The sequence below is a fragment of the Streptomyces sp. G45 genome (genome assembly GCF_049542095.1).
Lineage (GTDB): Bacteria > Actinomycetota > Actinomycetes > Streptomycetales > Streptomycetaceae > Streptomyces.
This window is the reverse complement of the sequence record NZ_JBMUZU010000001.1, coordinates 8,185,707-8,242,190: the sequence shown is the minus strand read 5'-3', so window position 1 is coordinate 8,242,190 and position 56,484 is coordinate 8,185,707. Positions and strand designations below refer to the sequence as shown.

The window sequence follows — 56,484 nt, the reverse complement described above, 5'->3', positions numbered from 1 at the left end:
GCATGACGAAGGGCGGAGCGGCGCCCTGGGGCCGGTCGGGCGGGGCCGCGCGCGTGCGGCGTGCCCGTCGGACCGTCAGGCGGCGCCCGTGCGGCTGTCGTTGCTCCCAGGCGTCGGTGGGCCCCTCGGCCGGGGCGCGGGCTGCGCGTGCTGGGCGGCCAGGGCGGGGTGGCTCAGGCGGGCGGCCGGGCCTCCCGGGTGCCCGTGCGGGGCGCGGTCGGCGTGCGGCGGGGCGGGGAAGGGCGGCTGCGGCAGGGGCGCCGCGTGGTGGTGCGGGGCCGTGGCGCGCACGGCGTGCGGCGTGCCGGGGGCTTCGGGGCCGCGGACGGTGGTGACCTGGTCGGCCGCGCTGCGGTGGGCGCTCGGCGCCGCCCAGACCTGGGCCGTGGCGACACGGGAGGGGACGACGAACGCGAGCACGGCGACGAGCGCCGACAGCACGGACGCGGCGACGCGCGCCGACGACCGGGCGGCGGCGGCCCGGGGCGCCGACCGGGCGGCGCGGGTGCGGTGCGGCACGCGGCGCCTCCTGGTCGTCTGGTCGTCGGCAGCCGGGGTGCGCGGCCGGGTCGGGTGGGCGCGGGTGCGCCGAACACGTAACGGACGGGGTGGTCGGCGTAGTTCCCGCCTACGTCCCCCGAGAATCCGGCGTACGTCCCCAGGGGTCCAGGCGTACGTCCCCCGGGAGCCCGGCAGCGTAGCCGCGCCGCGCCCCGTGCCCCGTGCCCCCGTGCCCCCGTGCCCCCGTGCCCCCGTGCCCCCGTGCCCGCACCCCCGTTCCCGTTCCCGTTCCCGTCAAGTCCCCGGTCAGCGGATTCGCCGAGGGCACAACCGATACGCCCTCGGCAGAACGCGGACGGCGCCCGCCCCCGGCGCTCCTAGTCTGAAGCGGTGAGCAGCCACGCGAACGACGCCGTCAGCCGCCCCGACGACCCCGCGCCGCACGCGGATCCCGGGGAGACCGCCGCGCGGCCCGCGCCGCGCCCGGCGGCCCCGCCCCGCCGCGCGGACCAGGACGCCCGCGTCATCCCCCTGCGCCCCGTCCCGCCGCGGCCCGCGCAGCCCGAGCCGCTGCTGCGGGACCTGGTGGGGGACGTGCTGCGGCGCGAACGCCTCGCGCAGGAGCGCACGTTGAAGGACGTCGCGGACGCGGCGCGGATCTCGGTGCCGTACCTCTCCGAGGTGGAGCGGGGCCGCAAGGAGGCCTCCTCCGAGGTGCTGGCCGCCGCCGCGCACGCGCTGGGCCTCGGCCTCGCCGACCTGCTCGCGCTGGCCCAGCGGGAGCTGGCCGCCGCGCGTCCGCGCCCCCGCCGCCCCGAGGCCGGAGCGCCGACGGCCGCGGCCCCGCGGCAGCGCGCCGTGTCGCTCGTCGTGGGCCCGGCCGCCCCCGGCGGCGGCCCGTGGACCCGCCCCGGGGGCGACCCGCAGGTGCGCCTGCGCCTGGTCGCCTGACCGCCCGGGCCAGGTCCGCTCCGGGCACCGGCCCCCCAGGGGGCCGCCGCCTCAGACGGGGGCGGCGGCGCCGCGGCGGCTGACCACCTCGTCGGCGAGCCCGTACGCCACCGCCTCGTGCGCGGTGAACACCTTGTCGCGGTCGGTGTCCGCCCGCAGCGTGGCCACGTCGTGGTGGGTGTGCCGGGCCAGGACCTCCTCGACCTGGGCGCGGACGCGGAGCATTTCCTTGGCGTGCAGGCTCAGGTCGGACACCACGCCCTGCTGGCCGCCGCTCGCGGGCTGGCCGAGCAGCACCCGCGCGTGCTCCAGGACGAACCGCCGCCCGGGATCGCCCCCGGCGAGCAGCACGGCCGCGGTGGACGCGGCCTGCCCCACGCAGAACGTGGAGATGGGCGCGCCGATGAACGTCATCGTGTCGTAGATCGCCATGAGGGACGTCACGGAGCCGCCGGGAGAGTTGATGTAGAGGGCGATCTCGCGGTCCGGGGCGGCGGACTCCAGGTGCAGGAGCTGGGCGATGACGACGTTGGCGACGCCGTCGTCGATCTCGGTGCCGAGGAAGATGATCCGCTCCGAGAGCAGCCTGCTGTAGATGTCGTAGGCCCGCTCGCCCTGCGGGGTGCGCTCGACGACCGTCGGAATCGTGTACTGCCCCATGGCTAGAGTCCCATCCGTCGCCGCGTACCGGCCGGTCGCACGTCGTCGAGCGAGACGACGACGTGGTCGACCATGCCGTACTCCTTGGCCTGTTCGGCGGTGAACCAGCGGTCGCGGTCGCCGTCGCGGGCGATCGTCTCCGGGCTCTGGCCGGTGTGCTCGGCGGTGATCCGCTCGATGGACCGTTTGGTGAACTCCAGGTTCTCCGCCTGGATCGCGATGTCGGCGGTGCTGCCGCCGACCCCGGCGGACGGCTGGTGCATCATGATCCGCGCGTTCGGCAGCGCGTGCCGCTTGCCCGGCGTGCCCACGGTCAGCAGGAACTGGCCCATGCTGGCGGCGAATCCCATGGCGAGGGTGGACACGTCGTTGGGGATGAGGCGCATCGTGTCGTAGATGGCGAGGCCCGCGTGCACGGACCCGCCGGGGCTGTTGACGAACAGGGCGATGTCGGTCCGCGGGTCCTGCGCGGACAGCAGCAGGAGCTGGGCGCAGACCCGGTTCGCGGACACCTCGTCCACCTGCGTGCCCAGGAACACGATGCGCTGGTCGAGCAGTTGGGCCGCGAGCCGGTCGTCGAAGCGGGTCGCGGCGGTGCCGCCGTCCTCGGCGCGCGGGGGCGCCGCCTCCCTCGTACGCAGCGGTGTCATGGCGCGTCCTCCTCGTGGCGTGGCTGGTGCGTCCACTGTGGCCCGGCGGGAGGGGCGGCGGCCCGGATATCGGCTGGTGGCAGATGTGCCGAGGGCAGAAGCGCCGTCGCCCGCGGATCCCGGGGCCGGGTCCGCGGGCGACGGGTCAGGGCGTCAGCTCAGTAGGTCGGCTCAGTGGGTCAGGACGTCTTCCACCAGGGGGCGCTGGTGTCGCGCAGCGTGTTCGTGCCGCAGTGCACCTCGCCCATGCCGATGTGGTACGTGTACCAGTCGTCGATGTACCTGGTGGTGAAACCGGCCTCGCGGTACACGGAGGTCACGGCGTCGGTGAAGATGTCGCGCCCGCCGATGACCGGGCCCCACTGCTGGGGCGCCAGGTAGCGCGTCGGGCTGAGCAGGACGCCGTTGACGGCGCCGGGGACGTAGGCGCTGTTCTGCCAGGCCCGTGCGCCCGCGCGGCGGCCGTCGGCGCCCGTGCTCTTCTTCGCGCCGCCCAGCTGGTTCAGCTCGCGCAGCGAGTCGGGGCCCATGCGGCGCAGGGTGCGGCTGTCGCTGAGCCCGCTGGCGCTCGGGCCCTGCTCGTCCCTGACGTACAGGCCGGGCACCTTCACGATGTCCGCGTCGGTGATGCCGGTCTCGCGCTTGAGGACGACCAGGTTGGCCTTGATGCGCTCGGCGGCCAGCTTGTTGTCGGCGTGGAACTTCGCCGAGGCCAGGACCTTCTTGATGGTCTCCTTGGGCGCCGGGACGTCGGGCGAGCCGGGCACGGAGAACATCCGGGCCGAGCCGTGGCCCTCGCGCTGCGCCTTGCGGAGCAGTGCGACTCCGGCGGCGGGGTCGGCCACGCCGACGCGCCAGCCGCGCGGGGTGTCGGCGGGCAGGAACTGCACGAACTCGTCCACGTGCCCCACCGACAGCCACGAGGTGTCGAGCAGCAGCGGGTCCTGCGCGCCCTGCGAGGCGAGGAACGTGCGCATGGTCCTGGCGGGCTTGGAGCCGGTGTCCTTGCGGTAGCCCTGGATGATGCGCCCGGCCGGATAGCTCTTGTTCCCCAGCCGGTAGGGCGGGATGGTCTCCAGGTTGCCCATGGAGTTGAGGGTCCACTCCTCGCTGTCGCGGGCCGCGCCGACCTGGACGACGCCGACGTCCGGGCCGCGCAGCTTCTCGAACAGCTCGCGTCCCGCGGGCCGGTCGAGCTGCGCGGAGCGTATGAGGACCCGCATCGTGTGCGGCGTGCCGCCCGGCCCGGGCATGCTGGCGTACGCGGGCTCGACGAAGTCCTGCGCCCACGGGTCGCCGTACTTGGTGAACTTCGTCAGCGGCTTGGTGATCCCGGCGCTCTTGACCTGCGCGGCCAGCTTCTTGACGAACTTCTGCTGCGCCTTGCTGTAGGGGTCGCGTCCCGACGCCCTGGTCACCAGGACTTCCTGGGCCTTCTGCAGGTGGTGGTGGGTGAGGACGGGGGCGGTGCGCAGCACCACGTCGTCGGAGCGGGACGCGCCGCCGCCGGTGACGGTGAGGCGGACGGTCACCAGGCCGTTCCACTTCTGCCGGTCCCGCACCACGTCGGTGGCCTCGACGCCGAGTTCGACGCCGGAGCGCAGTTCCTTCGCGGTGAGCCGGTCGGTGGGCCGCAGCAGCGTCCAGCGGCCGTCGCGGTGGACGAACACGCGAGACTTCTTGGCGCCCGCGCCGACGGCTTTCACGGTGCCGTGGTGGCCCGCGGGCGTGTCCGGGCGCGGCACGGTCCGCAGGCGCGCGAGGTCCGCGGCGTCGCGCTTGCCGTTGACGACGGTGTCGGAGGCGTCGTTGCACCGCGCCAGCTTGCTGTCCGACAGCGGCCTGCCCCGGGAGTCCTTGACCGGGCAGCGCTTGGCGTCGTCGTCGATGTTCGGGAGCAGGACCGCGCCCCGCTCCGGCGTCCAGGTGTCCTCGCCCGCGGTGTCGGTGTCGCCCTCGACGTCCACGCGGCCGTCGCGGTTGACGTCCGCCCGCAGGTCGGGGGCGTCCGCCTCCGCCGCGGCCGAGGCCCGCGCCTCGGCGACGGCCGTGGTCCCCGTGGCCGCGAGCAGCCCGGCCATGCCGGTCGCGAGGGCCGCCGTTCTCCATCTGTGCACGCGCACAGTTCCCCTCTCCTTGTCCCGGCCCTCTGGTCGGTCGTCCTGCTGGCGAGGGCCGCTGAACTGGAAGAGTCCCGTTCGCATCCGGAGGTTGCTCCGGGCGGGCGGGTGCCGCGGCACTGGGGCCGGGCGCCGGTGACGTTCGGCGGGGCGTGGGCTGGGGGCTCTTCCGGCCGGGGCTCGGCCGCCCGCCCCTGCTAGCCGTCACCTTCCCTTGGGAGTACGGGAGTTCACCGCCCGTCCGCTTCCATGGAGCCCGGGGTGACCAGGCCCGTCTCGTACGCGTAGACGGCGGCCTGGGTGCGGTCGCGCAGGCCCAGCTTGTGCAGGAGGCGGCCCACGTGGGTCTTCACGGTCTCCTCGGCCACGACGAGGGCCTCGGCGATCTCCGCGTTGGACAGGCCCTGGGCGATGCGGGTGAGCACCTCCGTCTCGCGGCCGGTGAGCGGCGCGACGCGCCCGCCCGGAGGCGGCCCCGGGCGGGCGGGGCGCGGTGCAGCCGGGCGAACTCGGTGACGAGCCGCATGGTCAGCGCGGGCGACAGCAGGGCCTCGCCGCGGGCCACCACCCGGACCGCTTCGGCGAGTTCGACGCCCGAGGCGTCCTTGAGCAGGAAGCCCCCGGCGCCCGCGCGCAGCGCGTCGTACACGTACTCGTCCAGGTCGAAGGTGGTCAGGACCAGCACCTTCGTGCGGCAGTCGGGGTCGGCGGCGATGCGGCGGGTGGCCTCGATGCCGTCCGTGCCGGGCATGCGGATGTCCATGACGGCGACGTCCGGCCGCAGCCGCCCGGTGAGGGCGACGGCGGCGGCGCCGTCCTCGGCCGTCGCGACGACCTCGATGTCGGCGTGGGCGCCGAGCAGCACCGAGAAGGCCTCACGGACCATGGCCTGGTCGTCGGCGATCAGCACGCGGAGCGTCATGGGCGGTCCTTGTCCATGGGGCCGGGCGGGGGCACCGGAAGGTACGCGGCGACCTCGTAGCCGCCGCCGGGCACGGGCCCCGCGGCGAGGTCGCCGCCGAGCAGGGCGGCGCGCTCGCGCATGCCGGTGGTGCCGTGCCCGGCGCCCGGCGAGGGCGGTGCGGGGCGGGCCGCCGGGCCGTTGGTGACGCGTACCCTCAACGCCGTTTCCCCGTAGGCGAGTTCGACGCGGGTGTCGGCTCCGGGGGCGTGCCGCAGGGCGTTGCTGAGCGCCTCCTGCACGATGCGGTACGCCGACAGCTCCGCGCCGGGCGGCAGAGGGCGGCGCTCCCCGTGGAGGCGCGCGGTGACGGGGAGCCCGGCGGCGCGCACGCTGTCCAGGAGGGCGTCGAGCTGGGCGAGCGAGGGCTGCGGGGCGGGGGCACCCGAGGGGCCCGCGGCATCCGTGGCGTCGGTGGCGGGTGCGGCGGCGCGCAGCAGGCCGAGCAGGTGGCGCAGTTCGGTGAGGCCCTCGCGCGCGGTGGCGCGGATCGAGGCGAGCGCGGCGACCAGTTCCGGCGGCGGGTCGGCGACCCGGTAGGGCGCGGCGTCCGCCTGGATGGAGATCAGCGACATGTGGTGGGCCACGACGTCGTGCAGTTCCCGCGCGATGCGGGCGCGCTCCTCCAGTACGGTCCGCAGCGCCCGCTCGTGGGCCGTGGCGGCGATCTGCTCGGCGAGCCGGGCCCGGTCCTCGCGGCGCCCGCGCCGCACCGCGCCGACGACGACGGCCAGGCCGAACAGGCCGACGCCGGTGAGGACCAGCGGCCAGCCGCCGACGGGGCGGCCCGCCAGCTTCAGCGCCACCCCCGCCCCCGCGGCGGCCCACGCCGCGACGGCGGCCGACGCGGGCGGCACCCGCAGTGCCAGAAGAAGCAGCACACCGGCGTGCACGAGCCACGCCCACAGGTCGTTGGCGGGGACGGCGGATGGCCCACCGCGATGCCGACGAAGAGGGCCCCCGACAGCCAGCACGCGAGGGCCGGGCGGCGCAGGGCCACCACCAGGGTGGCGGCGTGCGCGACGGCGAGGAGGCGGGCGGCGAGGTCGGCGCCGGTGGCCGCGAGCGCCACGGCGGCGAGGACGACCGCGGCCTGCGGCAGCCACCGGAGCCGCCGCGGCCAGCCGAGCGGCGGCAGCGGCCGGGCGGCGGCGGTGAGCAGGTCCCGCCGCAGGGCGCCCGCCGCGGGCCACCGCTCCGCGGCCGGGGCGGGCATGTCGTGCACGGTGGCATTATCCGGCACGGCCGGTGCCCTCGGCGGGCCGTCGCCCGGGCTGCGCGGCCTGGCCGGTGGCGTGTGGGAACGTCACTTCCGGGTGCGCCGCGCTCGGGCCGTCGAGCAGGGGGCGGTGCCGTCCGCGCAGGTGCCGGTCGAAGAAGGCCGCGACGTAGGCGCGGGTGATCTCGCCCGCCCGCTTGCCGGGCAGCCCCCGCGGGTCGTCCTCGCCCAGCTGGCCCGCGAGCGGGCCGAGGTCGGTGAAGGAGAAGTGGTCGGCGCCGGTGACGGTGGTCCAGCGCTTCCAGCCCGCGTGCCGCCGCCAGACGGTCTCCCAGCTCGTGTCCCGGCCGCCGGGGGCGTGGTCGGCGGCGGTGCCCATCATCAGCAGCGGCCGCCGGGGCAGCGCGGAGCCGCCGCCGGAGGTGACGAAGGGGCCGTCCAGGTTCGCCACGGCGCGCACGCGCGGGTCCCGGGCCATGGTCGCGGCGCTGGCGGCGCCGCCCAGCGAGTGACCCGCCGCGCCGACCCTGTGCCGGTCGATCAGACGCGCGTACGGCCACGGGGACGCGGCGCCGGTCAGCTCGTCCAGGGTGAGGGCGAGGTCCTCGGCGCGGCCCCGGGCGGCGGACGGGAAGGTGGTGTCGTCGACCTTGCCGCAGGCCGCGCACGGCAGGACGCCCCTGCCGGGGAACTCCACCCCGGCGGCCTCGTAGGCGTGGTCGACGACCGCCACGACGTACCCGCGGCTCGTGAGGTCCGCGGCCAGGCCGGTGAGGGTGGCGCCCGGCACGGAGAACCCCGGCGAGAGGACCACCAGCGGGAACCTGCCGGGCGCGGGCCGCGCGTCGGCGCGGACGTGGGTGCGGGTGGAGCTGAGCACCCGCGCGGGCAGGTCGAGGTCCCGCGAGTCGAGGAAGGCCCGCGCCTCGGCACGGGTCAGGTACGGGGCGGGGCGGCCGGTGCCCGCGCGCGCCGGGTAGTACAGGGCCACCCGCAGCTCCCGGGCCCCGGCCCGCGGCACCCACGGGTCGCGGCGGTCCGGGTCGACCAGGTGCAGCGTGCCGCGGCCGACCGCGTGGGGGCCGGTCGGGGCGGGCAGGACCAGGCGCGGCACGGCCCGCTCCTCGGCGGCGACGGGCCCGGCGGCGTCACCGTGCGCGGGCGTACTCAGGGCGGTCGCGCCACCGCCCACGGCGCAGGCGAGCAGGACGGCGACGGCGTCGCGGCGCACGGACCTCTTGCGGCGTACGGACGGTTCCCGGCGTATAGGTGGTTCGCGGCGTACGGACATCGGGACGCGGCCCCTTCTCTCGGCGACCGCGCGCTTCCCCGGCGGCCTCGTGTCCCTCCACGCTAGGGACCGCGCGACCTGGGCGAATCCCGCTGCGGAGCCATGTCGGGACGTAGCTCTCAAGAGCCACTCGGCGCGTCAGACGGCTGTCCCCGGCACGCGGCGGAGGTGCGGCGGGGCCGCTCGCGGGGAACAGACACAGCACCAGGCCGACGTGGATGCGGCGCGGGGAATCGGCAGGGGCGGTGGACGGTCGTGGGTGGCTACGCTGAGGCGTTGATCGAGCGGGTGCGGCGGGCGCGGGCCGCGGTGCGGGAGGCGCGCCGCGACGGGGACGCGTACGCGGTGGCGGTCGCCGAGGACGAGTTGGACGACGCGCTCCGGCTGGCCCGGCGGCACGGGCTCGCCCTGACCGAGGACGACGGGGACGCCGAGGACGCCGAGAACGGCACGGACGCTGGGGACGACGCGGACGGCCGGGGCGCGGGGAGAGCCGAGGCCTGACCCCCGGGACGGCCGCGCCCCTCCCCCAGCGCGCCCGCACCACGCGGCGGCGGGGGAGACCGGCCGCCGCCGGTCTCCCCCGCTCTGCCGTGCTCGCGGCCCCCACCGCGCGCCACGGCTCAGCGCGGGCGCGGTGCTCAGCGCAGGCGCAGTGCCTCGCGCACCGTGCGGAACAGGTCCGTCTGGTTGGTCACGCCGAGGACCCGGTAGGCCTGCGGGCCCTGCGCGGCGATGCGCACTTGGGTGCCGGTGTGCTCCTGGGCCTTGCCGGGCGTGTTGGTCGAGTAGTTGACCTTGAGCTGCTGGCCCTCGTTGGTGACGAGCGTGGAGGACAGGCCGGGCGGGGTGGCCTCAAGGGGCACGATCTGGCTGGTGTGGGCGTGGTCGGCGGTGGTGACCACGAGGGTGTCGGGGTGCTTGGCGGCGTAGTCGCGGGCCACCTTCACCGCGCGGTCGAAGGCCGCGGTCTCGCCGATCTGCCCGCAGGGGTCGGCCGCGTGGTCCTGCTTGTCGATCGAGGCGCCCTCGATCTGGAGGAAGAAGCCGTTCTTGGAGTGCTTCTGCTTGGCCTCGAGGAGCTTGATCGCCTTGCTGGCCGAGTCGGCGAGGGCCGGGGTGGTCTTCGGCCGGTCGGGGTTGGAGGTCACGCAGCGCTGCGGGTCGGTGCCGCCGGTCGCGGCGGCCTTGCCGGTCCACTCCACCGGCACGTTGCCGGGCGCGAACAGGCCGAGCACCGGCTTGCCCGCCTTGGCCTTCTTCATCCCGGCCTTGTCCGTGACGACCTGGTAGCCGAGCTTGCGGGCCTGCTCGGTGACGGTGAGGCCCTTGTACCGGCCGTCGGTGACCTTCTGGTCGAAGCGCTGCTTGCCGCCGCCGAACAGCACGTCCACCTTGTGGTTCACGGACTGCTCGGCGATGGAGCCGGGGCCGCCCTTGGCGATGGTGTCGTTGGGGCACTTGGCCATGTCGGCGGGGCCCTGGCAGGAGCGGTCGGTGGCGTGCGAGGCGAGCACCGCGGGGGTGGCGTCGGTCAGCTCGGCGGTGGTGACGCTGCCGGTGGCGTAGCCGTTCTTCTGCGCCAGCTCCAGGATCGTCGGTACGGCCTTGTCGGTGTCCGGCGTCTTGGAGATGCGGCCGTTGACGGTCTTCACGCCGGTCGCCCAGCCGGAGCCGCTGGCGGCGGAGTCGGTCACGTAGTCCGGCGTGCCGTCCTTGTGCACGGCGTACGTGGTGTAGGCGCCGGTCAGCGGGAACTTGTCCATGTTCAGGCGGCCGTTCGCCCCGACCGTGTAGTCGCGGGCGAGCGTGATCTCCGAGTCGCCCATGCCGTCGCCGATCAGCAGGATGACGTTCTTCGCCTTGCCGCCCTTGATGGCGCGCTTGGCCTGGTCCTGGGTGTCCGACGCACCGGCGACGGAGGTGACGGCCACGGCCGCCGCGGTGGCGGCGACCACGGCGGTGCCGATGGCGAGGCGGCGACGGGTGGGGCGGTGCATGAATGCGACTCCTTGGTTCGTGTGGGTGGCCCGGGGGCCAACGAGCGACAGCCCATCAGCCCCCGGTGAACCAGAGGTGACGTTTCTGCACCTCCGACACAACCGCGACATGACGTCACCTCACAGCCCTCACACCGCCCTGACCAGGGCGAACACCCCTCCCCTCACGACCACGCACCCGCCCCGCCCCGCCCCCGCGGCCCCGCGCCCCGGCGGCCCCGGCTCGCCCGGCGGCCCGAGCACGTAACCAATGATCTTGCCCGGCGACTCAGCGGCGGCCGGGGCACCCGTACGACGGCGCCCCGGCCGCCGTCGTGCGCCCGGGCGGGCCGGAGCCGATTCCCCGCGGGAAAGGTCTACTCCAGCCGCTCCCCCGGCTCGGGTTTCGGCCACCGCCCGGCGGCCGCCGCACCCCGCCGACCGGCCGCGCCGACGCCGCCGCGGCCACGGCCCGAACGCGCTTGCGGGCGCCGCCGCCCAGCCGGGCCAAAGGGCCATGACCGGGTAAAGCCGCCCTGAACCGCGGGTTGGCCGATCGCCGCCCCTCCCCTGGTGACGGGCGGAGCGGAGTGATCCCCTCCATGGCCAGCGGCGACGCCGCGCCCCGCCTCCGCCCCGGCCGCCGCACCCCGCGCACCCGCCGCTGGCGCGGATGCATGGCCCACCGTTCAACTCTTGCAAAGGGCAAGAAAAACAAGTTCTAGATGCATCCAAGTGGCCAAATACCGGTCGTGCCGGGACGTGGCGCGCTGGATTCTGGCCCCGTTCGCAGCGTGGCGCGCCGGGCTGTTCCGGCGCTCGGGTGCCGAGGGGATTCCGTGGTGGGACGTGGCAGGGCGGCGGCGGAGCGCGCCGCCGCGGAGGCGGGCGAGCGGCTTCTCGCCGCCGCGAGCATGTTGCGGAAGGCCCCGGCGAGCCCGGACGGCCGGGCCGAGTTCCGCACCGACCAGCGGGTCAACGACGCCCCGTACCGGGAGCGCTGGGCCCACGACAAGGTGGTGCGCTCCACGCACGGGGTGAACTGCACGGGGTCGTGCTCCTGGAACGTGTACGTCAAGGACGGCCTGATCACCTGGGAGACGCAGGCCACCGACTACCCGTCGACGGGCCCGGACCGGCCGGACTACGAGCCGCGCGGCTGCCCCCGCGGCGCCTCGTTCTCCTGGTACACGTACTCGCCCACGCGGGTGCGCTATCCGCTCGCCCGCGGCGTCCTCGTCGAGATGTTCCGGGAAGCCAAGCGACGCCTGGGCGACCCCGTGGCGGCCTGGGCGGAGGTCACGGGCGACCCCGGCAAGCGGCGCCGCTACCAGGCGGCCCGCGGCAAGGGCGGCCTGGTGCGCGTCAGCTGGGCGGAGGCGCTGGAGATCGCCGCCGCCGCGCACGTGCACACGCTCGCCGCGTACGGGCCCGACCGCATCGCGGGGTTCTCCCCGATCCCGGCGATGTCGATGGCGTCGCACGCGGCCGGGGCCCGCTTCCACGCGCTGATCGGCGCGCCGATGCTGTCGTTCTACGACTGGTACGCCGACCTGCCCGTGGCCTCCCCGCAGGTGTTCGGCGACCAGACCGACGTACCGGAGTCCGGTGACTGGTGGGACGCGGCGTATCTGATGCTGTGGGGCTCCAACGTCCCCGTGACGCGCACCCCGGACGCGCACTGGATGGCCGAGGCCCGCTACCGGGGCCAGAAGGTGGTCGTGGTCTCCCCCGACTACTCCGACGCCACCAAGTTCGCCGACGAGTGGCTGCACCCGCACCCGGGCACCGACGGCGCGCTCGCCATGGCGATGGGGCACGTGATCCTGCGCGAGTGCTTCGTGGAGCGGCGGGTGCCGTACTTCACGGACTACGTGCGGCGGTTCACCGACCTGCCGTTCCTGGTCACCCTGGACGAGCGGGCGGACGGCGGGCATGTGCCGGGGGCGTTCCTCACGGCCCGCGACACCGGACTCGCCGAGGACGCCGAGGACCGGGCGCGCCGCTGGATGCCGGTCCTGTGGGACGCGGCCCGCGACCGGGTCACCGTGCCCAACGGCACGCTCGGCGACCGCTGGAGCAAGGGCGGCGAGGGCCGCTGGAACCTGGACCTGGGCGACGCGGACCCGCTGCTGACCCTGTACGGGCGGCCCGGCGCCCGCCCCGCGCGCGTGCTGCTGCCCCGCTTCGACCAGGCGGGCGGCACGCTGGAGCGGTCGGTGCCCGCGCTGCGGGTCGCCGGGCGCCTGGTGACCACGGTGTTCGACCTGATGCTGGCGCAGTACGGGGTGGGGCGCGCGGGCCTTGAGGGGCAGTGGCCCGAGTCGTACGAGGACGCGTCCGTGCCCTGCACCCCGGCCTGGCAGGAGACGGTGACGTCGGTTCCGGCGCGGGCGGCGGTGCGCGCGGCCCGGGAGTTCGCGCGCACCGCGGAGCAGACCCGGGGCCGCTGCATGATCGTGATGGGCGCGGGCACCAACCACTGGTTCCACTCCGACACCATCTACCGCTCCTTCCTGTCCCTGCTGCTCCTGACGGGCTGCCAGGGCGTCAACGGCGGCGGCTGGGCGCACTACGTGGGCCAGGAGAAGGTGCGGCCGTTCGCGGGCTGGCAGCAGCTCGCCACCGCGTCGGACTGGGCGCGGCCCTCCCGGCAGATGGCCGGGACGCCGTACTGGTACCAGCACACCTGCCAGTGGCGCTACGAGCACTTCACGGCCGGTCAGCTGGCGGCGCCCACCGCCCGCGGCACGTTCGCGGACCTGCACACCGCCGACCTGGTGGCCCGCTCCGCGCGGCGCGGCTGGATGCCGTCGTACCCCACGTTCACCCAGAACCCGCTGGACCTCGGGCGGCGGGTGCGCGAGGCGGGCGCCGACCCGGGCCGCTGGGTGGCCGCCGAGCAGGCGGCGGGGCGGCTCGGCTACGCGTGCGCGGACCCCGACGACCCGGCCAACTGGCCCCGGGTGCTCACCGTGTGGCGCGCCAACCTCATCGGATCCTCCGCGAAGGGCAACGAGTACTTCCTGCGGCACCTGCTCGGCGCCGCCGACAACGCCAGCGCCCAGGAGGCGCCCCCCGGGGCCCGGCCGCGCGAGGTGACCTGGCGCGACCGGGCGCCGCGCGGCAAGCTCGACCTGCTGCTCGCGCTGGACTTCCGCATGACGTCCACCACCCTGTTCGCCGACCTGGTGCTGCCCGCCGCGACCTGGTACGAGAAGCACGACCTGTCCAGCACCGACATGCACCCCTACGTGCACGCGTTCTCCCCGGCGATCAGCCCGCCCTGGCAGGCCCGCACCGACTTCGAGATCTTCCACGGCCTGGCCGCCGAGGTGAGCCGCCTGGCGAAGGGCCGCCTGGACACCGCGTACGACCTGGTCGCCACCGCCCTCCAGCACGACACCCCCGGCGAGGCCCCGCCCGACGGGGACACCGCCCCGCAGTTCGCGCTGGTGGAGCGGGACTACACGGCGATCGGCGCCAGGATGGCCGCGCTCGGGCCGCTGCCCGAGGAGGTGGGCCTCCAGGTCAAGGGCGTCACCGTGGGCACCGCGGCGGAGAGCCGCTGGCTCGCCCGGCGCTGCGGCACCGCGTCGCACGGCCCGGCGCGCGGCCGTCCGCTGCTCGACACGGACGTCAAGCTGTGCGAGGCGATCCTCGCGCTGTCCGGCACCACCAACGGCCGGGTCGCCGCCGCGGGCTTCGAGGCGCTGGCCGAGCGCTGCGGCGAGGACACCGGCCTCAGGGAGCTGGCCGCGTCCGTGGCGGAGCGGCGCGTGGTGTTCTCCGACACGCAGGCCCGGCCCGTGCAGGTCGGCGCGAGCTTCGAGTGGTCGGGCAAGGAGGCGCCCGACCGCCGCTACGCGCCGTTCACCGTCAACACCGAGCACGCCAAGCCCTGGCACACCCTCACCGGCCGCCAGCACTTCTACCTCGACCACCCGTGGATCGCCGAGTACGGCGAGCAACTCCCCCTGTACCGGCCCCCGTTGGACCTGACCGCCCTGGACCAGCCGCTGCCGGACGGGACGGGTGTGCCGGACGGGACGGGCGCGCCGGGCGACGGGCGCTCGGTGACCGTGCGCTATCTGACGCCGCACTCCAAGTGGTCCATCCACTCCGAGTACCAGGAGAACCTGCTGATGCAGACCCTGGCGCGCGGCGGCCCGGTCATCTGGATGAGCGTCGCCGACGCCGAGGCGATCGGCGTGGCCGACAACGACTGGATCGAGGCGGTCAACGCCAACGGCGTCGTCGTCGCCCGGGCGGTCGTGTCCCACCGCATGCCGACCGGCACGGTGTTCATGTACCACGTGCAGGAGCGCCTGGTGAACGTGCCGAAGTCCGAGGCCACCGGGCGGCGCGGCGGCGTCCACAACGCGCTGACCCGGCTGCTCATCAAGCCGACCCATCTCATCGGCGGCCACGCCCAGCTGTCGTTCGCCCCCAACTACTACGGTCCCACCGGCAATCAGCGCGACGCCGTCACCGTCATCCGGCGCCGCTCCCAGGAGGTCGACTACTGATGCCCGCTCGCTCGCACGCCCCGAGGCGGGTGCTGGCGCAGGTCGCCATGGTGATGAACCTCGACAAGTGCATCGGCTGCCACACCTGCTCGGTCACCTGCAAGCAGACCTGGACCAACCGCGGCGGCACCGAGTACGTGTGGTTCAACAACGTCGAGACCCGCCCCGGTCAGGGCTATCCGCGCGGCTACGAGGACCAGGAGAAGTGGCGGGGCGGCTGGGCCCTCAAGCGCGGCCGCCTGGTGCCCCGCGGCGGCGGCCGCGCCCGCCGCCTGGCCCGCCTGTTCGCCAACCCCGAACTGCCGTCCCTGGACGACTACTACCAGCCGTGGACGTACGACTACGAGAACCTCATCCACGCCCCGCTCGGCGACGACGTCCCCACCGCCCCGCCCCGCTCCCTGGTCGACGGCCGCCCCACGGCCGTGACCTGGGGACCCAACTGGGACGACGACCTGGGCGGCGGCCCGGACCAGCTCGCCGCCGACCCGGTCCTGAAGCGGATGAACGAGCGGGTGCGCCTGGAGTACGAGCAGGCGTTCATGTTCTACCTGCCGCGGATCTGCGAGCACTGCCTCAACCCGTCGTGCGTCGCGGTGTGCCCCTCGGGCGCGCTGTACAAGCGGATCGAGGACGGCATCGTCCTCGTCGACCAGGACCGCTGCCGGGGCTGGCGGATGTGCGTGAGCGGCTGCCCGTACAAGAAGGTGTACTTCAACCACCAGACCGGCAAGGCCGAGAAGTGCACGCTGTGCTACCCGCGCGTCGAGGCCGGGCAGCCCACCGTGTGCTCCGAGACCTGCGTGGGCCGCCTGCGCTACCTGGGCGTGATCCTGTACGACGCGGACAAGGTGGGCGAGGCGGCGGCGACGCCCGACGAGAAGGACCTGTACCAGGCGCAGTTGGACTGCTTCCTCGACCCGCACGACCCCGAGGTGGCCGCCGCGGCCGAGGCGTCGGGCGTCCCGCACGACTGGGTCACGGCCGCGCGCCGCTCCCCCGTGCACGCCCTGATCAGCACGTACCGGGTGGCGCTTCCGCTGCACCCGGAGTACCGCACGATGCCGATGGTCTGGTACGTGCCGCCGCTGTCGCCGGTGGTGGAGTCGCTGACCGCCACCGGGCACGACGGCGAGGACCCGGCCAAGCTGTTCGCCGCGATCGACGCGCTGCGCATCCCGGTGGGCTATCTCGCCGAGCTGTTCACCGCGGGCGACCCGGGGCCGGTGGAGGCCGCGCTGTGCCGCCTGGCCGCGATGCGCTCGCACATGCGGCGGGTGAACCTGGGCGAGGAGCAGGACCCGGCCATCGCCCGCTCCGTCGGCCTGGACGCCGAGGGCATCGAGGCCCTGTACCGGCTGCTCGCCCTCGCCAAGTACGAGGACCGCTACGTCATCCCCACCGCCTACGCCGCCACCGCCCCGCCGGACGCGGCCGACGGGTGCAGCCTGGACGTCGACGGCGGGCCCGGCATGGGCGGCTTCGGCGCCGACGCCTTCCACGCGCCGCTGGCGCCGCCCGAGCCGGAGCACGCCGAGGCCTCGCCGCGCGGCCGGGTCAACCTGCTGAACTGGAACGGGCAGGGGCGGCCCGACGGCCTGTTCCCGGGGCGCGGGGAAGGACCGGCGTGACCCGGCTCATCCACCAGGCGTCGTCCCTGCTGCTCCTGCACCCCGACGACGACTGGCCCGACCGGCTGCGCCTCGTCACCGACGCCCTGGCCGCCGCGCCCGGCCCGGCCGCCGCGGCCCTGCTGCGCTTTCGCGCCGACGTCGACGGCCTCACCCCGCTGGAGCTGTCGGCCCGGTACGTGGCGACGTTCGACCGCAGCCGCCGCCGCACCCTGCACCTGACGTACTACACGGACGGCGACACCCGCCGCCGCGGCGGCTCGCTGCTGCGCTGGCGGCGGCTGTACCGCGAGCACGGCTGGCACCCGCCGGACGACGAGCTGCCCGACTTCCTGCCGCTGGCCCTGGAGTTCGCGGCCCGCTGCCCCGAGCCGGGCCGCCGGGCCCTCCAGGAGCACCGGGCCGCCCTGGAGCTGCTGCGCCTGGCGCTGCGCGACCACGGCAGCCCGTACGCGCACGTCCTCGACGCCGTGTGCCGCACCCTGCCCGGGGCGTCCCCGGCCGACCGGGCCGCCGCGCTGCGCCTGGCCCGCTCGGGCCCGCCCGTCGAATCCGTCGGCCTGCTGCCCTTCCCCACCCGGCCCGCCGCGCCGCGGGCGCCGGAGGAGTCCCGCCGATGACGCCGGAGGAGTCCCGCCGATGAACCACCTGCACACCGCGCTGTGGGGCGTGCTGCCCTATCTGGTCCTGGTCCTGTTCGCGGCGGGCACCGCCTGGCGCTACCGCTACGACCGGTTCGGCTTCACCACCCGCTCCAGCCAGCTGCACGAGAGCCGTCTGCTGCGGGTGGCGAGCCCGCTGTTCCACTACGGGCTGCTGTTCGTCTTCGCCGGGCACGTGGTCGGCCTGGTCGTCCCCGAGTCGTTCACCGAGCGGGTCCGCGTCCACGAGTGGCTGTACCACGCCAACGCGCTCGCCGTCGGCGGAGCCGCCGGGATCGTGACGACCGTCGGCCTCGGCCTGCTGGTCTACCGGCGGCTGCGGACGCCCGCGGTGCGCTCGGGCAGCCTGCGCGGCGACCGGCTGCTGCACCCGCTGCTGCTCGCGGTACTCCTCGCGGGGCTCGCCGCGACCGCGACCACGACCAGCGCCCACCCGTACGACTACCGCCTGGGTGTCTCGGTGTGGTTCCGCTCGCTGTTCGCCCTCGACCCCGACGTGGACGCCATGGCCGACGCCCCGCTCGCGTTCCAGCTGCACACCGCGCTCGGCCTGGCCCTGTTCGCGCTGTGGCCGTTCAGCCGTCTGGTGCACGCGTTCGCCGCGCCGCTCGGGTACGCCGTGCGGCCGTACGTCGTCTACCGCTCCCGCGGCATGCGGCGCGCCCCCGAGCCGCATCCGGCCGAGGCCCGTCCGGCGCCGCGGCCCGCCGGGCGCCGGTAGCGCGGCGAGCCGTGCGCGGCCGGATCCGGGACCTGGCACCGGCGTGCTTCGCTCCCGTCATGGCCACCGGCATCGTCTCGCGCGCCCTGGCCCTGGCGGGGGCGCGCGGCGCGGCGAACGCCCTGCTGGTGGTCGCCGTCGCCCTGTACGTGCCGCTGTTCGCGGCCGCAGCGGTCAGGGCCGTGCGCCACGGCGACCGGGTGCGGGCCGAACTCCGCGATCCGCGGCGGCTGTTCGGGCACTACACCTTCGTCGCCGCCAGCGACGTCCTGGCGAGCCGCCTGGCCGCGACGCCGGTGCGGCCGGTCGCCGCCGGTCTGTGCGCGCTCGCCGCGCTCGTGTGGGTGGCGCTCGCGGTGGCCACGGCCCGGCTGCCGCGCTCCGCCCTGGCCGCCGCCGACGGCACCTGGTTCCTCGCCACGGTCGGCCTCCAGTCCCTGGTCATCGCCCTGACGTCGGTGCGCCCCGGGCTGGTGGCCGCGGTTCCGCTGTGGGCGTGCGGGGTGCTGTTGTACGCCGCCACGCTCACCGTGGTCGTCCGCGGGCTGCTGCGCCGTCCTCCGGCCCCCGCCGGGCTGACCCCCGCCTACTGGATCACCATGGGCGCCGCCGCCATCAGCGCGCTCGCCGGAAGCCAACTGTCCGGGGGGTCACCGCTGTTGCCCGGCGCGGCCGTCACGGGAGCGGTCGCCGCCCTGTGGGCCTGGGCGACGCTGCTGATCCCCGCGCTGGTGGCGGCGGGCGTCTGGCGGCACGGACTGCGCCGCGTGCCGCTGGTGTACGAGCCCGCGCTGTGGTGCGTGGTGTTCCCGCTGGGCATGTACGCCACGGCGACCGCCCAGGTGACCACCGGCCACGGGGCGCACCCGCTGACGCCCGCCGTGTCCCCGCTGGCGTGGACGGCGCTGGTGGCCTGGCTCGCGGTGCAGCACCGGCTGGTGGCGGCGCGGGTCAGGGCAGCGCCGCCCTGAACTCCTCGGCGGCGCCGGGCACCTTGACGGAGCGGTCGCCCGCCGCCTCGATGAGCGCGCGCAGACCGGCCACCAGGCCCGCGCGCACCTGCGGCGGGACGCCCTCGACCAGCGCCTCCACCTCGCGCCGCCGGTGCGCGAGGACCCGCTCGACCACGTCCTCGCCCTGGGCGGTCAGGGACAGCACCACCTCGCGCCTGCTGTCCGGGTTGGTCCTGCGGTCCACCAGGCCCGCGCCCTCAAGGCGCACCACCGCCCGCAGCGCCGTCGAGGAGTTGACGCCGAGGACGTCCGCGAGGACGGCGAGCTTCACCGGCCCGCACCCCTCCAGGGCCACCAGGGTGCGCAGTTGGGCCAGGGACAGCGTCTCGTCGACCTCGACCAGGGCTCGCGCGGACAGGCCGATCACCAGGCGCGACGCCGCCATCACCATGGAGACGACGTCGTCCGTCCCCGTCCCGTCCTCCGTACGCATCCCGACAGGGTACGCGGGCGGCGTCCCCCGGCGCGCTCCGGTCCGGCCCCCGGCGGTCGGCCGCGCGGAAGGCCGCGGAAACAGGTCGGCCGGGCGTCCGGCACCGGCCAGAATTCGCCAAGAGGCTTCTCCTGGTTCACGCGGGGCTGGTGGGCTGACCGCGCTCAAGTCACCCATCACAGGAGGCGCGTGTGAATCTCGTCGTCAACGGCGACGCGGAGAGCGGGGCGGGCGGCACCGCCGACCCCGTGACCGGCGTCCGCGGCTGGCAGGTCGTGCAGGGCGCCCCGGCGCTCGTCGCCTACAGCCTCGGCGGCGGCTACCCGACCCCCGCGGACCCGGGGCCCGCGCGGCGCGGCAGCCGGTTCTTCTCCGGCGGCAACAGCCCGCGCACCGCGCTCGTCCAGGACGTGGCGCTGCCCAAGGGCGGGCCGACGGGCCGCAGCGCCGTCGACGCGGGGCGGGGGGGGTACACGCTGACGGCCTGGCTCGGGGGCTACGCCGGGCAGGAGGACGGGGCCCGCCTGTCCGTGGAGTTCCGCGACGCCAAGGGCACGCCGGTGGCCCTGAGCGTCCTCGGCCCGGTGAGCGCCGCCGAGCGCGGCGGCCGCACGGCCCTGCTGGAGCGTACGGCAGAGGCGCTGGTGCCGCCGACGGCGCGCTCGGCGCGGCTGCTCCTTGTCTTCACGCGCAGCGGCGGCGGCACCTCCAACGACGGCTACGCCGACGCCCTGTCCCTCACCCTCGCGCCCACCGGAGGCCACCGATGACCGTGAACCGCCGTGACCTGCTGAAGGCCGCCGCGGCTGCGGGCGCCCTCAACCTGGCCTGGCCGCTGGCGGCGGGTCTGACCCCGGCGCAGGCCCGGGAGGCCGCCGAGGCCCTGGGCGCCGAGTACGACCGGGCGCCGTTCACGCTGGGCGTCGCCTCCGGTGATCCGCAGCCGCACTCGGTGGTGCTGTGGACCAGGCTGGCTCCGGAGCCGCTGGCCGCCGAGCAGAAGCTGCCCGAGGTCGTCGAGGTCGACTGGGTCGTCGCCAGGGATCCGGGCCTGCGGCGGGTGGTGGCCCGGGGCACGGCCCCGGCGTCGGCGACGCTCGGCCACAGCGTGCACGTGCCGGTGAGCGGCCTCGCGCCCGGGCGGCACTACTGGTACGCGTTCACGGCGCTGGGCCGCACCAGCCGCGTCGGGCGGACGCGGACCGCGCCGCGCGGCCGGGTCAGGAAGGTCACCTTCGCCGCCGCCAACTGCCAGGCGTTCCACGACGGCTACTACGCCGCCCACCGCGGCATCGCCCGCGAGAACGTGGACTTCGTCGTCCACCTGGGCGACTACATCTACGAGCACGGCCAGGTCGGCGGCGTACCCGAGAAGCACGTGCGCGACCACGACGGGCCGGAGATCCTCACGCTCGCCGACTACCGCAAGCGGCACGCCCTGTACAAGGGCGACAAGTCGCTGCGGGAGGCGCACGCCGCGCACCCGTGGTTCCTGACGTGGGACGACCACGAGGTCGTCAACGACTACAGCGGCACGGGCGGCGGCGCCCCGTTCATGAAGCGGCGCGCCGCCGCGTACCAGGCGTGGTACGAGCACATGCCGCACCGGGACTCCTTCGGCTCCGCCGCGCTGCCCGACCCGGAGATCCACCGGGTGCGCCGGTGGGGCGACCTGCTCGAACTCACCATCCTGGACCTGCGCTCGTACCGCTCCGCGCAGAACCTGCCCGACGGCACGATCCTCGGCGCCGAGCAGAAGGCGTGGCTGCGGAGGACGGTCGAGCGGGCGCCGGACTCCTGGCACGTGTGGGCCAACTCGATCATGCTGAGCCAGTTGCGCGGCCGTCCGGGCGGCTCGTACATGTTCACCGACCAGTGGGACGGCTTCCTCGCCGAGCGCAAGGAGGTCCTGGGCCATGTGCACGCCAGCGGTCTGGAGGACCTGGTGGTCATCACCGGGGACTGGCACTCGGCGTTCGTCGACGACGTGCGCACCGATTTCGACGACCCCGAGTCGCCGCTGGTGGGCACGGAGTTCACGGCGCACTCGGTGACGTCGGGGGCGTACTCCCCGGAGTGGAACGCGGCCAACGGGCCCCTGATGGGCAGGGCCAACCCGCATCTGAAGTACTTCGAGGGCAACCGCTACGGCTACGACGTGTACGAGGTGACGCCGGAGCGGTTCAGCGCCCATATGCGGGTGATCGGCGACCGCCGCGATCCGCGCTCCCCCGTGAGCACACTGACCACGTTCCACGTGGACCGGGGCGAGGCGGGGTCGTACGAGGACCCGGCCACGAAGGGCTCGCCCGCCCAGTACCGCAGGGACTAGGGGCCCGCTGCCGCCGGTCGGCGGCACCGGCGCCCCGCCCCGGCCCCGGCCCCGCGGGTCAGGGGCGCCAGTCGAACGGGAAGTGCTTGCTGGAGCCGCCGCGGTACTCGTGGGAGAAGTCGAAGCCTTCCGCGTGGTCGCTCTCGACGACGCCCCACGTGGCGATCTGGCCGGGGCCGACCTCCGCGCCCGGCGCGTTGACGAGCTGGACGCGGCGGTCGGGGTCCGCGGTGGGTCCGGTGAGGGCCGTGGCGCCGACGGAGACCTTGCCCTCGACGCGGGCCCGCCAGTACGCGAGGTCCTCGGCGGCGTCGAAGTGGACGGGGGCGTGGCGGACCTCGCGCAGTTCGCTGATGAGCGCGCCGAACTCGCCGGGCCAGCCGCCGACGTGACCGGCGAAGATCCGCTCCAGGGCGTCGCGCTGGGCCGGGTCGCCCTTGGAGTCGATGTAGAGCATCACCTTCATGGTGGCGTCGGGGTCGCCGACCCACATGTTGCCCGTGAACTCGCCGAGCGCGACCACGCCGAGGCCGTCCAGGCGGACGTCCCCGAAGTGCCCCTCGTGGACCTGCCAGACGAGGGTGAACAGGCAGTCGCCGTGGGTGGGGGCCTGGGCGAAGGTGCAGGGGCAGGGCAGCGCGCAGCTGCACACGTCGAACCACTCGCCGCGCAGGTGCCAGTCGGGGAGCGAGCCGTCGCCGCCCGCGCCGACGACGGCGGGCGCGAGGGGCGCGTTCTGGGGGCGCGCGGACGTGGTGCACATGGGGAAAACCTCCTGAGCAGACGGGGGAGATATACCCGGGCGGGGTATCTCTGTCGACATGAGGGACGCTAGGCCGCGCGAGACGCCCTCGTCAACTACCCCCAGGGGTATGACTCGACTCCGAGTGATTTCCCTTCGCCCTCTGGCTGAAAACAGTTCATCCTCCGGTGACTTATCGCCCGGAGGCCCCCGCCCTACCGTCCACGGCGTCCTGGTCCCCGCTCGACCGAGGAGTCGACATGGAACGCCGTACCGTCCTTCGGGCCGCCGTCATCGGTGCCGGAGCCGCAGCATTCTCCGGTTCCCTGTGGCGGCAGGCCGTGGCCTACCCCGCCCTGCCCGGCCCGAGCCCCTACGGGCCCCTCCAGGCGGCCGACGCCAACGGCATCATGCTGCCGTCCGGCTTCACCAGCCGCGTCATCGCCCGCTCCACCCAGAAGGTGGCCGGCACCAACCACACCTGGCACAAGGCCCCAGACGGCGGCGCCTGCTTCGCCGACGGCTCCGGCTGGATCTACGTCTCCAACGCCGAGGTCGGCAGCAACGCCGGGGGCGCCGGGGCCGTGAAGTTCAACAGCAGCGCCCAGATCACCGGCGCCCACACCATCCTGTCCGGCACCAACCGCAACTGCGCGGGCGGCGCCACACCGTGGAACACCTGGCTGTCCTGCGAGGAGGTCGACACCGGCTTCGTCTACGAGACCGACCCCTGGGGCGTGGCCGCGGCCGTGCAGCGCCCGGCGATGGGCCGCTTCAACCACGAGGCGGCCGCCGCCGACCCCGTCCGCAAGGTCATCTACCTGACCGAGGACAAGTCCGACGGCCGCTTCTACCGCTTCGTGCCCACCACCTGGGGCAATCTCTCCTCCGGCACCCTCCAGGTGCTCAAGGAGGTCGGCGGCGCGCTGTCCTGGGCGACCGTGCCCGACCCGGACGGCAGCCCCACCGCCACCCGCTACCAGGTGTCCGGCGCGAAGGTCTTCAACGGCGGCGAGGGCTGCCACTACCGCGCGGACGTCTGCTACTTCACCACCAAGGGCGACAACCGGGTGTGGGCCTACCACGCGGCCAACAACACCCTCGCCGTCGTCTACGACGACAACGTCTCCGGCGCGCCGCTCACCGGCGTCGACAACGTCACCGCCGCCACCGTCGGCGACCTCTACGTCGCCGAGGACGGCGGCAACATGGAGATCTGCGTCATCACGCCCGACGACGTGGTCGCGCCGTTCCTGCGGATCACCGGCCAGTCGTCCTCCGAGATCACCGGACCGGCCTTCAACCCCGCGGGCAACAGACTGTACTTCTCCTCGCAGCGCGGCACGTCCGGCTCCAGCAGCGGCGGCATCACCTACGAGGTGACCGGGCCGTTCCGCAGCAGCCTGTGACGAGGGGCGGCACGTCCTAGCCCGGGTGCCCGCCCGGGCTCGCCAGCCCCACCTCGTACGCGAAGATGATGGCCTGCGCCCGGTCGCGCAGCGCCAGCTTCGCCAGGATCGCGTTGATGTGGGTCTTGACCGTGGACGTGCCGATGCCGAGGGCCCGGGCGATCTCCGGATTGCTCAGGCCCTTGGCCACCTCCCGCAGGACGTCGGTCTCCCGCCCGGTCAGGGCGTCGAGACGGCCGTCGGGGCGGGCCCGCGGGGCCACCGCGCCGGAGGCGAAGGCGTCGATCAGCCGCCGCGTCACCGCCGGGGCGAGCAGCGCCTCGCCCGCCGCCACGGTGCGGATGGCGTCGACCAGCTCCTGGGGGTCGCAGTCCTTCAGGAGGAACCCGGAGGCGCCGCCGCGCAGCGCGGAGAACACGTACTCGTCACGGCGGAACGTGGTGAGCACCAGGACCCGCACGGGCGGGTCGAGGGCGGTCAGCAGGCGCGTGGCCGTCAGGCCGTCCGTGCCGGGCATGCGGATGTCCATCAGGGCCACGTCGGGGCGGGCGGAGCGGGCCAGTTCGACGGCCTGCGCGCCGTCCGCCGCCGCCCCGCACACCGTGAGGTCGGGCTCGGCGTCGATGACGGCGGCGAAGCCCGCCCGCACCACCGCCTGGTCGTCCACCAGCAGGACCCGGACCGTCATGCCCGTGCCTCCTCTCCGACCGGCGCCGCGCACGGCCCGGACTCGCTCGACTCATCGACCCCATCAGCCTCATCAGCCCCATCGGCCCCATCAGCCCCATCGGCCCTGCCAACTCCATCGGCCTCGTCGGGCTCGTCGGCGCCATCGGCCTCGTCCAGGGCCTCCAGGAGTTCCCGCAGCCCCGCGAGGGCGGCGCGGGTCGCGTCCGTCACCTCCGTCAGGGCGGCGCGGTGGGCGTCCGGGCGGGCGCGGCCCGCGTCGGCGGCGCGCACCATGCGGGCGGTGTGGTGGACGACCCTCGCGTGCAGGCCCGTCGCGACGCGCCGCCGCTCGCCCGTCACGGCGGCGCCCACGCGCGCCGCCACCGCGTCCAGGGCCCGCCGCTCCCAGCGCCCGCCCGCGCCGCGCCGGGCCCGCCCCAGCAGGCCGAGCGCCCACACCGGCAGCAGCCAGGGCGTCGCGGCGGCGCCGAGCGCGGCGAGCAGCGCCACCGTCCCGGGGCCCGCCGACTCCGCCGGGTCGCTCGCCACCGCGAGGCCCAGCACGGTGCCGCCGACCAGGCCCACGGCGACGGGCGCGGGCCAGGTGGCGCGGTCAGGACCGTGGGCGCCCACCGCGTACAGGCCGACCAGCTCCGCCACCCCGGCCACGGCGAGCGCCCCGAACCAGGAGAAGGGCAGGGCCCCGAAGGCGATCGCCACCGCCCAGCCGAGGGAGAGCGCCAGCGTCAGCGCGAGCGCGGTCGCGGGGGCGCGGCGGCGCACCAGGAGCGGCGCCGCGTGCGCCGCCGACAAGGCGGTCAAGCCGAGGAGTCCGGCACCCGAGGGCAGCGGCGTCACGGCCAGCGGGGTGCCCGCGCAGGCGGCGAACACCAGCACGTCCACGGCCGCCCGCCGCACCGCCCCGTGGCGGACTCCTGGCTCGGCGGGCAGCGTGGCCGTCACGGTCCAGCCGCCCCGCTCCCCCGGCCCCGCGGTCACGCTCCCACCGACGCCCGCGACGCGCTCCCGCATGGCCGCGAGCCCCCGGCCCGAGCCGAGCACCGGCCCGCCGGGAGCGCCGGGGTCCCCGGGATGCGTGCCGCCGTCGGGCGGTCCGTTGGCCACCGTCACCGTCACGGCGCCCGGCGCGTGCGCGATCCGTACGGTGACGGGCGCTCCGGCCGCGTACCTGAGCGCGTTGGTCAGGGACTCCTGGACGACGCGGTACGCGGCCACCGACACGTCGGGCGACAGGGGTTCGGGGCGGCCGTGCACCGTGAAGGTCACCGGGGCGCCGAGGCGGCGCAGGCTCGCGCACAGCGGGGGACGGTCACGTGCGGCGGGCCGTCCACGGCCGTGGCGCCGACGACGGCGACGAGCCGCCCGAGGGCGGCCAGGACGTCGCGGCCGGTGGCGGCGGCCGACGCCAGTGCCTCGGCGGCGAGTTCGGGGCGGCTTCCGGCGAGGCGCAGGGCCGCGGCGCTCTGCACGGCGACGGCGGTGAGGTGGTGTCCCGCGGTGTCGTGGAGGTCGCGGGCGAGGCGTTCGCGCTCGGCGGCGGCCGCCGCCCGGCGTTCGCGGTCCACGTCGGCGAGGCGGGCCAGGACGCGGGCGCGACGGGCGGTGCGGTGGGCGCGCAGGCGGCCGCACAGCACGATCACGAGGTGCGCGAGCGCCCCGGCGAGCAGGTTGTCGAACAGCGCGCCCCGGACGCCGGGCAGGGCGTACAGGGGAACCGCGGCCACGGCGAGCAGCACCGCCGTCCGCGCGCGACACCGCACGGCGACGGAGAACAGCGCCACCAGCACCGCCACCGGCAGCCCCGGCAGCAGCGCCAGGGCCGCCGCGTCCGCGACCAGCGCCGCGCAGCACACCGGCACCGGCGCCGCCCGCCGCCCCACCAGCGCGATCGCGGCGGCGGCGACGGCGAGGACGCCCAGGGGCGCGCGCCACGAGGTGACCGGGACCGAGCCGCCGACCGCGTACGCGACGACCGCCGTCACCTGCCCGACGAACAGCAGCGCGGGCACCGCCGTCTCGGCGGCCCCTCTCCCCGGCCCGCGGATCCCCACCCCACACCAGCGACCCTACCGGCGCCCGCCTCCACCCCAGGGTGGAGAGGGGGCCCACCCCGGGGTCGGGGCCGACTCCCTTCCCCCGCAGGACGATCGGGCCCGCTTGCCGCGATGTCCTGGAGTCATGACCATCGACCGACGCACCGTCGTCACGAGCGGCCTCGTCGCGGGGCTCGCCCTCACCGCCACGGCCGCCCTGCCGGGGGCGGGCCGCAGGACCGCCACGATCACCGTGCCGGGCGAGTCCCCGACGCGTGCCAGCATTCCCACCGCGCGGGACCCGCGCGCCTCGGGCGGCGCCCTGCTCGCGCTCGCCACGGCCAAGGAGCCGCCGAACGGCGGGGGTTGGTTCGCCACGTACACCGTGGAGGTGCCGCACGCGGGCCCGTACCGCGTCGAGGCGGTCGCCACGGTGCCGGTGGAGCAGCCGCACACCGAGGAGACCGGCTCGTACGTGCGGCTCTCCGTGAACGACGGACCGGCGGTGCCGGTCGGCCGCTCGCAGCCGTACTGGTACGAGTCCCGCGCCGCGTGGGGCGGGCTTTCCCGGGTCACGCTGGGCGACGTCGAGCTGCGCGGCGGCGCGAACACGCTCGGCTTCGTCGTCGAGGGCCCGGCCGCGCTCGACGACGTCAACGGATACCGCTTCCTGCTCGACGAGTTCACGCTCACGCCGGTGCCGGTCGCGCTGCGGTCGGTGCACGTCCAGGACCCGGAGGTCAACCTCGGGCACTACCGGGGCGGGGAGCGGGCGGTACTGACGTTCGCGCTCAACGCGGTGGCGCCGCAGCCGCTGACCGTCACCTACCGGGTCCTCGACCACGCCTCGCGGCGGGTGGCCTCCGGCCGCGCTCCTCTGGTGGCGGGCGCGAGCACCGCGTCCTGTCCGCTGCCCGCACTGCCGCCCGGCCACTACCGGGCGGTCGCGGCCCTCAGCTCCGCCCCGAGGGACCGGGTCACCGGGCAGTTCGCGCGGCTGCCCGACCGGCGTGCCGTGCGCGGCGCCGCCAACCGGTTCGGCGTCAACGTCGCCACGCTCGCGCTGGTGCCGCCCGGCCGCCTGGACGCGTTCGCCGCGGCGACGGCCGCGATGGGCGTGGGGCACGTGCGGGACGGCAGCTCGTGGCCCGCCGCGCAGCGCGGCGCGCACGGCCCGCTGGACAGCGGCCTGTTCGACGCCACCGCCGACGTGTTCCGCGCGCACGGCCTGAAGGTCCTCGAAGTCGTCTCGCCGCCGCCGGACTGGGCCCTGACCGGGACGTCGGTGCCGCTGCCCGCCGACCTGCGGGACGCCTACCGCTACGGCTCCCACCTGGCGGGGCGCGGCCGACGCGCCGTACCCGACGCGGTCCAGCTCTCCAACGAGCCCGACGTGGACACCACCGCGAGCACCGGCGACCAGCACGCCGCGTACGTCAAGGCGATGGCGCTCGGCATCCGCGACCAGCCCCACGCGCCGGTGGTGGTCCTTCCGGGCATCGCGCAGGAGGGCGTGTTCCAGGAGCTGATGCTGCGCAACGACGTGGTGCGGTACGCCGACGCGTGGGGCTTCCACGGCTATCCGTCGCCCGGCGACACCGACCCCGAGCCGCCGTCGGCGCCGGAGGACCAGCACGAGCTGCGCGAGCGGTTCGGGCCCGGTACGCCGCTGTGGATGACGGAGTGCGGGGCGTTCCTGCCCGCGCGCCCCGGCACGGACCTGTCGTTCGCCGCGCAGCGCGTCCAGGCCCGCTACCTGGTGCTCTCCACGGTGGAGAGCTTGGCCGCGGGCACCGACCGGCAGTTCTGGTTCTGCGGGCCGCCGTGCACCGACGACGGCGTGTCGTTCGCGCTGTTCAGCCGGGACTTCCAGCCGCTGCCCGCGTTCAGCGCGTACGCGGCGCTCACCTCGCTCCTGGGCGCGGCCAACTACGCGGGCCTGGTGGAGGAACTGCTGCCGCGGGCGGCCGGGTTCGTGTTCGGGGACGGCGCGGGGCGGACGGTGACGGTGGTGTGCGCGCCGCGGCCGCGGACGCTCGACGTGCCGGTGCCGGACGGGCTGTCGCGCGTGTACGACCTCATGGGCGCGGAGCGCGGCCCGGTGCCGAGGTCCGCGGCGGGGACGGTGCGGGTGAGGGCGTCCCGCGACCCGCTGTACGTGGTGACCGACGCGCCGCCGCCGCAGCGTCCGCGGCCGTCCGCCGGTGACGAGCGGGCGCGGCGGGCGCCGCTGGGCGCCGCCGAGCACATCGTGCTCAGCCAGCGGTTCACGGCGGCGAACGCCGCGCCGGGCAAGGCCGACGGCGACGCCCCGCCGCCGCTCGGCTACCGGCTCGGCGCGACCACCCGCATGTGGGTCGACGTCTACAACTTCGGCCGCGCCGCGCGGACGGTCACGCTGTCGGCGTGGCCGTCCGGCGGCTGGGCGGTGACGCCCCGGCTCGTGGAGGGCGTGCGGGTGCCCGCGGGCGGGCGGGTCCCCGTGCCGTTCACGGTCACGGCGGGCGCGGGGGTCAGGCCCGGCGCGGACCGGCTCCTGACCTTCGAGGGCCGCGTCGGCGAGGCGCCGGTGCCGCCGTCGGTGTCCCGCGTCCAGCGGCGTCCCGGCGGCTAGCGCAGGTTGATCTGCGTGCGGTAGTCCACCTTGCCGTTGGTGAAGCTGAAGACGGCGTTGCCGTACGTGCGGGACTGCTCGCACAGGTACATGGCGGACTTCGTGCCGCGGATCTCGCTGTCGGAGATCCGCACACACACGCCCTTGCCCGCGATGCTGTGCATCTGGGCGATGGTCTTGCCCTTCTTGATCTTGTTGTACTTGGCCTTGGTCATCTTGCCGTTGGACTCCTTGCCGTCCAGACCGGACTGCGACTTCAGCTCCAGCTTGCCGTTGCCGAAGGAGAACAGCGCGGTGCTGTAGCGCTTGTTGCCCTTGCACTCGTAGACCTTGACGGAGAAGCCGGAGCCGCCGCTGCTCGACGTCTTCTTGCAGGCGCCCCGGCCCGCCACGGAGGTCAGCTTGGCGACGCTCGCGCCGAGCTTGACCTTGTCGTACTCGGCGCGCGTGATGGTCGGCGATGCGGCCTGCGCGGTCGGGGCCAGGGCGGCGGTGAGCGCGGCGGCGAGCAGACCGGAGACGGCCAGCGTCTTGCGGGACATGCGGATTCCTCTGCTTACGGGGGCCAGTGGCCCGGAAGAGACGACGCAAGGACGGCGCTCGGGCCCGGCCTGCGGGCGCGAGCGCGGCGCCGTGCGCCCCTTGCGATGATCTTGACTCCTAAGGTGGCCCCATGGTTGTGCCGCGGATCGAAGAAGTCTGGTACGTCTCCTACGGCTCGAACACGCACCTGGGGCGCCTCATGGCGTACGTCGGCGGAGGCCGGGCCGCGGGCTCGTCCCGGCACCACCCCGGCTGCCGCGACCCGCGCCCGCCGCGGGAGTCCCGGGCGGTGGAGCTGGCCGGGGCGGTGTACTTCGCGACCGAGTCGCTGCTGTGGACCGGCGGCCGGGCCTTCTACGACCCGGACGTGCCGGGGCGCGTGTACGCGCGGGCCCACCTGGTGACGGCGGGCCAGTTCTCCGACATCGCCGCCCAGGAGATGTACCGCGCGCCCGGCACGGACCTGGACCTGGCGGCGGCGGTGCGGGACGGCCGGACCGCGCTCGGCGAGGGCCGCTACGAGACGCTGGTGTGCGCCGGGCACCTCGACGGCCTCCCGCTGCTGACCTTCACGGCCCCCTGGTCCTTGGCGGACGTGCCCCTGAACCCGCCGTCCGCCGCCTATCTGAGCCATCTGGCGGCCGGGCTCCTGGAGGCGGGCGCGTGGGACGAGGACGCCGTCGCCGCCTACCTCGCGGGCTGCCCCGGCGTGGCGGGCCACTGGCCGCCGGAGCGGGTGGCCGACTTCACGGCGGCGGCCCGGAGCGGGCTCAGCCGTCGCAGCCGTTGACGTCGTCGGCGCAGCCGTCCACCTCGTCCTGGCCGATGGTGTGCAGCTGCCACAGGATCAGGCCGGTGCCGTCGTCGGCCTCCGCGCGCAGGGCTCGCTCAGCGCGCCGCAGCGCGTCGTCCGGTTCCCAGGGCCGCGCCGCGGCGCGGGGCGCGGCCCCGCCGGGTCCCGCGCCGCCGTCGCGCCCGCCGCCTGCGCAGCCCGCGAGCAGCACGGTCGCGGCGCAGCACAGCGGCGGGACATGACGGAGGCTCATGTGATCATGGTAGGTCCCTCCCCCGGAGGGGAGGGACCGTGCGCGTGGTCGCGCGGGGGCCGGTGGGCCTTACGCGGGCGGGTACACCAGCGTGATCTCGCGGTTCAGGCCGGTCTCGTCGGCGTCCGGGTACAGGGACAGCTCGCCGTCGGACCAGCGGACCAGGAAGTCGTCCGGGTGGCGGTTGTCGGTGTAGTCGCCCGCGCCGAGGATCGTGGCGTGGGTCCAGAGCCGGTTGGGCTTCTTGACCTGGACCTCGCCGTGGAAGCCGTTCTGGTCGATGTCCTTGTAGAGGGTCAGCTCGCCGTCCGTCCAGCGCACCATGAGGTCGTGCTGGTCGTTGCCGGTGAAGTCGCCCGAGGTGATCGTCGAGGCGTGCGTCCAGGTGCCGTTGGGCGCGGCGAGCTTCTTCTCGCCGTGGAAGCCGTCGCGGTTGAGGTTGGTGTAGAGGGTGACCTCGCCGTCGCTCCAGCGGACCACCAGGTCGTCGGTCCACTTGTTGTCGGTGGTGTAGCGGCCGCCGGTGATCGACGTGGCGTGCTTCCACAGGTCGTTGGGCTTCTGGAGCTGGACCTCGCCGTGGAAGCCCTTCGCGTCGACGTCGGGGTACAGCGTCAGCTCGCCGTCGCTCCAGCGCACGATCAGGTCGTCGGTGTCGGCACCGGAGAAGTCGCCCGCGGCCATGGTGACGGCGTGCTTCCAGGTGCCGTTGGGGCCGGTGAGGCGGATCTCCTTGTCGAAGTTGTCGCCGTCCTCGCCCGCGCCCCGGTACAGGGTCACTTCGCCGTCGGACCAGCGCACGACCAGGTCGGAGTAGTCCCAGTCGCCGGGGTTGCCGTCGGTGAAGTACCCCCCGGCCATGGCCTCGGCGTGCTGCCAGGTCTCGGCCTTGCCGAGGACGCCGCGGCCCGCCGGGGGCCGGTTGTTGACCGCGTCGTCGTACAGGTTCTTGGCGTCGCCGTCCAGGTAGGAGCTGTACGAGATGTCGTCCTTGTCGCCGCCGGTCTTCCAGCCGCCGATGACGCCGATGATGCCCCAGCCGCCGCCCTGCTTGATGAGGAACGGGCCGCCGGACGCGCCGCCGGAGTACTTGTCGCAGGCGATGCGCAGGAAGCTGCCCGGGATCTTCGGGTCGGTGCTGTTGTACCGGACGGTCTTGTCGGTGCAGTCCAGCGGGCGCTTCTGGTTGGCGGGGTAGCCGATCAGGCGGACCGGGTCGTGCTCGTACCCGGCGTTGATCTTCAGTTCGGCGCCGCCGACGACGTCCTCGACGTTCTTGCCGCCGCGCGGCTCCAGCTGGAGGAAGTTGAAGTCCAGGTCGGCGGCGGCGTCCGGGCCCTTGGACAGGTACCGCTTGTCGACGTAGATGCGGCCGGGCTTGACGGTGAAGGCGCCGTGCGGCTTCTTGCCGTCGTCGTACTGCGGCACGAACGTGAGGTTCTTGCGCGCGTCCTGGTCGTCGAAGCAGTGCCCGGCGCTCATCACGAGGTTCTTGCCGGGGCTCTTGACGACGGTGCCGCCGCAGAAGCGGCCGGTGTTGGTGCCGTCGTTCCAGAAGAACGTACCGACGATCGGCAGCCCCTCGAAGGGCCTGCTGGCCGAGCGCGGGGTGCGGCGCGGCGCCTTCGTCGCGGGCTCGCGGGCGGTGTCCTCCTCGACGGGCTCGGCGGCGCGCATCCGCGCGGGCGTCCAGTACGCGTCGGCGTCGGCGGGCGTGAAGCCGCGGGCGTCGTCGTCTCCGTCGGCCGGTACGGGAGTCGGGGCCGGGGCCGTGGTCCGCGGGGCGGCGGCCGAGGCCGTGGGCCTGGGCGTGCCCTTCGGTGCCCCGGCCTTGCGCTTCGGCATCCTGGACGGGACCGGAGCCTTGCCCTCCGGTGTGGGATCGGTCACCGGAGCGCCCCCGGTGGCCCGGGGCGTGGGTGGCGGATCGCCGGGTTCGGCCTGTGCCGGAAGGCCCGGCAGCAGGATCAGGGCCACGGCTCCCGCCGCGGCGCCCAGTGCTCTGCGCACGTGCATGGTCAGTTCCCCCCATAGGAAAGATGACGCCTACCTGCTGATATGGCGGGACAGCGTCAAGGTCGGCCAAGATCGTATGGCCATGGCGCACCAAGGGAAGGCAAAGGCTTGATCAGCGACTTCACACGCTCGTCCGTGGGGGCGGGTGCCGCCGCGCTCACCGCGTCCGCCCTGGTCATCGGGGTGGCGGGCCCGGCCCGCGCCGATCGGCTGCCGTTCCCGGGGCGGGGCTACGCGTCCGTCGGCGGTCCGGCCGCGCCCGGCGGCCTGGTCGACCTCACGGTCAAGGAGCGCCCCGGCAATCCCCGGCCGACGGCGGTGGAGGTGGCGAGCCCGGCCCTGGCCGGTGACACGGCGATGGGCGACACGGGGGCGGCCTGGGTCGGCGCCGCCCGCGTCGGCGAGGACGTCGAGCCGGGCACGTACGCGGTGACGTTCACCCTCCGCCACAAGGACGCCGACTGCGTCGGCGAAGGGGAGGAGGACTACACCTGCGACTACCCGGCGATCGTCCTGCGCGCGAAGCTGACGGTCGCCAAGGCGGCGGGCGACGGTGGCGGGGGCGGCGGCGACGGCGGTTCGGGCTTCGGCCGTGGCGTGGCCGTCGGCGCCGGGTCCGTGGTGGTGGCGGGGGGTCTGGTGGGGGCGGCGGTGGGCTGGCGGCGCAGGCGGCGGGGCTGACCGCCGGGGGGCGGGGGTGACGGGGGCAGCAGGGGGCGGCGCCGCGTCACGCGGGGCGATCCCCTCGATGGTGGCGGCGCAGCGGCGTCGCCCCGGGCGGCGCGGGCGCCCAGCGGGAGGCGGGGGCACCCAGCAGGAGGCGGAGGCACCCAGCAGGAGGCGGGCCGCCCCCGGACCCGCCCGGCACCCCCGCCCCGAAGTCCCCTCAGCCGCCGCAGAGTTCGGCGAAGCGCCCGGCGTCCACGTTGCCGCCGGAGACGATCACGCCGATCCGCCGCGGCACCTGCTCCAGACGCCCCGTCAGAAGCGCGGCGAGCCCCGTCGCCCCGCTGGGCTCGACGACGAGCTTCAGGCGCTCGAAGGCGAAGCGCATGGCGTCGCGGATCTCGTCGTCGGACACCGTGACGACCCCGTCGAGGAGCCTCTTGTTGATCTCGAACGTGATCTCGCCCGGGATCTCGATGGCCTGGCCGTCGGCGATGGTGCGCGGCATGGGGACGGCCACGCGCTGCCCGGCGGCCAGGGAGCGCCGCGTGTCGTCGCCCACCTCCGGCTCGACGCCGTACACGAGCGCGTCTGAGCTGAGGCCCTTCACGGCGGTGGCGCTGCCCGCGATCAGGCCCCCGCCGCCGACGGGCGCGACCAGGGCGTCCAACGCGCCCACCTCTTCGAGGAGTTCGAGGGCGGCGGTGCCCTGGCCCGCGATGACGTGCGGGTGGTCGTACGGCGGGATCAGCGTCAGGCCGCGCTCGTCGGCCACGGCCTGGGCGATGGCGGCCCGGTCGCCCGTGTAGCGGTCGTAGGTGACGATCTCCGCGCCGTAGCCCTCGGTCGCCGCCCGCTTGGAGCGCGGGGTGTCCTCGGGCATGACGATCACGGCGTGGCTGCCGAGTTCGCGGGCGGCGAGCGCGACGGCCTGGGCGTGGTTGCCCGACGAGTAGGCGGCGACGCCCGCGGCGCGCTGCTCGGGGGTCAGGCGGGACATCGCGTTGTAGGCGCCGCGGAACTTGAACGCGCCGATGCGCTGGACGTTCTCGCACTTCAGATAGACCTCGGCGCCGACGCGGGCGTCCAGGGTGCGGGAGCGCAGCACCGGCGTGCGGTGGGCGACGCCCTTGAGCCGGGCGGCGGCGTCGCGGACGTCGTCCAGGGTGACGGGGGGTGTGCTCGTCATGCTGATGCTCCCTGTGAGGTGGCGGACTCGGTGGCGGACTCGGGGTTGGACTCGGGGGTGGAACGGGGACTTGGCTCGGGGGCGGACCCGGGACCGGTATCGACCTCGGCCTCGGCGCGGGCCTTGGCGAGGTAGTTGTAGGCGGAGGCGCGGGAGATGCCCAGGCGGGCGGCCACCTGGGGCACGGCGTGGCGCACCGCGAAGACGCCGCGCGCGTCGAGGCCGCGGAACAGGTCGAGGCGCGCGGCGCGGTCCAGTTCGGCCCAGGTGCCGCGCCGGTCGAGCTGGAAGCGGTCGACGAGCGCGTCCACGACGGCGCCCACGTCGTCGCCGAAGGTGGTGGTCGGCACGCCCGCCGGTGGGCTCGACGGGCCCGTCACACCGGCGAGTTCACCGATCAGGGCACCGGCCTGGTGCACGGCGGTGATGTCCAGGTTGACGCAGACCGCCCCGAACACGGCGCCGCCGCTGTCCCGCAGCAGCATCGTGGAGGACTTCAGGAGCTTTCCGTCCTGGGTGCGGGTGAGGTAGTTCAGCTCGTCGGCCGCCGCGTCGCCGCGGGCGAGCAGGCCCAGGCCGATCTCGCTCATGGCGCCGCCGACACCGCGTCCGGTGACCGTCCCGGCGACGGACACCACGGACTTCTCCGGTCGCCGGTAGTCGTGCACGACGACCTCGCACATCGACCCGAAGGTGGCGGCGATCCCCTCGGCCACGGGGGCGACGGCGGCGAGGATCGCGTCACGCTCGGCCGCACGCCCGTCCTGGGCGCCGGGTACGTCCCGTTCCTCGCGTACGTCGTCGGTGCTCATGGCGGCGGCTCCGTCCCGCCCTCACCGCGCGAGGGCTCTGGACACAACGTACATGCCATGGACGAAAAGTCCAGCCCCCCTCTCGCTTCGGTCCGCCCGGACGCGCGGCCGCCCGGCATCCCGAGGGGGATGCCGGGCGGCACGGAAGGGCTCCGCAGGGGCGCGGGAAGGCTCCGCAGGGGCGTGGTGGGCTACCGGACGGTCACGTGGAACACCGGCGACACGGTGGCGCCGCTCTTCACGCGCAGGTCGTTCGTGCCCTTCAGGCCGAGCTTGACGCGCAGCGAGTACGCGCTGGACTTGTTGACGGTGGTGGAGGCGGGCAGGCTCTTCCAGGTGCCGCGCTGCTTCTGCTGGAGCGTCACCGTGCTGCCGGACTTGATGCCCGTGGCCTTGCCGCTGACGCGCAGTTCCTGCCAGGCCTTGACGGAGGTGGCGGACGGCTTGGCGGTGAGCGCCGCCTTCGCCTTGGCGGTGGGGCTGTTCTTCTGGGTGCCGAGGCTCTTGCCGGTCCTGACGTCCCAGATCGCGTACGGCGTGCCGCCGCCCTGCGTCTTGCTGTACAGGCGCTTGCCGTCGGCGCTCAGGTGGAGGTAGATGCCGTCGTTCACGGTCTGGCCGGGCTTGACGACCTTGCCGTCGTAGTACGGCTTGCCGCCCTTGACGGTGATGAGGACACCGGCGCCGACGTCGATCTTCACGGGCTTCGCGGCGGCGACCGCGGCGGTCCGGACGGCGGCGGGGCGCTCAGGGGCGGGCGCCGCCGCCAGTGCGGCCGCGGCGGGGGCGAGGAGGGCGCTGCCAGCGAGGATCGAGATGGTGGCGGTGCGCAGGGCGCTGCGGCGGTGGGTGGTGGTGCGCATAACGGCGGTGTTCCCCTTCACGGATGCGGTCGTGTGCTCTCGTACGACGGAGTCCGCTGGTCAGGCGGGCGCGTCCGGTACGAGCCTTTTGCCCTCTGCCGTCTGGCGAGTGCTGATTCAACCTAGAACACCCGCCATTGCGGCCATCCGGAGATCGTGTAACGGTGCCCCATAGATCACCTCACGAGCCCGCGTCGGACCTCAGGAGCCCCCTGCGGGGGCCGGTCCTGAGCCCTTGCCGGGCCCCGCGTCGGGCCCCGCGTCCAGCCGTTCGCCGAGCTTGGCCGAGCGCCGTTCCGACCGCTTGGTGTGCCACCACTCGAACAGCTCGACGCGCAGTGACCAGGCGATCCAGTGGAGGAGTTCCTCGGGCGGGCGGCCGTTGAAGACGTTCACGTCGCTGTTGTCGCGGTCGGAGCGCAGCCGCCAGCGGCCGTCGGGCGCGACGACCTCCAGGTACACGGTGAGCTTCCGCCCGGTCAGGACGACCTCGATGCCCACGACCTCCAGGACGAGGCCCGCGCCCTCGTCCCACTTGCCCACCACGCGCGGGGCGAGCAGGTCCCGCACCTCGTCCGTGCTCAGCACGCGCCCTCCAGGGTCTCGCGCAGCCACGCGCGTTCGGCGCGGCTGGTGGCGCGGGCCACGACGAGCATGCCGCGCCGGTAGGGGTCCTCGACGTCGTCCGCGCCCAGGGGGCGGTCGCCGTCGTAGAAGAAGCTCGCCGGGCGCTCCAGGAACTCCAGGCGGCGGCGGAGCACGGCGTGCCGCTCGGCCGCGTCGGGCAGGTGGGAGAGGAACGCGAGGACCGTGCCGAAGCGGGCGCTGTCGGTGATGTCGTGCTCGGCGGGCTCCCGCAGGCGGCGCAGCAGGTCGGCGCGGCCGGTGCCGGTGAGGCTCAGGACGTGCCGCCGCGCGGCCGCGGCGCCCGGCTCGGCGCGCCGCTCCAGGAGGCCCGCCGCCACCAGGCGGTTGATCGCCGGATACAGGCTGCCGTCGCTGACCGGCCGCGTGTGGCCGGACAGCGACGCCACCCGCCGCCGCAACTCGTAGCCGTGCAGAGGCCCTTCGGCCAGGAAACCCAGGATCGCCAGCTCCAGCATGCTGCTATGGTCGCACATCGAATCGAGGTACCTCGAAACGAGGTACACGACAGGACATCGGCGCGGCGCTCGGTCGCGCACGGCCCAGGGGAGGTTCGACGGTGCACACGGACAACGGCGTGGCGTACACGGAGGAGTGGGTGACGCAGCGGGCGCGGGAGGGGTACGAGCGCGGGCGCGCCTCGTTCCCGCTGCGCGCCGAGCGCGCGGCGCTGCTGGTCATCGACATGCAGGACGAGTTCGTCCGGCCCGGCTTCAGCCCGTACTGGGTGCCCGCCGCCACGCGCATGGCACCGCGGCTGCGCCGCCTGGTCGACCGCTGCCGGGCGGTCGGCGTCCCCGTCATCTGGACGGTCTTCGACGACACGCACCTGGGCCTGGACCGCCCGCACGCGCTGCGCCACCTGCCGCACGGCGACACCGACTGGCGCAGGCCGGGCCCCGCCCGGGTCTGGCCCGAACTGGGGCCCCGCGAGGACGAGGTGCTGATCCGCAAGCCGTCGTACGGCGCCTTCTACGACACCCCGCTCGACACGGTGCTGCGCAACCTGCGCCGCGACACCGTCATCGTCACCGGCACGCTCACCAACTACTGCTGCGGCACCACCGCCCGGCAGGCGTACGAGCGCGGGTACCACGTGGTGTTCGGCGCGGACACCACCGCCACGGATGACGAGTCCCGGCAGGAGCCGGAACTCGCCGTGCTGCGCAAGGGCTTCGCGCTGGTGCTGGACGCGGAGGAGATCGCGGCGCGGCTCACGGACCCGGCCGGGTAGGCCGTCCCACGACCCGGCCGGTTGGTCACGCCCCGGCCGGTTGGTCACGACCTGGCCGGACAGTCACGTGCCCGCCTGCCGAGGGCCCGGCCGCTGGAGCGTCGCGGTCGCAACACCGCCGCAACACGCCCGCAGGATTCGCCGCCTAGCGTCGCTCCCCGTGAGCACGGACACGAGCGACACCACGCCCCCCGCCACCGACTCGGCCGCCGCCTCCTCCGGCTCCCCGGACACCGGCGGCCTCGGCAGGGGCCTGAAGCGACGGCACATGAACCTGATCGCGCTCGGCGGGGTGATCGGGGCGGGCCTCTTCGTCGGCAGCGGCGTGGTCGTACGGTCCGCCGGGCCCGGGGCCGTGCTGTCCTTCCTGGCGGCGGGCGGCCTGACGGTCCTCGTCATGCGGATGCTCGCCGAGATGACCGTGGCCCGCCCCGCGCTCGGGTCGTTCTACGCCCACGTCCGCGAGACGCTGGGCGCGCGGGCGGGCTTCGCCGTCGGCTGGCTCTACTGGTACTTCTTCGTGATCGTCGTCGCCGTGGAGGCGGTGGCGGGCGGCCGGATCGTCCAACTCTGGCTGCCGGACGCGCCGTTGTGGGCGATCAGCCTGGTCCTGATGGCGGTGCTCACCGCCACGAACATGGTCTCCGCGCGCTCCTTCGGCGAGTTCGAGTTCTGGTTCTCGTCCGTGAAGGTGCTCGCCATCGTCGTCTTCCTGTTCCTCGGCGCGCTGTACGTGTGCGGGCTCTGGCCGGGGGCCTCGGGCGGGCTCGGGCACCTGACCGCGCACGGCGGGTTCGCGCCGGAGGGCGTCGGCGCGGTGCTCGCCGCCGTGGTGCCGTGCATCGGGTTCTTCACCGGCGCGGAGATCGTCACCATCGCCGCGGCCGAGTCCACCGAGCCCGAGCGGGCCGTCGCCGCCGCGATCCGCTCCATCATCCTGCGCGTCGTCGCCTTCTACGTCCTGTCGATCCTCGTGGTCGTCGCCGTCGTGCCCTGGACCGACGAGGCCGTCGAGGTCAGCCCGTACGCCGCCGTCCTGGAACGCCTGGACGTGCCCGCGGCGGCGACCGTCATGAACGCGGTCGTCCTGGTGGCGGTCCTGTCCTGCCTCAACTCCGCGCTCTACACGTCCTCCCGGATGCTCTTCGCGCTCACCCGCGGTGGCGACGCGCCGCGCGGCTTCACCCGGCTCAGCCGGGGCGGCGTACCGCGCCGCGCCATCCTCGCTGGCACGTCGGTCGGCTACGCCTCCGTCATCGCCGCGTGGATCTCCCCGACCTCGTCTTCCAGTTCCTCATCGACTCCTACGGCGCGATCGCCCTGTTCGTGTACGTCGCCATCGCCCTCGCCCACCTCCGCATGCGCCCCACCCTGCCGCCGGAGCGCCTCGGCGTACGGATGTGGGGCTTCCCCTGGCTGAGCCGCGCCACGGTCGCCGCGATGGTGGCGGTCATCGGGGCGATGGCCTTCCTGCCGGACAGCCGGGCGCAGTTCTGGGTGAGCCTGGGGACGGTGGGGGTGGTGCTGGGGGCTTACGAGGTACGGGTCAGACGCGGGAGCGGGGTTTGCGGGTGATGGCGCCGGGTGGGAAGTGCTCCATTCCCACCACTTCCCGTGCGCCCGTGAGCGTCATGGCCAGCTCCGGCATGCCCCGCAAGGGCGTGAGGTCGACCGTGGTGGAGTTTGCGTCCCAGCAACCGATCTCCAGTGCCTTGAGGCAGGGCAGGGCCCTGCGCACATGCCTCAGGTCACCGACGCCCTTACGCCCGCTCAGATACAGGCTCCGGATCTGTGGCGACGGGGAAGCTGCGCCAGCATGGACACATCGGCGCCGGTCTGCAGCATGAGCCGGTTGAGCTTGGGCAGCTTCACCGCGAGAGACAGTCCGTCCACGGGACCGCACAGGTTCAACGTCGCGAGGTTCGGCCACCGGCCCACCCCTTCCAGCGTTTCCAGGCTCACGCACGTCTTCTCCCACAGCATCAGGTGGGTCAGGGCATCGTGCTCGGGCAGCCGTCGAAGTCCCCCGCGCCCGAGCCCCAGCTCTAGAGTCAGGTGCCGCAACTCTGTCAGGTGCCGGATGCCTCCGAACTCCATGATCTCCGGGCAGCGCCTGAGAAAGAGATGGGACACGGACGGAAGATGCCTCAGCACCTCCACATCCCGCAGCACGGAGTTGCTCACGATCTCCAGTGAATCAACCCTCCCCTGCATCACAGCGCCGACGATGTCCGAGCTCCTGAAGTCGCCGTCGAAAGTCACGGAAGCCGGAGTCGGCAGCGTACGGAGTGCGGCAAGCTGCTCAGCGGAGCGCACTCTCAGCAGATAGGGGCGAGTCAAGTGGCGCAGCACGACCTGCGCGTAGTCCTCGGCATCGAAGGTGTCCCAACTTTCCTGGAGGGCGGCCAGCACGCGCGTGCTGGTGCTCGCGCGGAACCTCTTCATGACCATGAGAGCCGCGTCGCCCCCGATCTGCCGCGCCACGTGGACGACCGCCGCCGCCTCGTCCTCCTCCAGACCGTCGGGGCCGGGCAGCAGGTCCAGGATGATCGGGCCAGCCGCGGCCAGCGTGTTCGCCGCCTGGGTGCTGCGCGGAGGCAGCAGCGCGGCAGCTCGCCGCTCCACCTCCTCCCGCACGGCGGGATCCAGTTCCGTGGCGTGTTCGAGGCAAGCCATCGCCAGCAGGTGCAGCCGCGTGCGGTGCTTGGCGACACGGTCGCCGCGGGCGATCAGGCGCCGCAGCAGCGTGGCCCGTTCCGCCGGTCGGGCGTGGGCGACCGCCATCCGTACCACGTCCTCCCACTGGTCCTCGTGCGCGTGCCGCACCAGCAGGGGGAGATCGCGGGCCTCGATGGCCGCCCTCGCACCGAGGTAGTCCTGAAACGTCCGGTGAACGAAATCGATCGTCTCGGCGCTGGGCTGGCGCAGCAGCCCGGAGCGGGCAAGCAGGTACCTCAAGACGCCCTCGGCGTCCGCCTGTTGGGCCACATGCGGCATCGCCGGTAGCGCGTCGTCGATGAGGCCCACGGCCATGTCGTGGTCGAGTTCGGTCTGGCCGTTGCGGATCAGCCAGTACGCCAGGCGCTGCAAGATCTGGACGCTCTGGTGCTCGGTGAGGGCGAGGCCCTCGGGGGCGTCGATGTCGCGTTCGCGGTCGCGGCGGTGGAGGAGCATGGAGAGGGCGGCCTCGTACAGCTCCATGCGGCCGTGCGGGAGATGCCCGCGCCGGTCGCGGTGCAGGGCGCAGACCAGGGCGCACAGCAGCGGGGTGGTCGTCAGCAGGGACAGGTCGCGCTGGGAGCGCACGGTGTCCTTCAACTCCTCGCCGAGGGCGACCAGCTGAGCCCGCTCCTGCTCGCCCGCGGCGTCCGCGGCGTCCGCGGCAGCCGCGGCGTGCCAGCGCGTCACGAACACCGCGACGTCCCGGCTCCCCATCGGCCGCACCGTCAGCTCGGCGAAGCCCCCGTCGGCCAGCCACCCCTCGGGCACCGCGGACGGCCGGGTCGTGACCAGGCAGGCGGCCCGCGGGAAGGCCGCGAGGAGGTCGCGCAGCCACTGCCGGGTCCGGGCGCGCTGCGCCTGGGGCACCTCGTCGAGGCCGTCGACGAGCAGCAGGCCCCGGCCCTCGACGAGGACCTGGTCGGCCCAGCCGGGCGGCTGGGCCCCCGCGCGGGGGCAGCCGGTCGCGGCCAGGTACTCGCGCGGCGCGGGCAGCTCGCCCCGCCGCACCAGCGACCGCAGCGGCAGCACGAAGGGCACGCGGTCCGCCAGGTGGGACAGCTCGGCGGGCAGCGCGCGCCGGGCCGTGGTGACCGCGAGCCAGTGCAGCAGCGTGGTCTTGCCGCTGCCCGCGAGCCCGCGCACGAGGGTCCGGTGCCGCCCCGCGAGGGCCTGCTCGGCGCGCTCCACACTGGTCGCCGTACCCCCGGCACGCCCGTCCTCAAGGACCCCCGGCGGCAACGCCTGCGCGGGCGTGCTGAACTCCAGGCTGAGGTACGCGGCGTCCAGCGGCCAGCAGTTCCGCTCCGGCCGCGACAGGTCGAGTCCGATCACGGAGAGCTGCCCGTAGCGCCGCTCCACGTAGGCCCGGTACCAGCTCTCGAAGTCCTCCCGGTCCCCCCGCGCGGCGACCGGATCGGGGACCCGCTCGGCGACCGGCCCCCGCGCCGCGCGCCGAGACGCCCCGGCGCGCGGTGACACCACCCGGTCCCGCAGCCGCAGCAGCGGCTCGGCGTCGGCGCCAAGGGTCTCGGCCAGCGCGGCGACGGTCGCCTCGCTGGGCAGGGCGTCGCCGTTCAGCGCCAGGCTGACGGTGGTCCGGCCGAGCCCGGCCCGCCGGGACAGCGTGATCATCGAGAGCCGCCGCTGGGCCCGCAGGCTCCGCAGCCGCCCCTTCAGCTCGGCCAGCGGATCCCGCTCGTCCGCGCCCGCCGCCACCGGCTCCTCCACGAACCCACCCCCTGCCGCGTGTTCAGCGCTGTTCATCTTCGTCCAACCGAACGCCGCTGTACGCGAGTTGGGGCACATTCCCCGGTGTCATCCACCGACGCGCCACGGCCGGTCACCGGCCGGGGAAGGTAGACCGCCGATGCCCGCCACTCCCGCCGCCTGGGCCCTGCTGCTGCTCGCGCTCACCACCGCCGTCCTGACCGGCCTCCTCGTCGCCGTCGCCACCGCGCTGCTCGCCCGCCGGGACGGCGCCTCACGCCCGGGAGCCCTGCTGCGCGCCGGTGGCGCCTTCGGGGTCACGCTCACCGTGGCCACCGCCCTGCTCGCGCTGATCGTCGGTTGACACTCGTAAACATGGGATGTTCCCATGTTTACGTCCGTCGTACCCGAGACAGCACGAGAACCCGAGAGAGGCCGTCGCTCCATGCCGCTGCGCAGCACCGCACGCACGAACCTCGTCGACATGGTCATCGCCCAGATGGAGAGCCTGATCTCCGACGGGGAGTGGAAGGTCGGGGAGAAGATCCCGGCCGAGCCGCTGCTCGTGGAGCAGCTGGCGGTCGGGCGGAACACGGTCCGCGAGGCGGTCCGCGCCCTGGTGCACACCGGCATGCTCGAACCGCGCCAGGGCGACGGCACCTACGTGCGGGCCAGCAGTGACTTCGGGGCGGCCGTGCAGCGCCGGGTGCGCAGGGCCGGGCTCCTGGAGGCGTACGAGGTGCGGGCGTCGCTCGAGCGCGACGCCGCCCGGTACGCGGCCGAGCGCCGCACTCCCGAGGACGTGGCGGCGCTGCGGTCCGCGCTCGCCGAGCGCGACCGGGCCTGGGACAGCGGGGACGTGGAGGCGTTCGTCGACGCGGACCTGACCCTGCACCGCGCGGTCGCCGCGGCGGCCCACAACGCTGTGCTCGCCGATCTCTACGGGCACCTCAGCGACGCGATGCGCTCGGCTGTGCGGTCCGTGATCGGCGCCCCGGTCCCCGACGCCGTACGCCACCAGATCGACGCGCACCGCGCGATCGTCGACGCCATCGAGGCGAAGGACCCCGAGGCCGCCGAGGCCGCGGTCCTCGCCCATCTCTCCGAGGCCATGGCCGCGCTGCGCGCACAGCCCCAGGACGAGGCGGACGCCGAACCCACGCGCTGACACGCGCCCCGTACCCCGCGATACCCCCGTACCCCCACCCCCCGAGTCCCCGAGGAGTCGCCCCATGCGCAGGGAAGGGCCCGCCGCCACCATGGCGCGGGCGGACACCGACGCCCCCGCAGCACCCCCTGGGCCCCCGCCCGGCGCCACCGGCCGCCGCGCCCTGTACCTGGGGCTCGGCGTCGTCCTGCTCGCCCTGAACCTGCGCCCCGCGCTGGTCGCCGTGTCCCCGCTCGCGGACACCGTCCGCACCGACAGCGGCATGTCGGCGGCGGCCACCAGCCTGCTGACCGCGCTGCCGCTGCTCTGCTTCGGCCTGCTCGCGCCCGTGGCGCCGCGCCTCGGCCGCCGCTTCGGCATGGAGCGCTCGCTGCTGGCGACGATGGCGCTGATCTGCGCGGGCACCGTGCTGCGGCTGGTCGACTCGGTGGTCGCGCTGTTCGCCGGGACCGTCGTGATCGGGGCGGGCATCGCCGTCGCGAACGTGCTGCTGCCCGGGCTCATCAAGCGGGACTTCCCGGCACGGGCCGGGCTGATGACCGGCCTGTACTCGATGTCACTGTTCGGCGGGGCCGCGCTCGCGGCGGGTGTGACGCTGCCGGTCAAGGAGGCGTCGGGGATGGACTGGCGGACCACGCTGGCCTGTTGGGGGGCGCTCGCGGTGGTGGCGCTCGTGGTGTGGCTGCCGCAGACGCGCTCGCGCACCCGGGTCGGCGCGGCGGCGGCCCGGCAGGCGGCGCACCCGGTGCGGGGCCTGTGGCGCTCCGTGCTCGCCTGGCAGGTCACCGCGTACATGGGCCTGCAGTCGCTGAACTACTACGCCGCCGCGGCCTGGCTGCCGACGCTGCTCCAGGACTCCGGGATGAGCGCGGGCGACGCCGGGTGGATGCTGTCGTTCTCGTCGCTGCTCGGCATCGCCGGGTCGTTCCTGGCGCCGGTCGCCGTCGGCAGGCGCCTCGGCTCGGGCAGCCTCGCGACGCTCGGCGCGGTGCTGTGCGCGGCCGGGTACGCCGGTCTGCTCGCCGCCCCGGTCGGCGGGGCGTACCTGTGGATGGTCCTGCTGGGCCTCGGGCAGGGCGCGGCCATCAGCCTGGCGCTGCTGTTCATCGTGCAGCGGGCGCCGGACACCCGGCACGTGGCGCAGCTGTCCAGCATGGCGCAGTGCTTCGGCTACATCCTGGCGGCGACGGGCCCCGCGATCCTGGGCGCCGTCCACGACGCCTCCCACGACTGGACCGTACCGCTGGCCGTGCTCCTGGTGCTGCTCGCCCCACAGGTGGCGGTGGGCCTGGGCGCCGCCCGCGACCGGCACGTCAGCGGCACCTGACCGGCACCGCGGACAGCCGTGAAGCCCTGGGGTTTCGTCCCCAGGGCTTCACGGCGGTCAGGGGCCGCGGCGCGCGGGCGCCTCGGGCCGCGTCACGGGATCTGCTTGGACACCTCCAGATCCGCCGAGGGCTCGTTGACCCGGCCGCCGGGCGGGCCCGTGGTGCTGGAGTTGTTGGCGGCGACGGGGTCCGCGGTCGCCGACGACACCGTGGCCGTGTTGTCCAGGTCGCTGCCGTCGCCGGTGTAGGTGGCGGCGAGCTTCACCTTGAACACCCAGCTCACCGACGCGCCGGGCGCCAGCGCGGCCAGCGGTCCGCAGGTGACCGTGCGGCCCGCGGCGCACGGGTCGTCCGACGAGACGAAGCTCAGCGCCGTCGGCAGCACGTCGGACACCCGGACCTGCTCGGCCTGCGAGGGGCCGTTGTTGGTGACCGTCACCGCGTAGTCGAAGGTCTGGCCCGGGGTGACGGGCTGGTCCGTGACCGGCTTCTTCTCGACGGCGAGGTCGGCGGACGGCGGCGCGATCTGACCGCCGGGCGGCGCGGCCGTGTCGGTGTCGTTGTCGCTGGCGGGGTCGATGTTGTCGGCGGTGACCCGGGCGGTGTTGCGCAGGTCGCTGCCGTCGCCCTGGTAGGCGGGGTCGACCTTCACCGTCAGCGTGTACTCCACCGACTCGCCGACCTTCAGGGGGGTATCGCGGCGGCAGGAGACCGCCTGCCCGGAGACCGTGCAGCCCTCCGGCGCGGAGGACACGTACGACAGGCCGAGCGGCAGGTCGTCGGTGAGCCGGACGTTGAACGCGTCGGCGGACGGGCCCTCGTTGGTGACGGTGACCTTGTAGTCGAAGGTGTCGCCGGGGCGGGGCGGGGTGTCGCCGACGGCGGTCTTGGTGACGGCCAGGTCGGCGGTGGGCTTGTTGACGGCGCTGCCCGGAAGACCGGCCTCGGCGGTGTTGTTGCCGGGGGCGGGGTCGGCGGTGTCGGAGGAGACGGCCGCGGTGTTGCGGATGTCGCCGCCGTCGCCGGTGTATCCGGGGTCGAGGCGGACGGTGAACGTCCAGGTCTTGGACGCGCCCGGCTCAAGCATGCCCTCGGGCCCGCAAGTGACGTCCTGGCCGGTGGCGGTGCAGCCGTCGGCGGACTCCACGAAGGCGAGCTGATCGGGCAGCCGGTCGGTGGCCGTGGTGTTCAGGGCGCGCGAGGGGCCGTCGTTGGTGGCGGTGACGGCGTAGGTGAAGGTCTCGCCGGGGGCGATCGGCGTGCTGGTGGTGGGCTCCTTGGCGGCCCACAGGTCGGCCCGCGGCTCGCTGACGCCGCCCGGCGGCAGGACGGCCGCGCTGGTGTTGTTGGATGTGTCGGGGTCCTCGGAGTCGGACGTGGCGGTGGCGGTGTTGCGCAGGGCGGAGCCGTCGCCCTGGTAGGCGGCGCTCAGCTTCACCTTGAACGTCCACGTCACCGACGCGCCCGGCACCAGCTTGGCGTGCGGGCCGCAGGTCACCCGCTGGCCCTCCGCGGCGCACGGGTCGGCGGACGACACGAAGACGATGCCCTCCGGCAGGGTGTCCGTGGCCATCACGTTGCGGGCGTCCGACAGTCCGGCGTTGTGGACCTGGATCTCGTACGCGAACTCCTCGCCGGGCACGGTCGGGCCGCTGCCGATCGCCGTCTTCACCGTCGACACGTCGGACTGGGGCGTGAACGGTCCCGGCGGCGTGACCGGGTCGGGCGTGTTGTTGTCCGGGTCCGGGTCGGTGGCGTCGGAGGTGCCCGACGCGCTGTTGCCGAGGTCGGAGCCGTCACCCCGGTAGGCCGGGCTGAGCTGGGCGATGAACGACCACGTCTTGGTCTGCCCGACCGTCAGCTCCGGCTCCGGACCGCAGGTCACCGTGCGCCCGCTGGCGGTGCAGCCGTCGGCCGACGACACGAACGACATGCCCTCGGGCAGCGTGTCCGACGCGGTCACGTCACGAGCCACCGAGGGGCCCCTGTTGGTCGCCGTCAGGGTGTACGTGACCAGGCCGCCGGGCGGGGTGTCCGCCCGGCCCAGCGGGGCGCGGGCCAGCTCCGTGGTGACCCGCGCCGCGCCGGACGGCGCCGCCTGGGCCGGGGCCTGCCCCTGCGGCAGCGCGCAGACCAGCGCGGCGGCCACCGCGACCGCCAGGCGGCCTCGGCGATGTCGTGTCGTACTCATCTCACATCGGTTCCGTTCGTGCTCCGGTCGCGTACACCGCGGTACGGACGTACGGGGGACGCGTCCCGCCGCTTCGGTGGGACGCGTCACGTGGGGGTGTTCTCGGCCGTCTTGCCGAATTCCAGGTCGGCGGTGGGGGGCCTGACCGTGCCGCCGGGCGTGGAGGCGCCGCCGCTGTTGTTTCCGGTGTCGGGGTCGGCGGTGGCGGCGGTGGCGGTAGCGACGTTGAGGAGGTCCGTGCCGTCGCCGGTGTAGCCGGCGTCCAGGCGCACCCGGAACGTCCACGACACCGAGGCGCCCGGCGCGAGGGTCTCCGCCGGGCCGCAGCTCACCGTGGACTCGCTCACGGCGCAGGCGTCGGCGGACGACACGTACGTCAGCGAGGTCGGCAGGGGGTCGCTGACGCGGACGTCCCGCGCCAGGGACGGGCCCTGGTTGGTGACCGTCACCGTGTACGCGTACTCCTCTCCGGGCGCCACCGGCTCACTGGTCGTGGTCTGCTTGACGGTGGCGAGGTCGGCGGCGGGGGCGCGCACTCCGCCCGGGGGCGGGGCCGCGGCGCTGGTGTTGTTGGCGGGGTCGGGGTCGGTGACGTCGTGGTGGACCTCCGCGGTGTTGCCGAGGTCGGAGCCGTCGCCGGTGTACGCGGGGTCCAGCCGGACCCGGAACGTCCACGACACGGAGGCGTTCGCGGCGAGCCGGTCCGCCGCGGGGCAGGTGACGGTCTGTCCGGCCGCCGTGCAGCCGTCGGCGGACGACACGAACGTCAGGCCGGTGGGCAGGGTGTCCGTGACGGTGACGCCGGTGGTGTCGGACGGCCCGTGGTCGTGGACCGTGACGCGGTAGTCGAACTCCTCGCCGGGCCGTACGGGGCCCGGGCCGACGCCCTCCTTGGTGACGGCCGCGTCGGCCCGTGCGGTAACGGTGGTGGCGGCGGTGGCGGTGTCGTCCGTGGGGTCGGTGTCGGTGCGGTCTCTGGGGGCGGTGACCGTCGCCGTGTTGGTGAGGGTGGTCGGCTGGGCGGGGGCGGTGCCGGTGACGGTGTAGGTCACGGTGCCGCCCCGGGCCAGGTCGGCCGTGGTGTCCAGGGGGCCGCTGCCCGACGCCGCGCCGCACGCGCTGCCGCTGCTCGCGACGCACGTCCAGGTCACGTCCGTCAGGCCGGGCGCCGCGTCCTTGATGACGGCGCCGGTCACGGCGTTGGTGTCGCTGTTGGTGACGCGCACGGTGTACGTGACGGGTCGGCTGGCCGCCGGGGCGGTGGCGGGCTTGCCGGACTTGGCGATGCTCAGGTTGGCCGGGACGTTGATCGTCAGGTCGCCGATCTCGTGGTTGTTGGTGGCGCCGCCGGTGCCCGCGGAGAAGCCGACGCGCAACGTGGGCGGCAGCGCGGGCTGACCGCTGACGGTCGACACGTCGAAGTCGCTGATGACCTTGGTCAGCGGGGTGCCGGGCCCCGAGTCGGACCAGACCGACACCAGCAGCCTGCCGCCCTCGGGGTGCACGGCCACGCGCACGGTGCGGTACTCGGCGCGGCTGCCGGTCTCCACGGTGCCGCCGGGGCCGTCGGCCGCCGTGCCGTAGTGGTAGCCGGAGGTGCCGTTGCCGCCGCCACGCAGCACGATCTTGTTGGGCTGGGTGCCCGGGCCGCTCGCCGCGACCTGGTTGGACGAGAAGTTCCCGAACTCGTCGATGCCGATGCCGAGGAACGCGCCGGGCACGCCGTTGTTGTAGCAGCCGAAGAGGAGGCTGGAGCAGGCGTATCCCAGGGCGCCGCCGGTGGCCCCGGTGCCGATCGGGGCGCTGCCGTCGGCGAGGAAGAGCGCCAGGCCGTCACCGCGCCTGCCGCTGTACGTGGTACCGCCGTAGGTGGCGTACGTGAACTCCGCGACGATGCCGAGGCTCGTGGAGAAGGAGTCCTTCATCTGCCACGAACCGGCCTTGTTCGCCTGGGCGGGCGTCAGGCGCAGCCAGCCGTCGGTGTAGGTGGCGCTGCCGGTGGCGGTGCCCAGGTCATTGCCGTTGTCGAAGCTCTCGTGCACCGGAAAGGCCAGCTCGGCCCGGGCACCCGAGGCCGCCGCCGGAGCGAGCAGCCCGCCCACCAGGGCGCCGAGCGCGAGGACCAGGGCGGTCAGGCGGCGGGCGCCCGCCGAGGGCCGGGGTGCCGTCATCGCCGCGGCCCCTGCCGGGCCGGGCGCCGCCGGGCCACCGCCATGAGGAGGCCGCCGCCCGCCACCGCCGCGCCCGCGGCCCAGCCGAGCCAGGCGGGCACGTCGCCGCCGGTGTGGGGCAGCTCGCCCTCGGACCTGACGTACAGGGTGTGCGGCGGGTTCTGGTTGTCGCCCGGGTCCGGATCCTTCGTGGTGGCGGTCACCGAGGCGACGTTCTCGATCCTGCCGGGGTGGCGGGCCCACTCGGTCGCCACCCGGACGGTGATCTCGTACGTGGCCGACGCGCCCGGCGCCAGCCGGTCGGGGCCGAGGCAGACGACCGGTCCGGCGCCGTCCGGGGCGCAGCCGTCCGTGGAGCCGACGAAGCGCAGCCCGCGCGGCAGCGGGTCGCTCACGCGCACGCCGCGCGCCGTGCCGGGCCCCTGGTTGCGCACGGTGATCCGGTAGCGGAAGGTCTCGCCGGGCCGCACCCAGGTCCTGTCGCCGGGCAGCACGGCCGTCTTGGTCAGGGAGAGGTCGGCGCTGCCCCGGCCCGGCGGCACGGGCAGGCCCGTCACGGACGTGGTGTTGTTGTCCCGGTCGGGGTCGTGGGTCCCCGAGGACACCGTCGCCAGGTTCACGATGTCCCGGCCATCGCCCTCGTAGTCGTCGGCCAGGCGCACGGTCACGGTCCACGCGTGGGAGTCCCCCACGGCGAGCTTCGGCAGCGGGCCGCAGGTGACGGTCCGTCCGCTGGCGGTGCAGCCGTCGGACGAGGACACGAACACCAGCGACTCCGGGAGCTGGTCGCGCACCACGACGTCTACGGCCTGCGACGGGCCGTGGTTCACGGCGGTGATGCGGTAGTCGTACACCCCGTCGGGCCCCGGCACCCCCACCGCGCCCCGACGCGCCACCCCGCCCACCGCGACCCCCGTACGGACCGCCAGGTCAGCCTGGGCGCCCCCGGGTCGGCTCCGGGGTTCGCGAGCGGTCGGGGTGGGGGTGGCGGAGGGGTGGGGCTTCGCTGCGGAGGGGGGTGAGGGTGACGCGGCCGAGGGGGGCGGTGGGGGTGGGGGTGGGGGAGGCACCGGGGGCGAGGAGGGTGAGGAAGGCGACGGCGTGGCACTCCTGCCCGCTGGCGCGGCGTCACTGGCGGGGCCGTGAGCTGCCGTTGGCGCCGACGGCGGGGGCGACACCGATGGCGTCGCGGACGGAGGAGCGGGCGGAGAAGCGGCAGGAGAGGCGGGCGGCGACACGGATGGAGGAGCGGGCGGCGACGCGGCGGGGGAAGCGGACGGCGACGCCGCCCGGGACGCCGGAGCCGCAGCGGGAGCCGGAGCCGGAGTTGACACGGATGGCGAGACCGACGGCGAGGCGGACGGCGAAGCCGCAGCCACGCTCGACGGCGATGCGGAAGGCGCGGCGGAAGCCACCGCGGAGGGTGACGCCGAAGGCGCCCCGGACGCTGATGCCGAAGGCGCCCCAGAGGGCGAAGCCAACAGTGCCCCAGACGGTGACGCCGAACGCACCCCCGAGGGCGAAGCCGACAACGACCCAGATGGTGACGTCGAAGACGACCCGGAGGGCGAACCCGAGGGGACCCCGGAAGCCCCGGCCGAAGGCGACCCCGAGGGCGAAGCCGACAGCACCCCAGACGGTGACGCCGAAGGCGCCCCGGAGGGCGAGGCCGAAGGGCCCACGGAAGCCCCGGCCGAAGGTGACGCCTCCGCCGACACCGCCCCCGGCACCGTCACCGACGGCTCAGGCGCCGCAGCCGGGCGCGCCCCGAGCGTCGCCGCCGTGACGGCGGCTGCGGGCGGTGCGACCAGCGCGGCGGCACCGGCGGCGAGCGTCACCGCGCCGCGCGGCCAACGGCGGGCACCAGCACGCCGCCTGAGGTGGTGTCGCATCAGCAGACCCCTTCACGTCGGGCGCAGGGCAGCGCCGCCCGTTCCGACCGGAGAGCAAGGTCTGTTTATCCGATTTTTCCGGTCTGAGGTGACCAAGGGCTGCGAACGGGTGAGCGACATGCACCGAACAGCGCAGTTCCCCGCGCCCGAAAGGGCGCGGGGAACCGCGTGACCAAAGGCCCGACGGCGAACCAGACCAGTCGCGGACCCACCGCGGAGCAGACCCACCGCGAAGCGAACCCAGCGCGGAGCAGACCCACCGCGAAGCAGACCGCCGCCGTCCAAGTCCAGCGACAGCGCTACCGCACGGTCAGTTCCGCGATGCCGGGCCGCTTCTTGGCGTCCTGCTCACCGCGCACGGTGACCCGCACGTACCGCGCGAGCCGCGGGGAGTCCGCGTCGTGCCAGTGCCGCCCGTCCAGGGAGACCTGGACGTCGTACGACACCGGCTTGACGCTGGTCCAGGTGGGCGTGACCTTCTCGACGCGGACCGGGTCGCCGAGGTCCGCCGTGAGGGTGCCGGTGGCCGCGTCCGGGGTCCAGGCGGTGGCGGTGTTGCCGTCGACCGCGGCGCCCGCGTACAGGCCGGGCTCCTCCGACGAGGCCTCGGCGGGCCTGCACCGCGCCAGGTTGTCGGTCGGGGTGAGGTCGGGGCGGCGGGTCTTGAGGACCGCCGGGGCGCCCTCGCTGACGATCTGCTCGCCCTGCGGGGTGTCCAGGGTCATCGGCTCGCCGCCGGTCAGGCGCACGGTGGTGCGGTGCGCGCCGATCTCCACGTCGTACGTGCGGCCCTGCCAGGTCAGGCCGCGCAGGGTGACGCCCTCGGCGAGCTGCGGGGGCAGCGTCGGGTCCAGGCGCACCCGGTCCTCGCGCATCCGCATGCCGGTCAGGCCGTGGGTGAACGTCTGGAGGAAGCCGCCCTTGCCGGTGAGGAAGTCGTGCGCGGGCGAGCCCGACAGCGGGTCGTCGGCGCCCGCCTTGTCCCCGCGCGCCTCCGAGAACTGCGCGAACGGGCCGCGCACGAAGGGCCGGATGGAGCGCTCCAGGTAGGTGTAGGTGGAGCAGCCGGGCTCGCCGATCCCGGCGGCGTCGATGGCGTGCACCGAGTCGGTCATGGCGGGGCCGTCGGGGTCGGTGCGCTCCGCGTAGTAGTCGAGCGTGGCGGCCGCGGCGCCCTCGGGCATCCGCCACTCCAGGGGGTACATCAGCAGGACCGTGTCGGCCTGCTTGATGCGGCTGCCCTGGTAGCCGTCGTACTGCTCGTAGACCTTGCGCTCGGCGTCGTACGGGATGCGGATCCGCTCGGCGATCCTCGTCCACTCGGCGGGGGCCTGCTCGCCGAGCAGCTTGGCGGCGCGCGCGGCGTTGCGCAGGGAGATCACGGCGCCCGCGTTGGTGAACACGGCGTCGTCGACGCCGTTGCTGTACTCGTCGGGCCCGGCGGTGTCCTTGATGGAGTAGCTGCCGTCGGCGTTGCGGCTGACGCGGCCCGCCCAGAACTCGGCGATGCCCTTCAGCACGGGCCAGCCGCGCTCGCGCAGCCACTCGGTGTCCTTGGTGGCCAGGTAGTACTGCCAGGTCGCGAGGGCGATGTCGGACTGGAGGTGGATCTGGGTGCGGCAGTGCGGCGGGTCGACGCTGTGGCACTCCTTGGCCAGGTCGCCCGAACTGCCGCTGTTCCAGGGGTAGAACAGGCCCCGGTAGCCGAAGTCACGGGCGTTCTCGCGGGCCTTCGCGCGCGTGCGGTAGCGGTAGTCGACCACCGTCCTGGCCAGGTCGGGCCGGGTCGCGAGGAGAGCGGGGTACATCCAGGTCTCGGCGTCCCAGAAGATCAGGCCCGCGTAGTTGTCGCTGGTCAGGCCGGCCGGGGCGATGCTGTTCCCGGCGCCGTCGCGCGTGCTGGACAGCAGTCCGTACTGCGCGGAGCGCACCCACGTCTGGAGGTCGCGCCGCCCGGCCACCTCGATGTCGCCGCGCCACAGCTTCGCCCAGGCGGCGCTGTGGGCCCTGAGCATGGCGTCCCAGCCGCGCTCCGCCGCGCGCCGGGAGGCCGCCGTGGCGTCCCGGCGCGGGGCGCGGGAGGTCAGGGCGGTGTCGACGCCGACGTACTTGGTGAGTTCGTACGACTCGCCGTCGCGCACCGGCAGCGTCAGGGATTGACGGTTCGTCAGCTTGCTTGCCTTTCCGGCGCGTCGCTCGGTGACGTCGCGGACGCCGTGGCCGGGGCGCAGCGTGGAGGCGACGGCGCCGCGGACCTTGGTGCCGTCGGTGCGGAAGGTCACGTCCATGGTCGGACCCGGGCGGCCGTGCCGCTCGGTGCCGCCGCGGTCGCCGCCGCCGGTCTGCGCGACGCGCCGTGCCCCGCGGCCGTCGAGCAGGTCGGTGACGGTCGCCTCGCCGCTCCAGTGCGGGCGCAGCTTCAGGCGGACGGCGCCCACGTGCGGGTTGACGCGGTCGGCCAGCACCTCGTAGGTCAGGTCGGTGCGGCGGCCGTCGGACGCGGTCCAGGTCAGGGTGGTGCGGACGAGGCCGCAGTGCAGGTTGAGGCTCTGCCGGTAGGCGGAGATCCTCCCCGGCGGCGTCGAAGAGTTGAATGTGTCGCCGCCGGAGCCGCCGGTGCTGACGGTCAGCGGGGTCCAGGTGGGCAGCGCCGCGACGGCCTGCCGGTCCCCGGCGGTCTGCTTGTTGTGCGCGTACAGGCCCGACACGAAGGAGCCGTCGTAGCGCGGGGTGTACAGGGGCCAGCCGGTCTTGGCCTCGCTGTCGGTGTAGCCGGATCCGTTGGGCGCCACGCGCTGCCCCAAGTAGCCGTTGCCGACGAAGGCGTGGTGGGTGCCCTTGGGGTCGATCCGGGTGCTGTCGAGCGTCCAGCCGTCGCCCTCGCGGCACGGGGCCGAGCCGGGGGTGGCGGCGGGCGAGGCGGTGGCCCGCGGGGCGGCCACCGGGGGCACGGCGGCGACGAGGACGGCGGCGAGCAGGGCCGCGGACAGCTTGGCGGCGTGCGGACGGGAAACCAGGGAGTACGTCATTGTTCTCCGTCAGGTGGTCCATGGTGATCTGTGAGGGTCTCCGGACCCTAAATTTTGTGAACGATCCCCGTCAATCACCGTGCGACAACGATCAATTTCCCGAATACGGGAAGCCAGGGTTCCGCCACCTGGCCGTGCCGCCACCCGGTCGCGCCGCACCGCGCCCCCGGTCGTGCCGGGCCACCCTGGTCCGCGCCCCTACCGCTGGCCGGGGGTGCCAGCCGCGTCGGCCGCGAAGGAACCGCCGGGCGCGAAGGGACCCCCGGGCGCGAAGGCCCGCGCGGCGAAGCGCTCCCCGACGCGGCGGTGCGTCGCGGCGTCCGGGTGCAGCGCGTCCGGCAGCGGCAGCTCGGCGGCGTCCGCCTCGCCGTACAGCTCCCGGCCGTCGAGGTAGTGCAGACGCGGGTCGTCGGCGGCGCGGAGCGCCACGATCCGGGCCAGCTCCTCGCGGATGACGCCGAGGGTCAGCTTCCCCGGCGCGCTCCGCCGGGTCGCCCGTGGCGCGGAACCTCAACTGCCCGGAGCTGAGTGCCGACAGGTCGGGGGCGCTCGGGCCCGGTGTGTCCTCGTGGATGGGGCACAGCAGCGGCGAGATCACCAACAGCGGTGCGGTGGGGTGGCCTTCGCGCACGGTGTCGAGGAAGCCGTGCACCGCCGGGGTGAAGGCGCGCAGCCGCATCAGGTCGGCGTTGACGAGGTTGATGCCCAGCTTGACGCTGATCAGGTCGGCGGGGGTGTCCCGCAGGGTCCGCGCGGTGAACGGATCGAGCAGGGCGCCGCCGCCGAACCCCAGGTTGACCAGGTCGACTTCGCCGAGCGCGGCGGCGAGCGCGGGCCAGGTCGTGCTGGGGCTCGCCGCGTCGGAGCCGTGGCTGATCGAACTGCCGTGGTGCAGCCAGGCCCTGCGGCCGGTGGCGCGGGCGGGCTCGACCGGGGCGTTGGCGCGCAGCGCGATCAGTTCGGTGGTCTCGGTGTGCGGCAGCCAGATCTCGATGTCCTTGGCGCCGTCGGCCAGGCCGGTGAAGCGGACGGTGGCGGGCTCTCCGGCGGTGTGCTCGGCGGTTCCGGCGGCCATGTCGATGGTGAGCGTGTTGCCGCCCGCCGCGCTGGCCCGGGCCGCGAGGCGGCCGTCGACGAGCAGGTCGTACACCCCGTCCGGGCGGGGTGGGGCGCCCACGTGGACCCGCTTGGTGGGCCGCGTGTCCAGCTCGACGGCGGTGGCGCGGGTGCGGAACGCGAGGCGCACGCCGGAGGGCTGGGACTCGGCCATGGCGAGCTGGCCGTCGGTGTTCTGCGCGCGGGCCCAGGCGGGCAGCCGGTGCGGGAGCACGCCGAGTTCGGTGCGCTCCACGTCCAGGGCGCCGCGCAGGAGGTCGGCGGTGACGGGCGTGGTGGTCCAGGTGTCCGGGGTGTGCATGGCGGTCCAGTCCGTTGGTCGAGCGATGCCAGGGGACGCCACGGGGGCATCCGGGGGCGTCAGGGGTGGGTACGCGGGTCAGGCGGACGGCGCGGGCCAGTTGCGCAGCAGCGCGTCGAGGGCGTCGACGATCCGCGTCCAGCTCTCCTGCGAGTCGGGGGCGCTGTGGCTGAACCCCCCGGCCAGCTCCAGGCTCACATAGCCGTGGAAGACGCTGCCGAGCAGCCGCACCGCGTGCGTCTGGTCGGGCTCCGCCAGGTCGTAGCCGCGCAGGACGGCGCGGGCCAGCTGGGCGTGCCGGGGGCCCGCGCTCGCGGCGGCCTCCTCGGGGGTGAGCCGCAGCCGGGCCGCGGCGTAGCGGCCGGGGTGCTCGCGGGCGTAGTCGCGGTAGACGTCGGCCAGGGCGGCCAGGGCGTCCTTGGCGGCGCGTCCGGCGAGCGCGGCGGCGCCGTGGTCGGCCAGCTCCGCCAGGGCGAGCTGGGCGATGCGGACCTTCAGGTCGTGGGAGTCGCGCACGTGCGAGTACAGGCTCGCGACCCTGACGTCGAACCGCCGGGCCAGGGCCGAGACGGTGACCTGGTCGAAGCCGACCTCGTCGGCGAGGTCCGCTCCTGCCCGCGCCAGGCGGTCCGCGGTCAGCCCTGCGCGCGCCATGCCCACCCTCTCCTCGCTCGTGCCCTCCTCCGGGTACGTCGATTATGCGGC

General features: G+C 74.8%; 46 protein-coding genes and 2 pseudogenes. 19 read left to right on the top strand and 29 right to left on the bottom strand.

Annotated elements, in window-relative coordinates; translation table 11 throughout:
* Positions 1–75: 75 nt before the first annotated feature.
* On the bottom strand, positions 76–519 hold the full coding sequence (locus ACOBQU_RS35190; protein ID WP_423632963.1) for a hypothetical protein: 444 nt from the start codon (positions 517–519) through the stop codon (positions 76–78).
* Positions 520–1,026: 507 nt separating this feature from the next.
* Between ACOBQU_RS35190 and ACOBQU_RS35185 the strand changes: the two genes are divergently transcribed.
* A complete protein-coding gene (locus tag ACOBQU_RS35185; RefSeq protein WP_423634923.1) occupies positions 1,027–1,452 on the top strand; it encodes a helix-turn-helix domain-containing protein in 426 nt (141 codons plus the stop codon).
* Positions 1,453–1,503: 51 nt separating this feature from the next.
* On the opposite strand, the gene ACOBQU_RS35180 is transcribed toward ACOBQU_RS35185, so the two are convergent.
* The 7 genes and pseudogenes from ACOBQU_RS35180 to ACOBQU_RS35150 form a co-directional block, all read right to left on the bottom strand.
* Positions 1,504–2,112, bottom strand: a complete 609-nt coding sequence (locus ACOBQU_RS35180) for a ClpP family protease (RefSeq protein WP_423632962.1) — start codon at positions 2,110–2,112, stop codon at positions 1,504–1,506.
* Positions 2,113–2,114: 2 nt separating this feature from the next.
* On the bottom strand, positions 2,115–2,762 hold the full coding sequence (locus ACOBQU_RS35175; RefSeq protein ID WP_423632960.1) for an ATP-dependent Clp protease proteolytic subunit: 648 nt from the start codon (positions 2,760–2,762) through the stop codon (positions 2,115–2,117).
* A 179-nt stretch (positions 2,763–2,941) separates the two neighbouring features.
* A complete protein-coding gene (locus ACOBQU_RS35170) occupies positions 2,942–4,843 on the bottom strand; it encodes a protein-arginine deiminase domain-containing protein (RefSeq protein ID WP_423634921.1) in 1,902 nt (633 codons plus the stop codon).
* Positions 4,844–5,112: 269 nt separating this feature from the next.
* Positions 5,113–5,804, bottom strand: a pseudogene (locus ACOBQU_RS35165) (response regulator).
* Entirely contained in the window at positions 5,801–6,724 is a 924-nt protein-coding gene (locus ACOBQU_RS35160) for a sensor histidine kinase (protein WP_423632958.1), read from the bottom strand. The pseudogene ACOBQU_RS35165 and the gene ACOBQU_RS35160 overlap by 4 nt, the downstream one beginning before the upstream one ends.
* Positions 6,640–7,068: a hypothetical protein gene (locus tag ACOBQU_RS35155; RefSeq protein ID WP_423632956.1), complete on the bottom strand. Its 429-nt coding sequence runs from the start codon at positions 7,066–7,068 to the stop codon at positions 6,640–6,642. Before ACOBQU_RS35155 ends, ACOBQU_RS35160 begins: the two co-directional genes overlap by 85 nt.
* A 7-nt stretch (positions 7,069–7,075) precedes the next feature.
* Positions 7,076–8,353, bottom strand: a complete 1,278-nt coding sequence (locus ACOBQU_RS35150) for an alpha/beta hydrolase family protein (protein WP_423632954.1) — start codon at positions 8,351–8,353, stop codon at positions 7,076–7,078.
* Positions 8,354–8,608: 255 nt separating this feature from the next.
* Here ACOBQU_RS35150 and ACOBQU_RS35145 point away from each other — a divergent pair, with 255 nt between their 5' ends.
* The gene (locus tag ACOBQU_RS35145; protein ID WP_423632952.1) at positions 8,609–8,857 is read left to right on the top strand and encodes a hypothetical protein; all 249 of its coding nucleotides are present in this window, start codon (positions 8,609–8,611) and stop codon (positions 8,855–8,857) included.
* 137 nt (positions 8,858–8,994) lie between these two features.
* Here ACOBQU_RS35145 and ACOBQU_RS35140 read toward each other — a convergent pair whose 3' ends face one another.
* The gene (locus tag ACOBQU_RS35140; RefSeq protein ID WP_423632951.1) at positions 8,995–10,353 is read right to left on the bottom strand and encodes an alkaline phosphatase; all 1,359 of its coding nucleotides are present in this window, start codon (positions 10,351–10,353) and stop codon (positions 8,995–8,997) included.
* Positions 10,354–11,246: 893 nt separating this feature from the next.
* Between ACOBQU_RS35140 and ACOBQU_RS35135 the strand changes: the two genes are divergently transcribed.
* Genes ACOBQU_RS35135 through ACOBQU_RS35115 form a run of 5 tightly spaced genes read left to right on the top strand, consistent with a single transcriptional unit; the run spans position 11,247 to position 18,846 of the window.
* The gene (locus tag ACOBQU_RS35135) at positions 11,247–14,861 is read left to right on the top strand and encodes a nitrate reductase subunit alpha (RefSeq protein WP_423634919.1); all 3,615 of its coding nucleotides are present in this window, start codon (positions 11,247–11,249) and stop codon (positions 14,859–14,861) included.
* Complete coding sequence (narH, locus tag ACOBQU_RS35130) at positions 14,861–16,492, top strand: nitrate reductase subunit beta (RefSeq protein ID WP_423632949.1); 1,632 nt, start codon at positions 14,861–14,863, stop codon at positions 16,490–16,492. The genes ACOBQU_RS35135 and narH overlap by 1 nt, the downstream gene beginning before the upstream one ends.
* Positions 16,489–17,112: a nitrate reductase molybdenum cofactor assembly chaperone gene (gene narJ, locus ACOBQU_RS35125; RefSeq protein ID WP_423632947.1), complete on the top strand. Its 624-nt coding sequence runs from the start codon at positions 16,489–16,491 to the stop codon at positions 17,110–17,112. The genes narH and narJ overlap by 4 nt, the downstream gene beginning before the upstream one ends.
* Positions 17,113–17,131: 19 nt before the next feature.
* On the top strand, positions 17,132–17,875 hold the full coding sequence (gene narI / locus ACOBQU_RS35120; protein WP_423632945.1) for a respiratory nitrate reductase subunit gamma: 744 nt from the start codon (positions 17,132–17,134) through the stop codon (positions 17,873–17,875).
* Positions 17,876–17,886: 11 nt separating this feature from the next.
* Positions 17,887–18,846 carry a tellurite resistance/C4-dicarboxylate transporter family protein gene (locus tag ACOBQU_RS35115; RefSeq protein ID WP_423632943.1) on the top strand — a complete coding sequence of 320 codons (960 nt, stop codon included), beginning with the start codon at positions 17,887–17,889 and terminating at the stop codon, positions 18,844–18,846.
* Here the strand turns inward: ACOBQU_RS35115 and ACOBQU_RS35110 are convergent.
* Positions 18,827–19,321 carry a MarR family winged helix-turn-helix transcriptional regulator gene (locus ACOBQU_RS35110; protein ID WP_423632941.1) on the bottom strand — a complete coding sequence of 165 codons (495 nt, stop codon included), beginning with the start codon at positions 19,319–19,321 and terminating at the stop codon, positions 18,827–18,829. The two genes, ACOBQU_RS35115 and ACOBQU_RS35110, sit on opposite strands and share 20 nt — an antisense overlap.
* 191 nt (positions 19,322–19,512) lie before the next feature.
* Between ACOBQU_RS35110 and ACOBQU_RS35105 the strand changes: the two genes are divergently transcribed.
* Together ACOBQU_RS35105 and ACOBQU_RS35100 are read left to right on the top strand one after the other, a co-directional pair.
* Positions 19,513–20,091, top strand: a complete 579-nt coding sequence (locus ACOBQU_RS35105) for a phosphoesterase (RefSeq protein ID WP_423632939.1) — start codon at positions 19,513–19,515, stop codon at positions 20,089–20,091.
* Positions 20,088–21,653 (top strand): alkaline phosphatase D family protein, encoded by a 1,566-nt coding sequence (locus tag ACOBQU_RS35100; RefSeq protein ID WP_423632937.1) that lies wholly within the window; start codon positions 20,088–20,090, stop codon positions 21,651–21,653. Before ACOBQU_RS35105 ends, ACOBQU_RS35100 begins: the two co-directional genes overlap by 4 nt.
* A gap of 58 nt (positions 21,654–21,711) precedes the next feature.
* Here the strand turns inward: ACOBQU_RS35100 and ACOBQU_RS35095 are convergent, their stop codons facing one another.
* Positions 21,712–22,416, bottom strand: coding sequence for a DUF1326 domain-containing protein (locus ACOBQU_RS35095; protein ID WP_423632935.1), 705 nt, complete (start codon positions 22,414–22,416; stop codon positions 21,712–21,714).
* 239 nt (positions 22,417–22,655) lie between these two features.
* Here ACOBQU_RS35095 and ACOBQU_RS35090 point away from each other — a divergent pair, with 239 nt between their 5' ends.
* On the top strand, positions 22,656–23,804 hold the full coding sequence (locus tag ACOBQU_RS35090; protein ID WP_423632933.1) for an alkaline phosphatase PhoX: 1,149 nt from the start codon (positions 22,656–22,658) through the stop codon (positions 23,802–23,804).
* 16 nt (positions 23,805–23,820) lie between these two features.
* Here the strand turns inward: ACOBQU_RS35090 and ACOBQU_RS35085 are convergent, their stop codons facing one another.
* The 3 genes from ACOBQU_RS35085 to ACOBQU_RS35075 are packed head-to-tail and all read right to left on the bottom strand — an operon-like array spanning position 23,821 to position 26,545.
* Positions 23,821–24,492 (bottom strand): response regulator, encoded by a 672-nt coding sequence (locus tag ACOBQU_RS35085; protein ID WP_423632931.1) that lies wholly within the window; start codon positions 24,490–24,492, stop codon positions 23,821–23,823.
* Complete coding sequence (locus tag ACOBQU_RS35080; RefSeq protein WP_423632929.1) at positions 24,489–25,760, bottom strand: ATP-binding protein; 1,272 nt, start codon at positions 25,758–25,760, stop codon at positions 24,489–24,491. The genes ACOBQU_RS35085 and ACOBQU_RS35080 overlap by 4 nt, the downstream gene beginning before the upstream one ends.
* Positions 25,757–26,545, bottom strand: coding sequence for a histidine kinase dimerization/phosphoacceptor domain-containing protein (locus ACOBQU_RS35075; RefSeq protein ID WP_423632928.1), 789 nt, complete (start codon positions 26,543–26,545; stop codon positions 25,757–25,759). Before ACOBQU_RS35075 ends, ACOBQU_RS35080 begins: the two co-directional genes overlap by 4 nt.
* 127 nt (positions 26,546–26,672) lie before the next feature.
* On the opposite strand from ACOBQU_RS35075, the gene ACOBQU_RS35070 reads away from it, so the two are divergent.
* Positions 26,673–29,141, top strand: a complete 2,469-nt coding sequence (locus tag ACOBQU_RS35070; protein WP_423632926.1) for a hypothetical protein — start codon at positions 26,673–26,675, stop codon at positions 29,139–29,141.
* On the opposite strand, the gene ACOBQU_RS35065 is transcribed toward ACOBQU_RS35070, so the two are convergent.
* Positions 29,138–29,683, bottom strand: coding sequence for a hypothetical protein (locus ACOBQU_RS35065; protein WP_423632924.1), 546 nt, complete (start codon positions 29,681–29,683; stop codon positions 29,138–29,140). The two genes, ACOBQU_RS35070 and ACOBQU_RS35065, sit on opposite strands and share 4 nt — an antisense overlap.
* A 131-nt stretch (positions 29,684–29,814) precedes the next feature.
* Here ACOBQU_RS35065 and ACOBQU_RS35060 point away from each other — a divergent pair, with 131 nt between their 5' ends.
* Complete coding sequence (locus ACOBQU_RS35060) at positions 29,815–30,474, top strand: histone deacetylase (RefSeq protein ID WP_423632922.1); 660 nt, start codon at positions 29,815–29,817, stop codon at positions 30,472–30,474.
* Here the strand turns inward: ACOBQU_RS35060 and ACOBQU_RS35055 are convergent.
* Complete coding sequence (locus tag ACOBQU_RS35055) at positions 30,455–30,730, bottom strand: hypothetical protein (protein ID WP_423632920.1); 276 nt, start codon at positions 30,728–30,730, stop codon at positions 30,455–30,457. The two genes, ACOBQU_RS35060 and ACOBQU_RS35055, sit on opposite strands and share 20 nt — an antisense overlap.
* 69 nt (positions 30,731–30,799) lie before the next feature.
* The gene (locus ACOBQU_RS35050) at positions 30,800–32,746 is read right to left on the bottom strand and encodes a trypsin-like peptidase domain-containing protein (RefSeq protein ID WP_423632918.1); all 1,947 of its coding nucleotides are present in this window, start codon (positions 32,744–32,746) and stop codon (positions 30,800–30,802) included.
* A gap of 108 nt (positions 32,747–32,854) precedes the next feature.
* Here ACOBQU_RS35050 and ACOBQU_RS35045 point away from each other — a divergent pair, with 108 nt between their 5' ends.
* Positions 32,855–33,427, top strand: coding sequence for a hypothetical protein (locus ACOBQU_RS35045; RefSeq protein ID WP_423632916.1), 573 nt, complete (start codon positions 32,855–32,857; stop codon positions 33,425–33,427).
* A 205-nt stretch (positions 33,428–33,632) separates the two neighbouring features.
* Here the strand turns inward: ACOBQU_RS35045 and ACOBQU_RS35040 are convergent, their stop codons facing one another.
* The 5 genes from ACOBQU_RS35040 to ACOBQU_RS35020 all read right to left on the bottom strand — a co-directional run bounded on the left by ACOBQU_RS35040 (position 33,633) and on the right by ACOBQU_RS35020 (position 37,379).
* Entirely contained in the window at positions 33,633–34,601 is a 969-nt protein-coding gene (locus ACOBQU_RS35040) for a threo-3-hydroxy-L-aspartate ammonia-lyase (RefSeq protein ID WP_423632914.1), read from the bottom strand.
* Positions 34,598–35,413, bottom strand: a complete 816-nt coding sequence (locus ACOBQU_RS35035) for a helix-turn-helix transcriptional regulator (RefSeq protein WP_423632912.1) — start codon at positions 35,411–35,413, stop codon at positions 34,598–34,600. The genes ACOBQU_RS35040 and ACOBQU_RS35035 overlap by 4 nt, the downstream gene beginning before the upstream one ends.
* Before the next feature lie 191 nt (positions 35,414–35,604).
* Entirely contained in the window at positions 35,605–36,276 is a 672-nt protein-coding gene (locus tag ACOBQU_RS35030; RefSeq protein ID WP_423632910.1) for a hypothetical protein, read from the bottom strand.
* Positions 36,277–36,477: 201 nt separating this feature from the next.
* Positions 36,478–36,864 (bottom strand): hypothetical protein, encoded by a 387-nt coding sequence (locus ACOBQU_RS35025; RefSeq protein ID WP_423632908.1) that lies wholly within the window; start codon positions 36,862–36,864, stop codon positions 36,478–36,480.
* On the bottom strand, positions 36,858–37,379 hold the full coding sequence (locus ACOBQU_RS35020; protein ID WP_423632907.1) for a PadR family transcriptional regulator: 522 nt from the start codon (positions 37,377–37,379) through the stop codon (positions 36,858–36,860). The genes ACOBQU_RS35025 and ACOBQU_RS35020 overlap by 7 nt, the downstream gene beginning before the upstream one ends.
* A 101-nt stretch (positions 37,380–37,480) precedes the next feature.
* Here ACOBQU_RS35020 and ACOBQU_RS35015 point away from each other — a divergent pair, with 101 nt between their 5' ends.
* From ACOBQU_RS35015 to ACOBQU_RS35005, 3 genes are all read left to right on the top strand, one after another.
* A complete protein-coding gene (locus ACOBQU_RS35015) occupies positions 37,481–38,155 on the top strand; it encodes an isochorismatase family cysteine hydrolase (protein ID WP_423632905.1) in 675 nt (224 codons plus the stop codon).
* Positions 38,156–38,315: 160 nt separating this feature from the next.
* The gene (locus ACOBQU_RS35010) at positions 38,316–39,575 is read left to right on the top strand and encodes an amino acid permease (protein WP_423632903.1); all 1,260 of its coding nucleotides are present in this window, start codon (positions 38,316–38,318) and stop codon (positions 39,573–39,575) included.
* Positions 39,482–39,730, top strand: coding sequence for a hypothetical protein (locus ACOBQU_RS35005; protein WP_423632901.1), 249 nt, complete (start codon positions 39,482–39,484; stop codon positions 39,728–39,730). Before ACOBQU_RS35010 ends, ACOBQU_RS35005 begins: the two co-directional genes overlap by 94 nt.
* Before the next feature lie 195 nt (positions 39,731–39,925).
* Here the strand turns inward: ACOBQU_RS35005 and ACOBQU_RS35000 are convergent, their stop codons facing one another.
* Entirely contained in the window at positions 39,926–42,604 is a 2,679-nt protein-coding gene (locus ACOBQU_RS35000) for an NACHT domain-containing protein (RefSeq protein ID WP_423632899.1), read from the bottom strand.
* Positions 42,605–42,743: 139 nt separating this feature from the next.
* On the opposite strand from ACOBQU_RS35000, the gene ACOBQU_RS34995 reads away from it, so the two are divergent.
* The 3 genes from ACOBQU_RS34995 (at position 42,744) to ACOBQU_RS34985 (ending at position 45,078) form a co-directional block, all read left to right on the top strand.
* The gene (locus tag ACOBQU_RS34995; protein ID WP_423632897.1) at positions 42,744–42,947 is read left to right on the top strand and encodes a hypothetical protein; all 204 of its coding nucleotides are present in this window, start codon (positions 42,744–42,746) and stop codon (positions 42,945–42,947) included.
* Positions 42,948–43,028: 81 nt separating this feature from the next.
* Positions 43,029–43,751, top strand: coding sequence for a FadR/GntR family transcriptional regulator (locus tag ACOBQU_RS34990; protein WP_423632895.1), 723 nt, complete (start codon positions 43,029–43,031; stop codon positions 43,749–43,751).
* 91 nt (positions 43,752–43,842) lie between these two features.
* Positions 43,843–45,078, top strand: a complete 1,236-nt coding sequence (locus ACOBQU_RS34985; protein ID WP_423634917.1) for a CynX/NimT family MFS transporter — start codon at positions 43,843–43,845, stop codon at positions 45,076–45,078.
* Between the two features lie 92 nt (positions 45,079–45,170).
* Here the strand turns inward: ACOBQU_RS34985 and ACOBQU_RS34980 are convergent, their stop codons facing one another.
* The 6 genes and pseudogenes from ACOBQU_RS34980 to ACOBQU_RS34955 all read right to left on the bottom strand — a co-directional run bounded on the left by ACOBQU_RS34980 (position 45,171) and on the right by ACOBQU_RS34955 (position 56,433).
* Complete coding sequence (locus ACOBQU_RS34980) at positions 45,171–47,270, bottom strand: hypothetical protein (protein WP_423632893.1); 2,100 nt, start codon at positions 47,268–47,270, stop codon at positions 45,171–45,173.
* Between the two features lie 86 nt (positions 47,271–47,356).
* Complete coding sequence (locus ACOBQU_RS34975) at positions 47,357–49,441, bottom strand: hypothetical protein (RefSeq protein ID WP_423632891.1); 2,085 nt, start codon at positions 49,439–49,441, stop codon at positions 47,357–47,359.
* Positions 49,438–50,337, bottom strand: a complete 900-nt coding sequence (locus tag ACOBQU_RS34970) for a DUF11 domain-containing protein (RefSeq protein WP_423632890.1) — start codon at positions 50,335–50,337, stop codon at positions 49,438–49,440. The genes ACOBQU_RS34975 and ACOBQU_RS34970 overlap by 4 nt, the downstream gene beginning before the upstream one ends.
* Before the next feature lie 1,295 nt (positions 50,338–51,632).
* Positions 51,633–54,362, bottom strand: a complete 2,730-nt coding sequence (locus ACOBQU_RS34965; protein ID WP_423632888.1) for a discoidin domain-containing protein — start codon at positions 54,360–54,362, stop codon at positions 51,633–51,635.
* A gap of 198 nt (positions 54,363–54,560) precedes the next feature.
* Positions 54,561–55,779, bottom strand: a pseudogene (locus ACOBQU_RS34960) (GDSL-type esterase/lipase family protein).
* A 78-nt stretch (positions 55,780–55,857) separates the two neighbouring features.
* Complete coding sequence (locus tag ACOBQU_RS34955) at positions 55,858–56,433, bottom strand: TetR/AcrR family transcriptional regulator (protein WP_423632887.1); 576 nt, start codon at positions 56,431–56,433, stop codon at positions 55,858–55,860.
* Positions 56,434–56,484 lie beyond the last annotated feature (51 nt).

Bases quoted from the DNA above. Each gene is read 5' to 3' on its own strand.
- ACOBQU_RS35180 (WP_423632962.1), bottom strand. From the start codon at position 2,112: ATGGGGCAGTACACGATTCCGACGGTCGTCGAGCGCACCCCGCAGGGC.
- ACOBQU_RS35175 (WP_423632960.1), bottom strand. From the start codon at position 2,762: ATGACACCGCTGCGTACGAGGGAGGCGGCGCCCCCGCGCGCCGAGGAC.
- ACOBQU_RS35170 (WP_423634921.1), bottom strand. From the start codon at position 4,843: ATGGCCGGGCTGCTCGCGGCCACGGGGACCACGGCCGTCGCCGAGGCG.
- ACOBQU_RS35150 (WP_423632954.1), bottom strand. From the start codon at position 8,353: ATGTCCGTACGCCGCGAACCACCTATACGCCGGGAACCGTCCGTACGC.
- ACOBQU_RS35140 (WP_423632951.1), bottom strand. From the start codon at position 10,353: ATGCACCGCCCCACCCGTCGCCGCCTCGCCATCGGCACCGCCGTGGTC.
- ACOBQU_RS35135 (WP_423634919.1), top strand. From the start codon at position 11,247: ATGTTGCGGAAGGCCCCGGCGAGCCCGGACGGCCGGGCCGAGTTCCGC.
- narH (WP_423632949.1), top strand. From the start codon at position 14,861: ATGCCCGCTCGCTCGCACGCCCCGAGGCGGGTGCTGGCGCAGGTCGCC.
- narI (WP_423632945.1), top strand. From the start codon at position 17,132: ATGAACCACCTGCACACCGCGCTGTGGGGCGTGCTGCCCTATCTGGTC.
- ACOBQU_RS35110 (WP_423632941.1), bottom strand. From the start codon at position 19,321: ATGCGTACGGAGGACGGGACGGGGACGGACGACGTCGTCTCCATGGTG.
- ACOBQU_RS35100 (WP_423632937.1), top strand. From the start codon at position 20,088: ATGACCGTGAACCGCCGTGACCTGCTGAAGGCCGCCGCGGCTGCGGGC.
- ACOBQU_RS35095 (WP_423632935.1), bottom strand. From the start codon at position 22,416: ATGTGCACCACGTCCGCGCGCCCCCAGAACGCGCCCCTCGCGCCCGCC.
- ACOBQU_RS35090 (WP_423632933.1), top strand. From the start codon at position 22,656: ATGGAACGCCGTACCGTCCTTCGGGCCGCCGTCATCGGTGCCGGAGCC.
- ACOBQU_RS35085 (WP_423632931.1), bottom strand. From the start codon at position 24,492: ATGACGGTCCGGGTCCTGCTGGTGGACGACCAGGCGGTGGTGCGGGCG.
- ACOBQU_RS35070 (WP_423632926.1), top strand. From the start codon at position 26,673: ATGACCATCGACCGACGCACCGTCGTCACGAGCGGCCTCGTCGCGGGG.
- ACOBQU_RS35065 (WP_423632924.1), bottom strand. From the start codon at position 29,683: ATGTCCCGCAAGACGCTGGCCGTCTCCGGTCTGCTCGCCGCCGCGCTC.
- ACOBQU_RS35060 (WP_423632922.1), top strand. From the start codon at position 29,815: ATGGTTGTGCCGCGGATCGAAGAAGTCTGGTACGTCTCCTACGGCTCG.
- ACOBQU_RS35055 (WP_423632920.1), bottom strand. From the start codon at position 30,730: ATGAGCCTCCGTCATGTCCCGCCGCTGTGCTGCGCCGCGACCGTGCTG.
- ACOBQU_RS35050 (WP_423632918.1), bottom strand. From the start codon at position 32,746: ATGCACGTGCGCAGAGCACTGGGCGCCGCGGCGGGAGCCGTGGCCCTG.
- ACOBQU_RS35040 (WP_423632914.1), bottom strand. From the start codon at position 34,601: ATGACGAGCACACCCCCCGTCACCCTGGACGACGTCCGCGACGCCGCC.
- ACOBQU_RS35035 (WP_423632912.1), bottom strand. From the start codon at position 35,413: ATGAGCACCGACGACGTACGCGAGGAACGGGACGTACCCGGCGCCCAG.
- ACOBQU_RS35030 (WP_423632910.1), bottom strand. From the start codon at position 36,276: ATGCGCACCACCACCCACCGCCGCAGCGCCCTGCGCACCGCCACCATC.
- ACOBQU_RS35020 (WP_423632907.1), bottom strand. From the start codon at position 37,379: ATGCTGGAGCTGGCGATCCTGGGTTTCCTGGCCGAAGGGCCTCTGCAC.
- ACOBQU_RS34995 (WP_423632897.1), top strand. From the start codon at position 42,744: ATGCCCGCCACTCCCGCCGCCTGGGCCCTGCTGCTGCTCGCGCTCACC.
- ACOBQU_RS34990 (WP_423632895.1), top strand. From the start codon at position 43,029: ATGCCGCTGCGCAGCACCGCACGCACGAACCTCGTCGACATGGTCATC.
- ACOBQU_RS34985 (WP_423634917.1), top strand. From the start codon at position 43,843: ATGGCGCGGGCGGACACCGACGCCCCCGCAGCACCCCCTGGGCCCCCG.
- ACOBQU_RS34980 (WP_423632893.1), bottom strand. From the start codon at position 47,270: ATGAGTACGACACGACATCGCCGAGGCCGCCTGGCGGTCGCGGTGGCC.
- ACOBQU_RS34975 (WP_423632891.1), bottom strand. From the start codon at position 49,441: ATGACGGCACCCCGGCCCTCGGCGGGCGCCCGCCGCCTGACCGCCCTG.
- ACOBQU_RS34965 (WP_423632888.1), bottom strand. From the start codon at position 54,362: ATGACGTACTCCCTGGTTTCCCGTCCGCACGCCGCCAAGCTGTCCGCG.
- ACOBQU_RS34955 (WP_423632887.1), bottom strand. From the start codon at position 56,433: ATGGCGCGCGCAGGGCTGACCGCGGACCGCCTGGCGCGGGCAGGAGCG.